The sequence below is a fragment of the Streptomyces sp. SDT5-1 genome (assembly GCF_052245995.1).
Lineage (GTDB): Bacteria > Actinomycetota > Actinomycetes > Streptomycetales > Streptomycetaceae > Streptomyces.
Map to the genome: position 1 here is coordinate 6,073,765 of NZ_CM125963.1, position 57,671 is coordinate 6,131,435.

The following is a 57,671-nucleotide window of genomic DNA, read 5'->3' on the forward strand; positions in this document are numbered from 1 at the left end:
GGGCATCGTCCTCACGCACGGCCACGAGGACCACATCGGTGCCGTCCCGTATCTCCTGCGCGAGAAGCCGGACATCCCGCTGATCGGCTCCAAGCTGACCCTCGCGCTGATCGAGGCGAAGCTCCAGGAGCACCGCATCCGCCCGTACACCCTCGAGGTGTCCGAGGGCGAGCGCGAGCGGCTCGGCCCGTTCGACTGCGAGTTCATCGCGGTCAACCACTCGATCCCCGACGCGCTGGCCGTCGCCATCCGCACCCCCGCGGGCATGGCGGTGCACACCGGCGACTTCAAGATGGACCAGCTCCCGCTGGACCGTCGCCTGACCGACCTGCCGACGTTCGCGCGGCTCGGCGAGGAGGGCATCGACCTGCTCCTCACCGACTCGACGAACGCCGAGGTCCCGGGCTTCGTCCCGCCCGAGCGCGACATCTCGAACGTGATCCGCGGCGTCTTCGCCGGCGCCCAGAAGCGCATCATCGTCGCGTCCTTCGCCAGCCACGTGCACCGCATCCAGCAGATCCTGGACGCCGCGCACGAGTACGGCCGCCGGGTCGCCTTCGTCGGCCGCTCGATGGTCCGCAACATGGGCATCGCCCGCGACCTCGGCTACCTGAAGGTCCCCGCGGGCCTGGTCGTGGACGTCAAGACGCTCGACGACCTCCCCGACGACGAGGTCGTCCTCGTCTGCACGGGCTCCCAGGGCGAGCCGATGGCGGCGCTGTCCCGCATGGCCAACCGCGACCACCAGATCCGGATCGTCTCCGGCGACACGGTGATCCTGGCGTCGTCGCTGATCCCCGGAAACGAGAACGCGGTCTACCGCGTGATCAACGGCCTGACCCGCTGGGGCGCGAACGTCGTCCACAAGGGCAACGCCAAGGTGCACGTCTCGGGCCACGCGTCCGCGGGCGAGCTCCTGTACTTCTACAACATCTGCAAGCCGAAGAACCTGATGCCGGTCCACGGCGAATGGCGCCACCTGCGCGCCAACGCGGAGCTCGGCGCCCTCACCGGCGTCCCGCACGACCGGATCGTCATCGCCGAGGACGGCGTCGTCGTCGACCTCGTCGACGGCAAGGCCAAGATCTCCGGCAAGGTCCAGGCCGGTTACGTCTACGTGGACGGCCTCTCGGTCGGCGACGTCGGCGAGCCCGCGCTCAAGGACCGCAAGATCCTCGGCGACGAGGGCATCATCTCGGTCTTCGTGGTGGTGGACTCCAGCACCGGCAAGATCACCAGCGGCCCGAACATCCAGGCCCGCGGCTCCGGCATCGAGGACTCGGCGTTCCACGCCGTCATCCCGAAGATCCAGGACGTCCTGGAGAAGTCGGCCCAGGACGGCGTCGTCGAGCCCCACCAGCTGCAGCAGCTCATCCGCCGCACGCTGGGCAAGTGGGTCTCCGACACCTACCGCCGGCGCCCGATGATCCTCCCGGTCGTCGTGGAGGTCTGAGGCACGTAAGGAGCGGGGCGCCTCGATTTGCATCGAGGCGCCCCGCTCCAGTACGTTTACGGCTCCGCTTCAGGGGAACCCGGCGCAATCTGCCCTGGGATCACACCCCAGAGGGGGCGGAAATTCCGACTCAGAATCTCTGATAAAGTCGGTGCCGCCGGAAAGCCGAAAGGCCGGAAAGCGGAGCGGGACCGAGGAAATCGGCCGGTAAAACGGTCTGATAGAGTCGGAAACGCAAAATAGCAAGACCGAAGGGAAGCGCCCGGAGGAAAGCCCGAGAGGGTGAGTACAAAGGAAGCGTCCGTTCCTTGAGAACTCAACAGCGTGCCAAAAATCAACGCCAGATATGTTGATACCCCGTCTCCAGCATCCGCTGGGACGAGGTTCCTTTGAAAAGTCCTTCTTCGGAAGGCGCACAGCGAGGACGCTGTGAACGGTCGGATTATTCCTCCGACTGTTCCGCTCTCGTGGTGTCACCCCGATTACGGGGAAACATTCACGGAGAGTTTGATCCTGGCTCAGGACGAACGCTGGCGGCGTGCTTAACACATGCAAGTCGAACGATGAAGCCCTTCGGGGTGGATTAGTGGCGAACGGGTGAGTAACACGTGGGCAATCTGCCCTGCACTCTGGGACAAGCCCTGGAAACGGGGTCTAATACCGGATGACACTCTTCTCCGCATGGTGAAGGGTTGAAAGCTCCGGCGGTGCAGGATGAGCCCGCGGCCTATCAGCTTGTTGGTGAGGTAGTGGCTCACCAAGGCGACGACGGGTAGCCGGCCTGAGAGGGCGACCGGCCACACTGGGACTGAGACACGGCCCAGACTCCTACGGGAGGCAGCAGTGGGGAATATTGCACAATGGGCGCAAGCCTGATGCAGCGACGCCGCGTGAGGGATGACGGCCTTCGGGTTGTAAACCTCTTTCAGCAGGGAAGAAGCGAAAGTGACGGTACCTGCAGAAGAAGCGCCGGCTAACTACGTGCCAGCAGCCGCGGTAATACGTAGGGCGCAAGCGTTGTCCGGAATTATTGGGCGTAAAGAGCTCGTAGGCGGCCTGTCGCGTCGGTTGTGAAAGCCCGGGGCTTAACCCCGGGTCTGCAGTCGATACGGGCAGGCTAGAGTTCGGTAGGGGAGATCGGAATTCCTGGTGTAGCGGTGAAATGCGCAGATATCAGGAGGAACACCGGTGGCGAAGGCGGATCTCTGGGCCGATACTGACGCTGAGGAGCGAAAGCGTGGGGAGCGAACAGGATTAGATACCCTGGTAGTCCACGCCGTAAACGGTGGGCACTAGGTGTGGGCAACATTCCACGTTGTCCGTGCCGCAGCTAACGCATTAAGTGCCCCGCCTGGGGAGTACGGCCGCAAGGCTAAAACTCAAAGGAATTGACGGGGGCCCGCACAAGCAGCGGAGCATGTGGCTTAATTCGACGCAACGCGAAGAACCTTACCAAGGCTTGACATACACCGGAAAACCCTGGAGACAGGGTCCCCCTTGTGGTCGGTGTACAGGTGGTGCATGGCTGTCGTCAGCTCGTGTCGTGAGATGTTGGGTTAAGTCCCGCAACGAGCGCAACCCTTGTTCTGTGTTGCCAGCATGCCCTTCGGGGTGATGGGGACTCACAGGAGACCGCCGGGGTCAACTCGGAGGAAGGTGGGGACGACGTCAAGTCATCATGCCCCTTATGTCTTGGGCTGCACACGTGCTACAATGGCCGATACAATGAGCTGCGATACCGCAAGGTGGAGCGAATCTCAAAAAGTCGGTCTCAGTTCGGATTGGGGTCTGCAACTCGACCCCATGAAGTTGGAGTTGCTAGTAATCGCAGATCAGCATTGCTGCGGTGAATACGTTCCCGGGCCTTGTACACACCGCCCGTCACGTCACGAAAGTCGGTAACACCCGAAGCCGGTGGCCCAACCCCTTGTGGGAGGGAGCTGTCGAAGGTGGGACTGGCGATTGGGACGAAGTCGTAACAAGGTAGCCGTACCGGAAGGTGCGGCTGGATCACCTCCTTTCTAAGGAGCACTTCTTGGCTGCTTCGGCAGTCCAGAGGCCAGAACATCAGCGAATGTCTGATGCTGGTTGCTCATGGGTGGAACGTTGATTATTCGGCACACTCGGTCAACTCGACTTCCTAGTACTGCTTCGGCGTGGAACGGAACGGAGAGTGGCGAGGGTGTCGGGCACGTTGTTGGGTGTCTGAGGGTACGGACTTGTTCCCGACCTCAATGCCGGCCCCAGTGAACTGCTGCTTCGGTGGTGGGTGATGGGTGGTTGGTCGTTGTTTGAGAACTGCACAGTGGACGCGAGCATCTGTGGCCAAGTTTTTAAGGGCGCACGGTGGATGCCTTGGCACCAGGAACCGATGAAGGACGTGGGAGGCCACGATAGTCCCCGGGGAGTCGTCAACCAGGCTTTGATCCGGGGGTTTCCGAATGGGGAAACCCGGCAGTCGTCATGGGCTGTCACCCGCTGCTGAATATATAGGCAGTGTGGAGGGAACGCGGGGAAGTGAAACATCTCAGTACCCGCAGGAAGAGAAAACAACCGTGATTCCGGGAGTAGTGGCGAGCGAAACTGGATGAGGCCAAACCGTATACGTGTGAGACCCGGCAGGGGTTGCGTGTGCGGGGTTGTGGGATCTCTCTTGATCAATCTGCCGGTTGGTCGACGAGTGAGAAACCGTTGATGTAGGCGAAGGACATGCGAAAGGTCCGGCGTAGAGGGTAAGACCCCCGTAGCTGAAACGTTAGCGGCTCGTTTGAGAGACACCCAAGTAGCACGGGGCCCGAGAAATCCTGTGTGAATCTGGCGGGACCACCCGTTAAGCCTAAATATTCCCTGGTGACCGATAGCGGATAGTACCGTGAGGGAATGGTGAAAAGTACCGCGGGAGCGGAGTGAAATAGTACCTGAAACCGTGTGCCTACAAGCCGTGGGAGCGTCGGAACCAAGCTTGCTTGGTTCTCGTGACTGCGTGCCTTTTGAAGAATGAGCCTGCGAGTTTGCGGTGTGTTGCGAGGTTAACCCGTGTGGGGAAGCCGTAGCGAAAGCGAGTCCGAATAGGGCGATGTAGTAGCGCGCTCAAGACCCGAAGCGGAGTGATCTAGCCATGGGCAGGTTGAAGCGGAGGTAAGACTTCGTGGAGGACCGAACCCACCAGGGTTGAAAACCTGGGGGATGACCTGTGGTTAGGGGTGAAAGGCCAATCAAACTCCGTGATAGCTGGTTCTCCCCGAAATGCATTTAGGTGCAGCGTCGTGTGTTTCTTGCCGGAGGTAGAGCACTGGATAGGCGATGGGCCCTACCGGGTTACTGACCTTAGCCAAACTCCGAATGCCGGTAAGTGAGAGCGCGGCAGTGAGACTGTGGGGGATAAGCTCCATGGTCGAGAGGGAAACAGCCCAGAGCATCGACTAAGGCCCCTAAGCGTACGCTAAGTGGGAAAGGATGTGGAGTCGCAGAGACAACCAGGAGGTTGGCTTAGAAGCAGCCACCCTTGAAAGAGTGCGTAATAGCTCACTGGTCAAGTGATTCCGCGCCGACAATGTAGCGGGGCTCAAGCGTACCGCCGAAGTCGTGTCATTGCAGCTATACGCCCAACGGCGGCTGTGATGGGTAGGGGAGCGTCGTGTGCCGGGTGAAGCAGCGCCGGAAGGTAGTTGTGGACGGTTCACGAGTGAGAATGCAGGCATGAGTAGCGATTCACACGTGAGAAACGTGTGCGCCGATTGACTAAGGGTTCCTGGGTCAAGCTGATCTGCCCAGGGTAAGTCGGGACCTAAGGCGAGGCCGACAGGCGTAGTCGATGGATAACCGGTTGATATTCCGGTACCCGCTGTGACGCGAAAGACATCGAATCCAGTGATGCTAAGGCCGTGAAACCGCCCGCGCCGGCTTTGCCGGTGGTGGGAGTGGTGGAGCCGCTGACCCAAGTTGGTAGTAGGTGAGTGATGGGGTGACGCAGGAAGGTAGTCCAGCCCGGGCGGTGGTTGTCCCGGGGTAAGGGTGTAGGACGTGATCCAGGTAAATCCGGTTCACATGAGTCTGAGACCTGATGCCGAGCCGATTGTGGTGAAGTGGATGATCCTATGCTGTCGAGAAAAGCCTCTAGCGAGTTTCATGGCGGCCCGTACCCTAAACCGACTCAGGTGGTCAGGTAGAGAATACCGAGGCGTTCGGGTGAACTATGGTTAAGGAACTCGGCAAAATGCCCCCGTAACTTCGGGAGAAGGGGGGCCACTTCTGGTGATGACACTTGCTGTCTGAGCTGGGGGTGGCCGCAGAGACCAGCGAGAAGCGACTGTTTACTAAAAACACAGGTCCGTGCGAAGCCGTAAGGCGATGTATACGGACTGACGCCTGCCCGGTGCTGGAACGTTAAGGGGACCGGTTAGTCACATTTCGGTGTGGCGAAGCTGAGAACTTAAGCGCCAGTAAACGGCGGTGGTAACTATAACCATCCTAAGGTAGCGAAATTCCTTGTCGGGTAAGTTCCGACCTGCACGAATGGCGTAACGACTTCTCGACTGTCTCAACCATAGGCCCGGTGAAATTGCACTACGAGTAAAGATGCTCGTTTCGCGCAGAAGGACGGAAAGACCCCGGGACCTTTACTACAGTTTGATATTGGTGTTCGGTTCGGCTTGTGTAGGATAGGTGGGAGACTTTGAACCCGGTACGCCAGTATCGGGGGAGTCGTCGTTGAAATACCACTCTGGTCGTGCTGGATGTCTAACCTGGGTCCGTGATCCGGATCAGGGACAGTGTCTGATGGGTAGTTTAACTGGGGCGGTTGCCTCCCAAAGGGTAACGGAGGCGCCCAAAGGTTCCCTCAGCCTGGTTGGTAATCAGGTGTTGAGTGTAAGTGCACAAGGGAGCTTGACTGTGAGACCGACGGGTCGAGCAGGGACGAAAGTCGGGACTAGTGATCCGGCGGTGGCTTGTGGAAGCGCCGTCGCTCAACGGATAAAAGGTACCCCGGGGATAACAGGCTGATCTTCCCCAAGAGTCCATATCGACGGGATGGTTTGGCACCTCGATGTCGGCTCGTCGCATCCTGGGGCTGGAGTCGGTCCCAAGGGTTGGGCTGTTCGCCCATTAAAGCGGTACGCGAGCTGGGTTTAGAACGTCGTGAGACAGTTCGGTCCCTATCCTCTGTGCGCGTAGGAATATTGAGAAGGGCTGTCCCTAGTACGAGAGGACCGGGACGGACGAACCTCTGGTGTGCCAGTTGTTCTGCCAAGGGCATGGCTGGTTGGCTACGTTCGGGAGGGATAACCGCTGAAAGCATCTAAGCGGGAAGCCTGCTTCGAGATGAGTATTCCCACCCCCTTTGAGGGGTTAAGGCTCCCAGTAGACGACTGGGTTGATAGGCCGGATCTGGAAGCACCGTGAGGTGTGGAGGTGACCGGTACTAATAGGCCGAGGGCTTGTCCTCAGTTGCTCGCGTCCACTGTGTTGGTTCTGAAACCACGAACAACCGTCGAAGCCATGGTTTCGGCTCCGGTTGTGTGTTTCATAGTGTTTCGGTGGTCATAGCGTGAGGGAAACGCCCGGTTACATTCCGAACCCGGAAGCTAAGCCTCACAGCGCCGATGGTACTGCAGGGGGGACCCTGTGGGAGAGTAGGACGCCGCCGAACTAATATTGATAAAAGAGCTGGTCCCCGAACCCTTCGGTTCGGGGACCAGCTCTTTTTTGTTGCCCGTCACCCGTCGTTCACGTGGCCTGGGCACGATCCGTGGCATGGGCACAGTTGAAATGCTGCGAGCCGCAGGCGTCGGTGCCGGCGACGAGGTCATCGTCCCGGCGTTCGGGAACGTCGAGGTCACCGAGGACGTCGTGCTGGCGGGGGCCGTGCCGGTCTTCGCCGACATCAACCCGGACACGTACTGCATCGATCCCTCCCACGTCGCCGCAGTCCTGAGTGAACGGACGGCCGCGGTCGTCGCCGTCCACCGCTTCGGGTTCAGGGCCGACGTCGCCCAGCTGCGGGAGCTGGGGCGCAAGCACGGGCTGCTCGTCCTGGAGGAGCCGGGCGAGTCCGAGAAGTCGTACGACGAGGTGGCCCGACGCAGGGCCCACGCCACGTACCTGAGCGCGCGGCTGAGCGGCGTACGGACGCCCGTGGCGCAGGACGGCCACACGTATCAGCAGTACGTGGTGCGGGTGCCGGGCAATGGGCGGCCGGACCGGGACGCATTCGCGCGGGTGTTGCGCGGCAAGGGCGTCGAATGCCGGGTGCCGGTGAAGACGCCGGTGCACCGGCTGCCGGGATTCCGGTGCGACGTCGCGCTTCCGGAGACCGAGCGGGCCGTCGACGAAACGCTTGCTCTGCCGATCGAAGGGACCATGACGCGGCGGCAGTTGCAGCGCGTCGTGCATTCCTGCAATGCGCTCGGGGGATTGCTCCAGCCGGCCTTCTAGGACGGGCGGCGGGGTGGTTCGGAGGGGCCTCAACATCAGGTATGCTTTTACTCGTTGCCGAGCGGGAAACCGCGAAAGCGACAGGCCCCTATAGCTCAGTCGGTAGAGCGTCTCCATGGTAAGGAGAAGGTCAGCGGTTCGATTCCGCTTGGGGGCTCCACTATTTGAAGGCCTTCGTCCGTCGGGCGGGGGCCTTTGTCATTTGCCCCCGCCCTCCCGGGCCCCTCAGTCGTGGTGCAGGCCCGGGACGCGCATCGCGAGGATCGCCATGTCGTCCGACGGGGCGTCAGCGGCGAAGCGCTCCACCGCGCGCATGATGCGGGCGGCCACCGCACCGGCCGTCAGGCCCGTACAGGTGGACAGGACGTCGGCCAAGCCGTCGTCGCCGAGCATGCGGCTGCCCTCGCGGCGCTCCGTGATGCCGTCCGTGACGCACAGCAGGACGTCGCCCGGGTCGAGCGTCAGCGTCTGCTCGTACAGCTCCAGGTCGTCCATGACGCCCAGCAGCGGCTGCGGCTCCGCGTACGGCTCCACGGAGCCGTCCTGGCGCAGGCGCAGCGGGAGGGGGTGTCCCGCGCAGACCATCTTCAGGACCGCCGAGCCGTCCTCCTGCGGCCACAACTCCCCGTAGAGCAGGGTCAGGAAGCGGCTGCGGGCGCCCTCGTCGAGGATCGCCGCGTTGAGGCGTTCAAGGACGGCGGGGCCGCCGAAGCCCTCGCGGGCGAGCAGGCGCAGCGCGTGGCGGGCCAGGCCCGTGACGGCGGCGGCCTCGGGGCCGGTGCCGCAGACGTCGCCGATGGCGAAGCCGTACGCGCCGTCGCGGATGGGGAACAGGTCGTAGAAGTCGCCGCCCACCTCGTTGCCCTCGCCGGCCGCGCGGTAGATGACCTCCACCTCGACGCCGGGGACGTCGGGGAGCTCAGGGGGCAGGAGGCTGCGCTGGAGGGACTGGCTGATCGCCATGCGCTCCGAGTACAGGCGCGCGTTGTCGAGGGCCAGGGCGGCCCTGCGGCTCAAGTCCTCGGCCAGCTCCAGGATTTCCTGGCGGAAGTGCTCGTCGGTGGGCTTGCCGAGCGTCAACATGCCGATGACGCGGTTACGGGCGACCAGAGGGAGGACGACGGTCTCGCCGCCGACAGCTGAGGCCGTCTGCAGGGTCGTGCCGATGCCGGAGCTGACGCTCGCCGGTTCACCGAGACCGAGGCTCCTCATGGACGTACGCAGAGCCGCCTGGTGGGCGGCTTCCGCCGGGGCCGCCCAGACGCGGGCGCCCGGGGTCGGGACGGGGTCCGGGGGCGCGATCTTCGAAAGGAGCGCCTTGAGGCCGTCGATGCGCTCCTCGTCCTCGTGCAACACATAGGAGAGGTACGGTTCCGAGGCCTGGTCGGCGATCGTGTAGACAGCGCACCAGGTGGCGAGGGTCGGGACCGTCATCTGGGCCATGAGGGCCAGCGTCTGGTCGCGGTCGAGCGTGCCCGCCAGGAGGTCGGACGCCTCGACAAGGAAGCTGAGCGAACCGCGGCGGAGCTTTTCGAGCTCCCCCAGGCGGGCCGATTCCACGGCCAGCGCGATGCGGTCGGCGGCGAACTGGAGGCGGAGCGCCTCTTCGTTCGAGTAGCGCTCGGGGGCCTCCGCGGCGACGCCGAGGGAGCCGGTGAGGCGGCCCTCGACCTTCAGGGGGACTGTGACGACCGAGCGCATGCCCGTGCCGTTCAAGAGCGGGACCGCGCCCGGTACTTGGGTGAGGTCCTCGTGGACGGCGGGCATCCGGGCCGAGCCGTAGCGCCCGGGGCCGACTTCGACGGGTACGCGCGCGAAGCGCTGCCGTGCGGAGGGCAGGCCGGTCGAGGCGCGGACCTCGAGCTCCGTCTCGTCGTCCGTGGCGAGCAGCAGGAACGCGGAGTCGCCGTCGAGCATGTCGCGGGCGCGCTCGACCGTGCGCTGGAGCAGTCCGTCGAGGTCGTCGGGGGCCGGCGAGCCGATGAAGACCTCGAACGGGTCGGATCCCTGGCTCTCCGAGTGCGACGCGGGGTCGGGGGAGGGCAGGCGCAGCGGCGTCTGGAGGACGGCCCGCTCGTGGTCGCGTACGAGCAGGCAGACGGTCGACGGATCGCCGTCGGTGTCGCGGACGCGCAGGTGCGAGGCGTAGACGGGCGTCACGCGGCCGTTGGCGCTGCGGATGCCGTAGCTGCCCTCCCAGCGCGAGAGTTGGAGCGCGTCGGCGATGCCGGTGCTGGTGCCGGGCGTGTGCGGCCAGGCCGCGAAGTCGGTGAGGGGCTTGCCGGTGACCTGCTCGGCGGCGTACCCGAAGAGCTCCTCCGCGTCCTCGTTCCACCCGGTGATCGCGCCGACCCGGTCGATCTGGACGACGGCCACGCGGACGCGCTCGTCGGCGAGCGGCAGGAGGTCGGTGGGGAGGTTGGGGCCCGCGGCGCGGGTTCCCACGGAGCGCTCGGGCAGGTCGAGTTGGAACCAGACCTGCTTGTGGGTGGCCGAATAGTCCACCCCCCAGCGGGCGGCGAGTGCCGCGCAGAGTTGGAGGCCGCGGCCTCCCTCGCGGTCCGGGCTGCCCATGTTCATGGCGGAGGACTGCAGTGGAATCTCGCGCTCCGGGTACCGGTCGGAGACCTCGATCCGGACGTGATCTTCACTTCGCAGGCACAGAACCTCCGCGGACGTGCCCGCGTGAACCACGGCATTTGTCACGAGTTCGCTGGTCAGGACGACGGCATCGTCGATGATGTCCGCGTGCCCCCACCCTTGGAGGGTGTCGCGTACGAAGGAGCGGGCGGTCGCGACGGAGCGTCCGACCGGCTCGAAAGTGGCAGCCGCGCGCGCGGTGATCACAGAACTCCCTGTACGAGTAGTACTCGTTGTCCGAGTGTCGAGGCCCAGGTCTCCCGTACCCATGTCTCGGCCGCCCCTCCGATGCCCGCTCGTTTTCCGCCACCGCCCAGGCCGGGCAGACCGGGGTGGGTGGACAGCCGCATGCAAGGTTACTTACCTTCGCCGTCCATGCGGATGCCGGTCGTCTGTGTTTCCGCCCGGAGGGTGTGCGGACGGTGTGCGAAGCTGCCGAACTGTTATGGCCTGGTTCTGCCATGGTGAAACACTGGGCAAGCTTCCATACGACTACGCATTGAAGTGCCGATGCGGCGGTAGAAGCGAATCCGAGAAACCCGAGCTACCCGAGCAGTACAGGTCGATCCCTGCGGGAGGGACACAGTGGAGTCTGGCGCAGCGACGCGAAGCAAGAAGGCGCGCGCAGAAGGCGGACAGTCCCTGACAAAACAGCGCAAGGGGCGTGGTGGAAGCGGCACGACGACCGTCGACACCGCGGCGCTGAACAGGCTTCTCGCAGGTCTTGTCGCGATGAGAGACGGCAATTTCCGCAAGCGTCTGACGGTCAGCGGCGACGGCGTGATGTCGGAGATCGCGGCCGTCTTCAACGAGGTGGCGGACCGCAATCTCCACCTGACGGGTGAGATGTCGCGCGTGCGGCGCATGGTCGGCCGGGAGGGCAAGCTCACCGAGCGGCTCGAGACGGGCGCCTGCGAGGGCTCCTGGGCCGCCGCCATCAATGCCTCCAACGCGCTCGTGGACGACCTCGTACGGCCCGTCTCAGAGGTCGGCAGGGTGCTCTCCGCGGTCGCCGAGGGTGATCTGTCGCCCCGCATGGAGCTGCGGGCCCAGGTGCCGGAAGGGAAGCCGGAGGGGAACGGGCATCCGCTGCGCGGCGAGTTCCTCAAGGTCGGCAGGACCGTCAACAACCTGGTCGACCAGCTCTCGACGTTCACCGACGAGGTCACCCGGGTGGCCAGTGAGGTGGGCACCGAGGGCAAACTCGGCGGCCAGGCGCGCGTGCGCGGTATGTCCGGTTCGTGGAAGGATCTCACGGATTCGGTCAACACCATGGCGTACCGGCTCACTGCTCAGGTACGTGACATTGCTCTCGTCACCACCGCGGTGGCCAAGGGTGACCTGTCCCGAAAGGTCACGGTTCACGTCGCGGGCGAGATGCTCGAGCTGAAGAACACCGTGAACACGATGGTGGACCAGCTGTCGTCGTTCTCCTCCGAGGTCACCCGAGTGGCCCGGGAAGTGGGTACGGAGGGTGAGCTCGGCGGCCAGGCGCAGGTGCCCGGTGTGGCCGGCGTGTGGAAGGACCTCACCGATTCGGTGAACCTCATGGCGGGCAATCTGACCGCCCAGGTGCGTGGAATCGCGCAGGTCACGACCGCGGTCGCCAATGGTGACCTGTCCCAGAAGGTGACGGTGTCGGCGCGCGGCGAGGTCGCCCAGCTGGCCGAGACCATCAACCAGATGACGGAGACCCTGCGGACCTTTGCCGACGAGGTCACGCGCGTGGCCAACGAGGTCGGTGCCGAGGGCCAGCTCGGCGGCCAGGCGAATGTGCCGGGTGCCGCCGGGACGTGGAAGGACCTCACCGATTCGGTGAACACCGTTTTCCGGAACCTCACAACTCAGGTCCGGGACATCGCCACCGTCACGACGGCGGTGGCGAACGGTGATCTGTCGCAGAAGGTCACCGTCGACGTCGCGGGCGAGATGCTCGAGTTGAAGAACACCGTCAACACGATGGTGGACCAGCTCTCCGCCTTCGGTTCCGAAGTGACGCGCGTGGCACGGGAGATCGGTGTCGAGGGTGAGCTGGGCGGTCAGGCGCTCGTGCCCGGCGCCGCCGGGACGTGGAAGGACCTGACCGACTCCGTCAACACCGCGTTCCGCAACCTCACCGGACAGGTGCGGAACATCGCCCAGGTGACGACGGCGGTGGCGAACGGTGATCTGTCGCAGAAGGTCACCGTCGACGTCTCCGGCGAGATGCTCCAGCTGAAGAACACCGTGAACACGATGGTGGACCAGCTGTCGAGCTTCGCCGACCAGGTGACGCGGATGGCCCGTGACGTGGGCACGGAGGGCCGCCTCGGCGGTCAGGCCCGCGTGGACGGCGTGAGCGGCACGTGGAAGGAGTTGACCGACTCCGTCAACTTCATGGCCGGCAACCTGACGTCCCAGGTGCGGCAGATCGCCCAGGTGACGACGGCGGTGGCGCGGGGCGACCTGTCGCAGAAGATCGACGTGGACGCGCGCGGCGAGATCCTGGAGCTGAAGAACACCATCAACACGATGGTCGACCAGCTCTCCGCCTTCGCCGATCAGGTGACCCGGGTGGCCCGCGAGGTGGGCACCGAGGGGCGCCTGGGCGGTCAGGCGCAGGTGCCCGGCGTGGCCGGCGTGTGGCGCGACCTGACGGACTCGGTGAACGGCATGGCCGGGAACCTCACGGCCCAGGTGCGCAACATCGCGCAGGTCGCGACGGCGGTGGCGCGGGGTGACCTGTCGCAGAAGATCGACGTGGACGCGCGCGGCGAGATCCTGGAGCTGAAGAACACCCTCAACACGATGGTGGACCAGCTGTCGGCCTTCGCCGAGCAGGTGACGCGGGTGGCCCGCGAGGTGGGTACGGACGGCATCCTGGGCGGTCAGGCCGAGGTGCAGGGCGTGTCGGGTACGTGGAAGGACCTGACGCAGTCCGTGAACGGCATGGCCAACAACCTGACGCTTCAGGTGCGGAACATCGCCGAGGTCACGACCGCGGTGGCGCGCGGCGACCTGTCCAAGAAGATCACCGTCGACGCCAAGGGCGAGATCCTCGAGCTCGTCACGACGGTGAACACGATGGTGGACCAGCTGTCGTCGTTCGCCGAGCAGGTGACCCGGGTGGCCCGTGAGGTGGGCACCGAGGGTCAGCTGGGCGGCCAGGCGCGCGTTCCGGGTGTCACGGGCATCTGGAAGGACCTCAGCGACAACGTGAACCTCATGGCCAACAACCTGACCATGCAGGTGCGCAACATCTCCCAGGTCGCCAACGCGGTGGCCAACGGCGACCTGACCCGCCAGGTCACCATCGAGGCGCGCGGCGAGGTCGCGCAGCTCGCCGACACGTTCAACACGATGGTGCGGACCCTGAGCTCCTTCGCCGACCAGGTCACCAAGGTGGCCCGCGAGGTGGGCACGGACGGCATCCTCGGCGGTCAGGCCCGCGTACCCGGCGTGTCCGGCACGTGGAAGGACCTGACCGAGTCCGTGAACGGCATGGCCTCGAACCTGACCGGTCAGGTGCGCAACATCGCGATGGTCACGACCGCCATCGCCAAGGGCGACCTGACCAAGAAGATCGACATCGACGCCCGCGGCGAGATCCTCGAGCTGAAGACGACGATCAACACGATGGTGGACCAGCTGTCGTCGTTCGCCGAGCAGGTGACCCGGGTGGCCCGTGAGGTGGGCACCGAGGGTCAGCTGGGCGGTCAGGCGCGGGTGCGCGACGTGGACGGCACGTGGCGCGACCTGACCGAGTCCGTGAACGAGATGGCCGGGAACCTGACCCGTCAGGTGCGCGCCATCGCGGCCGTCGCCACCGCGGTGACCCGCGGCGACCTCAACCTCAAGATCGACGTCGACGCGGCGGGCGAGATCCAGGTCCTCCAGGACAACATCAACAAGATGATCTCCAACCTGCGCGACACCACGATCGCCAACGAGGAGCAGGACTGGCTCAAGGGCAACCTGGCCCGCATCTCGGGTCTGATGCAGGGCCGCCGCGACCTCGACGACGTGGCGGGGCTCATCATGAGCGAGCTGACGCCGGTCGTGTCGGCGCAGCACGGCGCGTTCTTCCTGGCGCTGCCCACGGACGACGGCGCCGACGCGGCGAACGGTGACGAGGACGCGTACGAGCTGCGCATGTGCGGGAGCTACGGCTACTCCATGGGCTCCATGCCGACCGCGTTCCGGCCCGGCGAGACGCTCATCGGGACGGCCGCCAAGGAGAAGCGCACGATCCTCGTGGACAACGCGCCGAGCGGCTACCTGAAGATCGCCTCCGGGCTCGGCGAGGCGCCCCCGGCGCAGGTCATCGTCATCCCGGTGCTCTTCGAAGGCACGGTGCTCGGGGTCATCGAACTGGCGTCGTTCACGCCGTTCACGCAGATCCAGAAGGACTTCCTGAACCAGATCGCCGAGATGATCGCGACGAGCGTCAACACCATCTCCGTCAACACCAAGACGGAGGTGCTGCTGAAGCAGTCGCAGGAGTTGACGGAGCAACTCCGTGAGCGCTCCGCCGAGTTGGAGAACCGGCAGAAGGCCCTCCAGGCGTCCAACGCCGAACTGGAGGAGAAGGCCGAGCTGCTGGCCCAGCAGAACCGCGACATCGAAGTGAAGAACACCGAGATCGAAGAGGCGCGGCAGGTCCTGGAGGAGCGCGCCGAGCAGCTTGCCGTCTCGATGCGCTACAAGAGCGAGTTCCTCGCCAACATGTCGCACGAGCTGCGCACGCCGCTCAACTCGCTGCTCATCCTTGCCAAGTTGCTCGCCGACAACGCGGACGCGAACCTCACCCCGAAGCAGGTCGAGTTCGCGGAGACCATCCACGGCGCGGGGTCCGACCTGCTCCAGCTGATCAACGACATCCTGGACCTGTCGAAGGTCGAGGCGGGCAAGATGGACGTCTCGCCGACGCGCATCGCCCTGGTGCAGCTCGTCGACTACGTGGAGGCGACGTTCCGGCCGCTGACCGCGGAGAAGCAACTCGACTTCTCCGTACGGGTGTCGCCGGAACTGCCGACCACGCTGCACACCGACGAACAGCGCCTCCTTCAGGTGCTGCGCAACCTGCTGTCGAACGCGGTGAAGTTCACCGACTCCGGCGCCGTCGAACTGGTCATCAGGCCGGCGGGCGCGGACGTACCGAACGCGATCCGCGAACAGCTCCTGGAAGCGGGCTCGTTGACCGAGGCCGACGGCGACGTGATCGCCTTCTCGGTGACCGACACCGGCATCGGTATCGCGGCCAGCAAGATGCGCGTCATCTTCGAGGCGTTCAAGCAGGCCGACGGCACGACGAGCCGCAAGTACGGTGGTACGGGCCTCGGCCTGTCCATCAGCCGCGAGATCGCCCGCCTCCTGGGCGGCGAGATCCACGCGCAGAGCGAGCCGGGCCGCGGCTCCACCTTCACGTTGTACCTGCCGATGCACCCGAGCGAGCTGCCGCCCCAGGGCTACGCGCAGCTCGCGCCGACCATCGAGCCGGGGGAGCGGCTCGCCCTCGACGCGGCGCCCGAGCCCGCCGAGGTGGAGACGCCGGCCGAGGTGAAGTCGTACCAGGACACGCAGAACGGTCCGGCGGCACTGTTCCGGCGCCGCCGCAGGTCGACGCCGACGCCGCTGCCGGAGCGGACGGAGCTGCCCGACCAGCCGACGCCCCCGGCCCCCGTGACTCCCGCGCAGGAGCGCGCGGAGGAGCAGTGGGACGGCTCGGCGGGCGCCACGGACGCGGCCGAGCGGAGCGAGCCGTCGTCACGGCACGGGCTGCTGTTCGGCGGCGAGAAGGTGCTCATCGTCGACGACGACATCCGCAACGTGTTCGCGCTGACCAGCGTCCTGGAGCAGCAGGGCCTGTCGGTCCTGTACGCGGAGAACGGGCGCGAGGGCATCGAGGTCCTCGAACAGCACGACGACGTGACGGTCGTCCTGATGGACATCATGATGCCGGAGATGGACGGCTACGCGACGACGACGGCGATCCGCAGGATGCCGCAGTTCGCCGGGCTGCCGATCATCGCGCTCACCGCGAAGGCGATGAAGGGCGACCGGGAGAAGGCCATCGAGTCGGGCGCTTCCGACTATGTGACGAAGCCGGTCGATCCGGACCACCTGCTGTCCGTGATGGAGCGGTGGATGCATGGTGAGTGACCGGAAACCGGAATGTTCAGGATGAGTTGCTGACTGAGTGTGGTCGAATTCGTGTAGAAGCGCGGGATTCGGGGAACCTTCTGGTCTCCCACCGCGTTTCTGCTACGTGCACGGTGACATCGCGGTGACAGGGTGTGGCGACAGGCGGGGTGCGGCTACCATGACCGGCACAAGGACGGACGACGCAAGGGAGTCGTCCCCTGGGGTGGCGACAGGAGCCTCCCCGAGTCCTGCGGACAGGGGCGGCCCCATGCCGGGGCGAGGAGGGCGGGCCATGGTTCAGAAGGCCAAGATCCTCCTGGTCGATGACCGGCCGGAGAATCTGCTGGCGCTGGAGGCCATCCTCTCCGCGCTCGATCAGACACTGGTACGGGCATCGTCCGGGGAGGAAGCGCTGAAGGCGCTGCTCACGGACGATTTCGCGGTCATTCTGCTGGACGTTCAGATGCCGGGAATGGACGGTTTCGAAACCGCGGCGCACATCAAGCGTCGCGAGCGGACCCGGGACATCCCGATCATCTTCCTCACCGCGATCAACCACGGACCGCACCACACGTTCCGTGGCTATGCGGCGGGGGCGGTCGACTACATCTCCAAGCCGTTCGACCCCTGGGTGCTGCGCGCCAAGGTCTCGGTGTTCGTCGAGCTCTACATGAAGAACTGCCAGCTCCGGGAGCAGGCGGCGCTGCTGCGGCTCCAGCTCGAGGGCGGCGGCAAGGCCATCGGCGACTCCAAGGAGCCGGCGGGGCTGCTCGCCGAGCTGTCGGCGCGGCTCGCCGCGGTCGAGGAGCAGGCCGAGGCGCTGTCGAAGCAGCTGGACGACGAGTCGGCGGACGCCGCCGCGGTCGCCACGGCGGCCCACCTGGAGCGCAAACTCACGGGCCTGCGCAGGGCACTTGACGCCCTGGAACCGGGCACCGGGAGCGGCGCCCCCTCGCTGCCCTCCCAGAACTGAGGCGGGCGCCCCGGACACTGTCGGGGCGCCGCGTGGGCTTTGAGCCCACGTCAGTTTCCGCCCCGTCAGTTCGCGACACGATCGGGTGAAGCGGTGGGCGCACGTGTCCAAGGTCGTCTCCCCCGGTAACCTCGCACCTATGGCCTCACGTCCCGCAGCCAAGAAGACGCCCGCGAAGAAGACGGCGGCGCCGACCAAGGCTCCGGCGAAGAAGGCCGCTGCCAAAAAAGCCCCCGCCAAGAAGACCGCGGCCAAGAAGGCGCCCGCCAAGAAGGCCGCGGCGAAGAAGCCTGCACCCAAGCCGGCACCCAGTCCGACCGGCGGGCTCTACCGGCTCGTACGCGCCGTGTGGCTCGGTGTCGCGCACAGCGTGGGGGCGATGTTCCGCGGCATAGGGCGTGGCGCCAAGGGGCTCGACCCGGCGCACCGCAAGGACGGCCTCGCGCTGCTGCTGCTCGGCATCGCGCTGATCTGCGCGGCCGGCACCTGGTCGAACCTCCAGGGGCCCGTCGGCGACCTCGTCGACATGCTCGTGACCGGCGCGTTCGGCCGCCTCGACCTGCTGGTGCCGATCCTGCTCGGGCTGATCGCCGTACGGCTCATCCGGCACCCCGAGAAGCCCGAGGCGAACGGGCGGATCGTGATCGGCCTCTCCGCGCTCGTCATCGGTGTCCTCGGCCAGGTCCACATCGCGTGCGGCTCACCCGCGCGCGGGGACGGCATGCGCGCCATAAGGGACGCCGGCGGGCTCATCGGCTGGGCCACCGCGACGCCGCTCAGCTTCACCGTCACCCAGGTGCTCGCGGTCCCGCTGCTCGTCCTGCTGACCGTCTTCGGGCTGCTCGTCGTGACCGCGACGCCCGTCAACGCCATCCCGCAGCGCCTCCACCAGCTCGGCGTGAAGCTCGGCATCGTGCACGACGACACGGCCTTCGCCGACGCGGCCCAGGAGGAGTACGACGAGGAGTGGCGCGAGGCCGCGCCCGCCCGCTCCCGCAGGCGCTCCCCGGCCCCGGCCCCGGACTCGTACGACCCGGACCGTGCCGAGGAGGAGGCGTTCGCCAAGCGGCGCAAGTCGCGGAAGTCGGTGCAGCCCGCCATGGAGCGGCCGATGGACGCGGTCGACGTGGCGGCCGCCGCGGCCGCGGCGCTCGACGGTGCCGTCCTGCACGGCATGCCGCCGTCGCCGCTCGTCGCGGACCTCACGCAGGGCGTCTCCGGCGAGGGAAGCGGCGAGAAGAGCGGTGAGGCGGCCACAGGCGAGCGTTCGGCGGCCGTCCCGACGGCCAGGGGCAAGAAGGCCCCCGCGGCCGCTCAGAAGGAGCCTGAGCCCACTCCCACGTCCCTCGGCGTCCCCGACCTGACCAAGTCCGCGCCCGAGGCGCGCGGGGACCTGCCGCCGCGCGCCGAGCAGCTCCAGCTCGCCGGCGACATCACGTACGCGCTGCCCTCGCTCGACCTGCTCACCCGCGGCGGGCCCGGCAAGTCGCGCAGCGCCGCCAACGACGCGGTCGTCGAGTCGCTCCAGACCGTCTTCACCGAGTTCAAGGTCGACGCGGCCGTCACCGGCTTCACGCGCGGCCCCACGGTCACGCGCTACGAGATCGAGCTCGGCCCCGCCGTGAAGGTCGAGAAGATCACGGCGCTCGCCAAGAACATCGCGTACGCCGTCGCGTCCCCCGACGTCCGGATCATCTCGCCGATCCCCGGCAAGTCCGCGGTCGGCATCGAGATCCCGAACACCGACCGCGAGATGGTCAACGTCGGCGACGTGCTGCGCCTGGCGGACGCGGCCGAGGACGCGCACCCGATGCTCGTCGCGCTCGGCAAGGACGTCGAGGGCGGCTACGTGATGGCGAACATCGCGAAGATGCCGCACGTCCTGGTCGCAGGCGCCACCGGCTCCGGAAAGTCGTCCTGCATCAACTGCCTGATCACCTCGATCATGATGCGCGCGACCCCCGAGGACGTCCGGATGGTCCTCGTCGACCCCAAGCGCGTGGAGCTGACCGCCTACGAAGGCATCCCGCACCTCATCACGCCGATCATCACCAACCCCAAGAAGGCCGCCGAGGCCCTCCAGTGGGTCGTACGGGAGATGGATCTGCGCTACGACGACCTCGCGGCCTTCGGCTACCGGCACATCGACGACTTCAACCAGGCCATCAAGGACGGCAAGCTCACCACGCCCGAGGGCAGCGAGCGGGAGCTGAAGCCGTACCCGTACCTGCTGGTGATCGTCGACGAGCTCGCCGACCTCATGATGGTCGCCCCCAGGGACGTCGAGGACGCGATCGTCCGGATCACCCAGCTCGCGCGCGCGGCCGGCATCCACCTGGTACTCGCCACGCAGCGCCCCTCCGTCGACGTCGTCACCGGCCTCATCAAGGCGAACGTCCCGTCGCGGCTCGCGTTCGCGACCTCCTCGCTCGCCGACAGCCGCGTCATCCTCGACCAGCCGGGAGCCGAGAAGCTCATCGGCAAGGGCGACGGCCTCTTCCTCCCCATGGGGGCGAACAAGCCCACCCGTATGCAGGGCGCCTTCGTCACCGAGGACGAGATCCACCAGGTCGTGCAGCACTGCAAGGACCAGATGGCGCCCGTCTTCAGGGACGACGTCACGGTGGGCACCAAGCAGAAGAAGGAGATCGACGAGGAGATCGGCGACGACCTCGACCTGCTCTGCGCCGCCGCCGAACTGGTCGTCTCCACGCAGTTCGGCTCCACCTCCATGCTCCAGCGCAAGCTGCGCGTCGGGTTCGCCAAGGCGGGCCGCCTGATGGACCTCATGGAGTCGCGGAACATCGTCGGACCCAGTGAGGGTTCGAAGGCTCGTGACGTTCTTGTGAAAGCCGATGAGCTGGAGGGAGTGCTCGCGGTGATCCGCGGGGAGGCTCAACCTTAAAGAGATCCCTCGAACCGACGTCACTCGTACGGGTATCGGAGCAACCGTTTCCCCATCGCCTACGTCAAGTTGAGGGAGGAGACAGCCGAGTACGTCGCCGGTGGGATGGTGGGCCATTCCTATGGCGTACAAAGTCCGACCGCCCGGTTGCCTCAGCCATTCACACCCCCCCTAAACTGAACCTCCAGCAGGTGGCTACACGCTCGAAAGGCGCCCCCGTGTCCATCGGCAACTCCCCTGAAGACGACCGCCCTTCGGAAGACCACATCCCGCACGCGGACGACGACCGGCCGTCGATCGGTCGTGCCCTCCAGCAGGCACGCGTCGACGCGGGTCTGACCGTCGACGAGGTCAGTCAGTCGACCCGGGTGCGCATCCCGATCGTGCAAGCCATCGAGCAGGACGACTTCTCGCGCTGCGGTGGTGACGTGTACGCGCGGGGTCACATCCGCACGCTCGCGCGTGCCGTGGGCCTCGACCCCGAACCGCTGCTCGAACAGTTCGGTGACGAGCACGGCGGACGCCCCGCGCCGACGCCCGCGACGCCACTGTTCGAGGCCGAGCGGATCCGCTCCGAGCCCCGCAGGCCGAACTGGACGGCGGCCATGGTCGCGGCGATCGTCGCCGTCGTCGCCTTCGTCGGCTACACCGCCTTCAGCGGCGGCGACGGCGAAGGCGGCCAGCAGCAGGCCGCCGAGGGCTCCACCCCCGCGACCAGCAAGGCGACCACCCCGAAGCCGAGCCCCAGCACCAAGAAGCCCAACGATCCGAAGCCCGAGCCGAGCGACAGCGCGATCGCCGCGGCCCCCGCCGACAAGGTGACCGTCAAGGTCAGCGCGGCCGACGGGCGCAGCTGGATCTCCGCCAAGGACCACAACGGGCGGACGATGTTCGACGGGCTGCTCCAGGACGGCCAGACCAAGACGTTCCAGGACGACCGGAAGGTCGACCTCGTCCTCGGCGACGCCGGCGCCATCAAACTGTTCGTGAACGGCAAGCAGATCGAGGACGAGTTCAAGGCCGGCCAGGTCGAGCGGCTGTCGTACACGAAGGGTGACCCTGAGGTCGGCTGAGCCCGGCGATCTTGCGGTAACCCCTCGTGGCTTGGGCTGTCAGTGGGACGAAGTAGTCTTGATTCCATGCCCGAACGCCGCACCGTCGCACTCGTCACCCTTGGCTGCGCCCGTAACGAGGTGGACTCGGAGGAGCTCGCAGGCCGCTTGGAGGCGGACGGCTGGGAGCTCGTCGAGGACGCCGACGCCGCAGATGTCGCCGTCGTGAACACCTGTGGCTTCGTGGAGGCCGCGAAGAAGGACTCCGTCGACGCCCTCCTGGAAGCCAATGACCTCAAGGGCCACGGCAGAACGCAGGCGGTGGTAGCGGTCGGCTGCATGGCCGAGCGCTACGGCAAGGAGCTGGCCGAAGCGCTGCCCGAGGCCGACGGCGTGCTCGGGTTCGACGACTACGAGGACATCTCCGGCCGCCTCCAGACGATCCTGTCCGGGGGCAGCGTGGAGGCGCACGCCCCGCGCGACCGCCGCAAGCTGCTGCCGATCAGCCCCGCCGAGCGCCAGGAGGCGGGCTCCGGCATCGCGCTGCCCGGGCACGCCCCCGTGGACCTGCCCGAGGGCGTCGCGCCCGCGTCCGGACCGCGCGCCCCGCTGCGCCGCCGGCTCGACGGCAACCCCGTGGCCTCCGTGAAGCTGGCCTCCGGCTGCGACCGGCGCTGCTCCTTCTGCGCCATCCCGTCGTTCCGCGGCTCCTTCATCTCGCGCCGCCCCAGCGACGTGCTGAACGAGACGCGCTGGCTCGCCGAGCAGGGCGTCAAGGAGATCATGCTGGTCTCCGAGAACAACACGTCGTACGGCAAGGACCTGGGCGACATCCGCCTCCTGGAGTCGCTGCTGCCCGAGCTGGCCGAGGTCGACGGGATCGAGCGCGTCCGGGTCAGCTACCTGCAGCCCGCCGAGATGCGCCCCGGCCTGATCGACGTGCTGACGGGCACCGACAAGGTCGCCCCGTACTTCGACCTCTCCTTCCAGCACTCGGCGCCCGGCGTGCTGCGCGCGATGCGGCGCTTCGGCGACACCGACCGCTTCCTGGAGCTGCTCGACACCATTCGGACGAAGGCGCCGCAGGCGGGTGTCCGGTCGAACTTCATCGTGGGCTTCCCCGGCGAGACCGAGGCGGACTACGCGGAGCTGGAGCGCTTCCTGAACGGGGCGCGGCTCGACGCCATCGGTGTGTTCGGCTACTCCGACGAGGAGGGCACGGAAGCGGCGACGTACGAGGACAAGCTGGACGAGGACGTGGTCGCACAGCGCCTCGCGCGGCTCTCCCGGCTCGCCGAGCAGTTGGTGTCGCAGCGCGCAGAGGAGCGCGTGGGCGAGACCGTGCGCGTGCTCGTCGAGTCCGTCGACGAGGAGGACGGCGTCGTCGGCCGCGGTGCGCACCAGGCGCCCGAGACCGACGGGCAGGTGCGTCTCACGAGCGGCGCCGGTCTGACAGTCGGTCGTATGGTCGAGGCAAAGGTGGTCGGCACCGAGGGTGTCGACCTGGTGGCCGAGCCGCTGGAGATCGCTGAGGAGGCGGACAGATGACCGGAGTCCCGGCGTCCGCTGCGGGCGGCACCGGCAGGCCGTCGCCCGGAGGCAAGCTGGGTGCTGCGGCCGTCAACCAGGCGAGCCTGTGGAACATCGCGAACATCCTGACCATGATCCGGCTCCTCCTGGTGCCGGGCTTCGTGGTGCTCATGCTGGCCGGCGGCGGGTACGACCCGGCGTGGCGGGCATGGGCCTGGGCGGCGTTCGCGGTTGCCATGATCACGGATGTCTTCGACGGACATCTGGCGCGTTCGTACAACCTGGTCACCGACTTCGGAAAGATCGCCGACCCGATCGCCGACAAAGCGATCATGGGCGCCGCGCTGATCTGTCTGTCCTCGCTCGGTGATCTTCCGTGGTGGGTGACCGGAGTCATTCTCGGGCGCGAGCTCGGGATCACGCTGCTGAGATTCGTCGTCATTCGCTACGGGGTCATTCCCGCGAGCCGCGGCGGCAAGATAAAGACCCTGACGCAGGGCACCGCCGTCGGCATGTACATCCTGGCGCTGACCGGGCCGCTCGCGACGCTGCGATGGTGGGTGATGGCCGTCGCCGTCGCGCTCACCGTGCTGACCGGGCTCGACTACGTGCGGCAGGCCATCGTGCTGCGCCGTGCCGGGCTCGCCGAGTCGAAGGCTGCCGCGCAGGCGTCCGCGGAGGCTGCCGAGAAGTGACGTACGAGGCGGTCGAGGCGCTGCGCCTGCTGACGGAGCGAGGGGAGACCCTCGCCGTCGCGGAGTCGCTCACCGGCGGTCTGGTGGCCGCCGAGCTCGTGGCGGTACCGGGGGCCTCCAAGGCCTTCCGCGGCTCCGTCACGGCGTACGCGACGGAGCTCAAGCACCGGCTGCTCGGCGTCGACGCGGATCTGCTCGCCGCGCACGGGCCCGTGCACCCCGAGGTCGCGCTGGGCATGGCGGTGGGCGTCCGGGACGCGCTGGGGGCCGACTGGGGCATCGCGACGACCGGTGTCGCCGGGCCCGAGCCGCAGGACGGACAGCCGGTCGGGACGGTGTACGTGGCCGTCGCGGGACCGGGAACTGATCATTCCGAGGGTGCCGCCGATTTCGCTGCTAGCCGGAAAGTGAGCGCCCTGCGGTTGAACGGGCGTCGGACGGAAATCCGTATGGAGAGTGTACGGAGCGTGCTCGGACTCCTCGTCGAAGAGCTGGTCGGAGGGCATTCCGGCGAACGCAGTGGGAAAGCGCGGGCACAGGATACGGAACAGAACGGGGGGTTTTGATGTTTGCAGCCCTGAGTGAACACGACATCGCTCCCCGCACGGCCGCGGCACGAGGCGGTACGGTGGGGCGTGAAGGATGCGGCTACGCGGTCCGAGGAGGGAGCCACCGATGATTCTGCTCCGTCGCCTGCTGGGTGACGTGCTGCGTCGGCAGCGCCAGCGCCAGGGCCGTACTCTGCGCGAAGTCTCCTCGTCCGCCCGAGTCTCGCTCGGCTATCTCTCCGAGGTGGAGCGGGGGCAGAAGGAGGCTTCCTCCGAGCTGCTCTCCGCGATCTGCGACGCGCTTGACGTACGGATGTCCGAGCTGATGCGCGAGGTGAGCGACGAGCTCGCTCTCGCGGAGCTGGCCGAGTCGGCAGCAGCCGTCCCGTCGGAGCCGGTGCCCGCACCGGTTCGTCCGATGCTGGGTTCTGTCTCCGTGACCGGCGTCCCGCCGGAACGTGTGACGATCAAGGCGCCTGCGGAGGCCGTCGACGTCGTCGCGGCGTAGCGCCTGAACTCAGTTTGAACGTGGGGAAGCCCCGGCCGAGAGCATCGGCCGGGGCTTTCTGCTGCCCGCTGTCGCCTCCGTGCGGAGTCCGTCCAGATGTGTCCGTAATAGCCCGTATGTGCCATTGTTGGGGGTGGTTTCGATACGGAGGTGACGTATGTACGTCGTGAAGAGTCCGCTGCCCGACGCCGACCTGAAGACCGTGGGCGAGGCGCTCCAGGGCGCCCTGGTGGACCTGGTGGACCTGTCGCTCGTGGCGAAGCAGGTGCACTGGAACGTGGTGGGTCCCAGGTTCCGCTCGGTGCACCTTCAGCTCGACGAGGTCGTGGACACCGCGCGGCAGCACTCCGACACGGTGGCCGAGCGGGCCTCGACGCTGGGCGTCCCGCCCGACGGCCGCGCGAAGACCGTGGCGGACACCAGTGGCGTGGGCGTGGCCCCGGAGGGCTGGGTGAAGGACACGGACGCGGTGGGGGCGCTCGTGGAAGCGCTGGGCGCGGTCATCGCGCGGATGCGCGAACGGGTGGACGCGACGGGCGAGGCGGACCCCGTGAGCCAGGACATCTTCATCGGCATCACGGCGGACCTCGAGAAGCATCACTGGATGTTCCAGGCCGAGAACCGCGGCTGAGGGGCAGGGCCCGGCGGCCGAGGTGGTCCTGCTTCCTCGGCGTCCTCGGCGTGGCGTCGGTGGGGCCGGGCAGGTTGGTTGTGGTCGTGGTCCCGGAGGTCGGTGGGCGGAGGTGAGCGGTCGGTGGCGTGGGCTGGATGGCGAATACTCCGGTGGGCGCCGGCCGTCGTGTGCGGCGCTCTCTGGTGGTGGGGCGCCCTGCGGCTCGTCTTCGCGCCCGGCGCGGGCGCGATCGAAGGGGCGGTGGTCGCCGGGGGCTGGGGGCTCAGCCTGCTGCCGGTGCACGCCCTGCCGAAGTCCCGGGCGGCCGGAGTCGCCGGTGCGCCGGGCAGGCACGGCGCGCGGCGCGTACGTGTACGGGCGGTGCGCGCCGGGCGTGAACTCGCCGGTGGGGTGCGCAGGCGCGTCACCACGGCATGGCGACGCCGCCGTTCGGGCGGAGGATCTGGCCCGTCGTGAACGACGCGGCGTCCGAGGCCAGATGCAGCACCGCGTGCGCGATGTCCTCCGCCTCGCCGACCCGGCCGAGCGGTGACATGCGCACCATCAGGGCCTCGGTGTGCGCCTGCGCGCTCTCGTCGTGGCGGGTCGTCATCGGCGTACGGATCCAACCGGGTGCCACCGCGTTGACCCGAATGCCGTGCGGGCCGACCTCCGTGGCAAGTGTTTTGGTGAGCTGGACGACGGCGGCCTTCGCCGCGCCGTAGCAGAGCAGCCCCGGGCCGCCGGTGTCGACCGCCCCGGAGGCCATCGTGACGATGCTGCCGCGGGTGCCGGCCGCGATCATGGTGCGGGCCGCCTCCTGGCAGGCGTAGAGCACACCCTTGAAGTTGATCGCGAGGACCCGGTCCAGGTCCTCGTCGCGGGTCTCCAGGACCGGGCTGTTGTGCATGACGCCGGCGATCGCGGCCATGATGTCGAGGCCGCCTGACGTGGTGTTCGCGGTCGCGACGGCGTCCGCGACCTGTGCGCGGTCCGACACGTCCAGGGTGTGGGTGTGGGCGGTGCCGCCGCTCTCCTTGATGAGGGCCGCCGTCTCGTCCAGGCCCTGTGCGTCGCGGTCGGCGCAGTGGACGGTGGCGCCCGCCTGTGCGAGGAGTGTCGCCGAGGCGCGGCCGATGCCGCTCGCCGCGCCGGTGACGAATGCGGTGCGTCCGGTGAGGTCGTACGCAGTGAGGGGCATGGTGGGACCGTACGAGCTGATCTGACGGGGCGTCAATTGCCGTGCGGTGGTTGGGAGTGCGGTTGCAGGTACGAGCTCGGTGGTGTGTGTCCGGCTGTTTGGTGGGGCGAGGGCGGCGGGGCTACGGCGTCGGGGCCGGGCCCTGCTGGCAGTGCGGGCACCAGTAGGTGGGGCGCTCGCGGGAGCCGTCGCCCTGGTCGGCCGTGCGGATGGGGGTGCGGCAGCGCAGGCAGGGACGGTGCGAGCGGCCGTACACGTACAGGCGCTCGTCGGGGCGCGGGCGGCCGGTGGTGACACGGGCGGGGCGGTCGCGGTTGGCCTCGAGGAGCTTCTTCGCGAGGAGCGGGAGGCGGTCGGCCGTCTCGGTAGGCAGCTCGCCGACCGGGAGCCAGGGGGTGGCGCGGAGCAGGAAGCAGAGCTCGGACTTGTAGATGTTGCCGATGCCCGCGAGGTTGCGCTGGTCGAGCAGGGCCTCGCCGAGCGGGCGCGCGGGATCCTTGCGGAGGTTGCTCAGGGCGGTGTCCGGGTCCCAGTCCGGTCCGAGGAGGTCGGGGCCCAGGTGGCCGACGGCCTTGGCCTCCTCGGTGGTGCGCAGCAGTTCGAGGACGGGGAGCCGGTAGCCGACCGCCGTGCGGGTCTCGTTGCCGAGGATCGCGCGGATCTGGTGGGTCGGGCCGCCGCGCCAGCGCTCACCGGGGGCGTAGATCTTCCAGGAGCCGTCCATGCGCAGATGCGAATGGAGCGTGAGGCCGCCCTCGATCCTGGTCAGCAGGTGCTTGCCGCGCGGGGTGACGTCGAGCACCGTCCGGCCGGTGAGGTCCGCGGTGGCGTACCGGGGGACACGCAGGTCGGAACGGGTCAGCACCTGCCCCGCGAGGGCGTCGTGCAGCCGCTTCGCCGCCTGCGCGACCGTGTCTCCTTCGGGCATGGCGTCCAGGGTAGGTCGGTGGGGCGGTTGTGGGCGTGTGCCGCCGCCTCGGCCGGTGGGTCGCCCGCTGGGCCGCTCGTTGGTGGGTCGGTCCGTCGTGGCGTGTGCGGTGCGCCGTCGGCCTCACGCGCGCAGGCGCAGGCCGCGCGGTGTCGCGTGGAATCCGGCTCCTTCCAGCAGCGGGGCGTACGGGGAGGTGAGCGCGGACTCCGCGTTGACCCGCTCGACCGTGATCGTGCCGAGTGCGCCGGAGCGGGCGGCCTCGGCGAGTGCCTGGGCCGCGGCGGGCAGACGGGGGTCCTCGGCGACCTGGGCGGGCGTGAGGGCGGGGGCGTGGGCACCGGTTCTGCCGGCGTCCGTGGCCGATGCCGCCGCTTCGGAGGCCGGGGCCGGGGTGGTGGGCGCCGGGTCCGTCGCGGGCCATGCCAGGAGCGATTTGCCGCCGCGCTCCATGTAGAGCGTCAGCTCGCCGTCGACCAGCACCACAAGGGAGCCCGCCTTGCGGCCCGGCTTGTGACCGGGCTTCTGGCCGGCGCCGCTGCCGGCGGGCGGGTCGGGCCAGGGCAGGGCGGCCCCGTACGCGTTGGCCGGATCGGCCGCCGCCAGGACGATCGCGTGGGGCGCGGTGGCTCTGCCCCTGGGCGCGGGGGAGTCCGGCGCGGCGTACGGGTCAGGGGGCGCCGCACCCCGCTCCTGCGCGTTGGCCGCCGCGCGCAGCCGGTCCACGGCGCCGTCCATCGCGAACTGGGCCGCACCGAGACCCTCCACCACGTAGCCGCGCCGCGCCTGGCCGCTCTCCTCGAACACGGACAGCACGCGGTAGACCGCCGAGAAGCCGCCCTCGACCCCTTCGGCGCCGACCGCTCCCCGGGTGACCACTCCGTGGCGGTCGAGGAGCGTGCGGGCGAGGGTGTGGGCGCGCACCGTCGGGTCGGCCTCTGGTCCCGGCAGCAGGGACCAGCGGCCCGCGACCGTGGGCGGGCCCGTGCGGGACGTGGGCCGGGCGCCCGCCGTGAGGCCTCCGTAGCGGCCGCGCGGGACGGCTCTGCGGGCCCGGTGCGCGGTCGACCCGGCGGTGCGGCCGGAGCCGAGAAGGGCGCGCATCGGGGCCAGCGTGTCGTTCGTGAGCCGGCCGGACCAGGCCAGCTCCCAGATCGCGTCGGCCAGTTGAGGATCGGTGGCTTCGGGGTGCGAGGTGGCGCGGACCCGGTCGGCGATCTGGCGGAAGAACAGGCCGTACCCACCCGAGAGGGCGTCCAGGACGGACTGGTGGAGCGGCGTCAGCTCCAAGGGGTGGGGCGGCGGCAGGAGCAGGGGAGCCGTGTCCGCCAGGTAGAGGCTGACCCAGCCGTCCTTGCCGGGCAGCGAACCGGCGCCGGCCCACAACACCTCGCCGGACGCCATGAGTTCGTCGAGGAGGGCAGGCACGTACCCGGAGACGCGTGACGGCAGGACGAGCTTCTCCAGCGCGGAGGCCGGGACCGAGGCGCCCTGAAGCTGCTCGATCGCGCGTACGAGGCCGTCGATGCCGCGCAGGCCCTGCCCGCCCACGTGCTGCCACTGGGGCAGGAACTGGGCGAGCGCCGCGGGCGGCACCGGCTCCAGCTCATGGCGCAGCGCGGCCAGCGAGCGGCGGCGCAGCCTGCGCAGGACCGTGGCGTCGCACCACTCCTGGCCGATGCCCGCCGGATGGAACTCGCCCTGCACCACCCTGCCGTTCGCCGCCAGACGATGGAGGGCGCCGTCCGTGACGGCGGCGCCGAGGCCGAAGCGGGCCGCCGCCTGGGTGGAGGTGAACGGGCCGTGCGTGCGCGCGTAGCGGGCCAGCAGGTCGCCGAGCGGGTCCTTGACCGGCTCCATGAACGCTTCGGGGACGCCGACCGGAAGCGCGGTGCCCAGGGCGTCGCGCAGGCGGCCCGCGTCCTCGATCGCCGCCCAGTGCTCGGCGCCCGCGATCCGCACCCGGATGGCGCGGCGGGCGCCCGCGAGGCTCTCGGCCCAGCCGGGCTCGGCGCCCCGCTCGGCCAGCTCCGCGTCCGTGAGCGGGCCGAGGATGCGCAGCAGGTCCGCGACGCCCTCGGCGTCCTTGATCCGTCGGTCCTCCGTACGCCACTGGAGCTCCTGCTCCAGATCGGCGAGGACCTCCGCGTCGAGCAGTTCGCGCAGCTCGGCCTGGCCGAGGAGCTCGGCGAGCAGGCGCGAGTCCAAGGACAGCGCGGCGGCGCGCCGCTCGGCGAGCGGGGAGTCGCCCTCGTAGAGGAACTGCGCCACGTACCCGAACAGCAGTGAGCGGGCGAAGGGGGATGCTTCCGGGGTGGTGACCTCGACGAGGCGGACCTTGCGGGACTCGATGTCGCCCATCAGCTCGGCGAGGCCCGGTACGTCGAAGACGTCCTGAAGACACTCCCGCACCGCCTCCAGGACGATCGGGAACGAGCCGAACTCGCTCGCCACCTCCAGCAGTTGGGAGGCGCGCTGGCGCTGCTGCCACAGCGGGGTGCGCTTGCCGGGGTTGCGGCGGGGCAGCAGCAGCGCGCGGGCGGCGCACTCGCGGAAGCGGGAGGCGAACAGGGCCGAGCCGCCCACCTGGTCGGTGACGATCTGGTCCACGTCGCCCTTGTCGAAGGCGACGTCGGCGGCTCCGATGGGTGCCTGCTCGTCGTCGTACTCCATGCCCGCCTTGGCGGGCTCCTGGTCGAGGAGGTCGAGGCCCATCAGGTCGGCGTCCGGCAGGCGCAGCACGATGCCGTCGTCGGCGTGCATCACCTGGGCGTCCATGCCGTACTTCTCGCTGAGCCGGGCGCCGAGCGCGAGCGCCCACGGGGCGTGCACCTGGGCCCCGAACGGCGAGTGGACGACGACCCGCCAGTCGCCCAGCTCGTCCCGGAACCGCTCCACCACGATCGTGCGGTCGTCCGGGATGTGGCCGCATGCCTCGCGCTGCTCGGCGAGGTACGACAGGACGTTGTTCGCAGCCCACTCGTCGAGCCCCGCCGCGGTGAGGCGCACGCGCGCGTCGTCGGGCTTCTGGGAACCGACCTCGCGCAGGAACGCCCCCAGCGCCCTGCCCAGTTCGAGCGGGCGGCCCAACTGGTCGCCCTTCCAGAAGGGGAGGCGGCCGGGGACTCCGGGGGCAGGGGAGACGAGGACGCGGTCGCGCGTGATGTCCTCGATGCGCCAGGAGCTGGTGCCGAGCGTGAACACGTCCCCGACGCGGGACTCGTAGACCATCTCCTCGTCGAGCTCGCCGACGCGGCCGCCGCCCTTCTTGGGGTCGGCACCCGCCAAGAAGACGCCGAAAAGGCCGCGGTCGGGGATCGTGCCCCCGGACGTGACGGCCAGGCGCTGCGCTCCGGGGCGGCCCGTGACCGTGCCGGCCACGCGGTCCCAGACGACGCGGGGGCGCAGCTCGGCGAAGGCGTCGGACGGGTAGCGGCCCGCGAGCATGTCGAGCACGCCCGTGAACGCGGACTCGGGCAGCGAGGAGAACGGCGCGGCGCGGCGGACGAGCGCCAGCAGATCGTCGACCTGCCAGGTGTCCAGGGCCGTCATCGCGACGAGCTGCTGGGCGAGCACGTCCAGCGGGTTCGCCGGGAGGCGCAGGGACTCGATGGCGCCGGTGCGCATGCGCTCGGTCACGACCGCCGACTGCACCAGGTCGCCGCGGTACTTCGGGAACACCACGCCCGTGGACACCGCGCCCACCTGGTGGCCCGCACGGCCCACGCGCTGGAGCCCGGAGGCCACCGACGGCGGCGACTCCACCTGGACGACGAGGTCGACCGCGCCCATGTCGATGCCCAGCTCCAGGCTCGACGTGGCGACGACGGCGGGCAGCCGCCCCGCCTTCAGGTCCTCCTCGACGAGTGCGCGCTGCTCCTTGGAGACCGATCCGTGGTGGGCGCGCGCGATGACCTGCGGGGCGCCCGATGCTGCCCCGGAGCCGCCCATCAGCTCGGCCGGCGAGTGGTCCTCGGGGACCGGCTCGCCGGTGGCACGCTCGTACGCGATCTCGTTCAGCCGGTTGCACAGTCGCTCGGCCAGGCGGCGCGAGTTGGCGAACACGATCGTCGACCGGTGGGCCTCGATCAGGTCCGTGATCCGCTCCTCCACGGAGGGCCAGATCGAGGGGCGCTCGGCCCCCTGGTCGGAGTCGGGCACCGGGGAGCCGCCGAGCTCTCCGAGGTCCTCCACGGGGACGACCACCGACAGGTCGAACTCCTTGCCGGACGGCGGCTGGACGACCTCCACCCGGCGCTGGGGCGAGAGATAGCGGGCCACCTCGTCGACCGGCCGGACCGTCGCGGACAGGCCGATGCGGCGGGCGGGACGGGGCAGCAGCTCGTCGAGCCGCTCCAGGGAGAGCGCCAGATGGGCGCCGCGCTTGGTGCCCGCCACCGCGTGCACCTCGTCCAGGATCACCGTCTCCACGCCCGCCAGCGCGTCGCGCGTGGCCGACGTGAGCATGAGGAACAGTGACTCGGGGGTCGTGATCAGGATGTCCGGCGGGCGGGTGGCCAGCGCGCGGCGCTCGGCGGCCGGGGTGTCGCCCGAGCGGATGCCGACCTTCACCTCGGGCTCGGGCAGGCCGAGCCGGACGGCCTCCTGGCGGATTCCGGTCAGCGGGCTGCGCAGATTGCGCTCCACGTCCACCGCGAGGGCCTTCAGCGGGGACACGTACAGCACGCGGCAGCGCTTCTTCGGGTCGGCGGGCGGCGGCGTCGACGCGAGCTGGTCGAGGGCTGCCAGGAACGCGGCGAGCGTCTTGCCCGAGCCGGTCGGCGCGACGACCAGCACGTCCGAGCCCTCACCGATCGCCTTCCACGCCCCCGCCTGCGCGGATGTGGGCGCGGAGAAGGCCCCCGTGAACCAACCGCGGGTCGCGGGGGAGAAGCCGCTGAGGGCCTGCGAGGCGCTGTGGGCCCCTTGCCTGGACCTGACCATGCCCCCATCCTGCACCCCACCACTGACAATGGCGGTGACCTGCGGAAACGGGTTTTCGTCGGGGCGTGCCTGCCGCAGAATGGGGCCATGGCACGGTCGGCGAGCACGAGCGAATGGGCGCGGCACTGGCGGTACGAGCGGCTGCCGGGGCTCGACCTGCTGAGGGCCCGCTACGTCCGGCACACCTTCCCGCGCCACAGCCACGACGGCTTCGTGATCGGCGCGGTCACCCGCGGCGTCGAGGCCATCGGACTGCCCGACGGAACGCTGAACGCGGGGCCCGGCACCGTGGTCATGCTCAATCCGGAAGTGGCGCACACGGCGAAGGCGGGCGGGCCGGAGGGCTGGGCGTACGCCACGCTCTACCCCTCGGCCGACGTCATCGCCGAGATCGCCGCGGAGACCGGCGCGGTGCGCGGCACCGCGGCCTTCGGGGAGCCGATCGTCACCGACCCGCAGGCCTCGCGGATGGTCAACGAGGTGCACCGGGCGGCGGAGCAGGGCAACGCGCTGGCCGCCGACAGCCTCCTGCGGCTCGTGCTCGCCCGGCTGCTGCGGGCCAACGGCACCTCCCTCACGGCGCGGCCCCGGCCGTCGGCGGGGGCCACCGCCGCGTCCCGCGCCCGCGAGCTCCTCGAGGAGCGGCTGGCGGACCCGCCGTCCCTGGAAGCCCTCGCCGCGGAGCTCGGCACCAGCCCCTTCGCGTTGCTGCGCGCGTTCCGCGACGCGTACGGGATGCCGCCGCACGCCTGGCTCACCAACGCGCGCGTGCGCGTGGCGCGACGGCTTCTGGAGGCGGGCACGGCGCCCGCCGACGCAGCCGTGGCCCTCGGCTTCACCGACCAGCCGCACCTGAACCGGCACTTCACTCGGATCGTCGGGGTCCCGCCGGGCGCGTACCAGCGAGAGCGCAAGAACGTACAAGAACCGGACGCGGACCTCCTCGTACCGTGCGAGGCGTGGCAGACAAGACAACATCCACAGACATACGCACACCAGAGGCCGCCCCACCCGGAGAGGGACGCACAGAAGGGGCGGGCAAGCCGGATGCGGCCGTCGTCCGGGACGCGCTCGGCGTCGGCGTCGCGGTGGGCCTCTCCGGATTCGCCTTCGGAGTGACCTCGGCGGGCAGCGGCCTGTCCGTCCTGCAGACCTGCGCGCTCAGCCTTCTTGTCTTCACAGGGGCCTCGCAGTTCGCGCTCGTCGGGGCGCTCGCGGCGGGCGGCAATCCCTTCACCGCCGCCGCGGGGGCGTTCTTCCTCGGGGTGCGCAACGCGTTCTACGGGCTGCGGCTCTCCCAACTGCTCGCCCTCCCGCGCGTGGTGCGGCCGTTCGCCGCGCACTGGGTCATCGACGAGACGTCGGCCGTCGCGCTCGCCCAGCCGACACGGCGCAGCGTGCGCCTCGGCTTCACCGTCACCGGGCTGACCCTGTACGTGCTGTGGAACCTCACCACGCTGCTCGGAGCCCTGGGCGCGGAGGCCATCGGCGACACCGACGCCTGGGGGCTCGACGCGGCCGGCCCCGCGGTGTTCCTGGCCCTGCTCGCGCCGATGCTCAGGACCACCACGGAGCGGGCCGTCGCCGGGCTCGCCGTCGTCCTGATGCTCGGACTGCTGCCCGTGCTGCCGGCCGGGGTGCCCGTCCTCGTGGCCGCCCTCGCGGCCCCCGCCGTGCTCTACGTGGAAGGGCGTCGCCGAGGCGCGACGCCGAACGCGCCACAAGCGTCGAACGCGCCACAAGGAGAAGACCGTTGAACGTCTGGATCGCGATCGCGGTCACCGCGGTCGGCTGCTACGCCGTGAAACTGATCGGACTGCTGGTGCCCGCGGGCGCCCTCGAACGACCCGTGGTGAAGCGTCTCGCTGCGCTGCTCCCCGTCGCGCTGCTGGCCGCTCTCACGGCCCAACAGACGTTCGCCGACGGGCGCGCCCTCGTCCTCGACGCCCGGGCGGCCGGGCTCGCCGCGGCCGCCGTCGCGCTCGTCCTGCGGGCGCCGTTCCTGGTGGTGGTCGCGGTCGCCGTGGTCGTCACCGCGGGCCTGCGGGCCCTCACGGGCTGACCTGAGGCGCCGGCAGGTCGGCGGGGACCTCCGGGACCCCGAGCCGCCCCGCCGTGCGCTCAGGGCGGCAGAAGACGGCTGCGAGGACGCCGCCCGCGACCAGGAGCGCCGCGGTCAGCAGCCAGCCGTGCTCGTAGCCCGCCGACACCGTGGCCGCGCCGTCGACGAGGCGGCCCAGAACGAACGGCGAGACGATGCCCCCGAGGGCGTACACACAGGTCAGTACGCCGAGAACCGTGCCCCGCTGGACCGGGGGCGCGATGCGTGCGCAGGCGGTCGCCGCGACGGTGAGCATCACCATGGCGAGCGCCATGGGGCCGAGCATCATGGGCACCTTCACGGCATGGGAGTCGGCGAGCCCGAACAGCGCCGTCGCGCAGCCCGACGCCGTGACCAGGAGGCCCGCCCCCGCGCCCACGGGGATGCGGGGCGCCGTGCCCTTCAGGGCCGAGCGCCGCGCCAGCAGACCGTGCGCCAGAAGGACGGCACCGTGGGCCAGCGCCCCTACGCCGACCATGGTGCTCGCCTGATGCAGGCTCCACCCCATGACGTTCTCCATGTAGTCCGGTGCCCAGGTCAGCGTCGCGCTCATCGCCCAGTAGGCGGCGAACGAACCGAAGGCCGCGGTCAGGAACGTCGGCGACAGCAGGATGCGGCGCAGCGGCACCGTGCTGACGTCCGCGGGCGCCAGACCGGCCTCCTTGCCGACGGCAGGGGCCAGTGGACCCTCCTTCCCCCACAGGAGCCACACGGCGGCCCAGGCCAGGCCGACCAGGCCCACGGCGCCGAACGACCAGCGCCAGCCCCAGTGCGTGATCACCCAGCTCAGCGCGGGCGCGGCCACCGCGACCCCGGCCGCGGCGCCGACCAGCAGCAGCGCGGTGGGCAGGGCCCGCTCACGCTGCGGGAACCAGCCGTGCACGTGGTGCATCGCGACCGGGGACGCGGGCCCCTCGGCGGCGCCCAGCAGGACGCGGGTGGCAACCAGCGTGCCGAACCCCGCCGCGCCCCACAGCATCGGCAGCTGGGCCGCCGACCACAGGAGGGCGAGCCCCAGCAGCAGCGGCGTCGTGCGGACCCTCTTCGTGAGTGCCGCGACGCCGAGTGCCGCGACCGAGAACAGGGCGAAGAACGCCGACTGGGCGGTCCCGAACTCCTGCCGGCTGATGCCGAAGTCCGCCCGGATCTCGGGACCCGCGAGGCCCAGCACCGCCTTGTCGGCGAAATTCACGACCATGAAGGCGAGGAGCAGCCAGGTGGTGCGCCAGGCCCCGCGCATCAGCAGCAGCCGTCCTCGTCGTCGACCACGCCGACGCTGATCCGGCCCCCGGCCCGCTTGCGGCCCTCCGGGGAGCGCGTCAGCTCCGTGGCCACGTCCGTGCCCTCGGCCACGGCGGCGGACTCGGCCGCGGCCCAGGAGAAGACACCGCGCGCCATGGTGGAGGTCTCCTCGCCCGCCCGCCGCGCGTACACCTCGGCACGCGCGCGTGCCACGTCCGGATCCGTGGGCGCCGCCAGGGCCGCCGTCTCCGCCAGGTGCGAGGCCAGCCGGGTGTCGCCCGCCGCGAGGAGCTCGCGTGCCCGCTCGGCCAGCGCCCCGGCGCCGCCCGCCGCGCGCGCGTACTCGGCCGCCACGGCCGCCTCAGGGGCGGGCTTGAGGTGCGCCGGGTTCTGGTCGTACCAGCCGCCCCACAGCCGCCACAGGTTCCGGACGACGAACTCGGGCTCGTCGTAGGCAGGGTGGAGGTAGGGGCGGGACAGCAGCTCCTCGGGGACCTTCACCTCATGGATGACCGTGTCCAGCCGGTGGCCCGCGTTCATCAGCTCGCGCGTCTGCTCGCACAGCGACTCCAGGAAGCGCGCCGTGTCGTCCAGGGCACGGTTCACCCGCTCGGCACCGATGATGGGCACACCGTGCCCCGGCAGCAGCACCTCAGCGCCCAGCTCCTGCATGTCACGCAGGGCCCGCGCCCAGTCCTCGGGGTAGCGCTGCACCTTCTGGGGGTTGCCCGCGTTCGGCGTGTTCCAGATGAACAGGTCGCCCGTGCACAGCGTCTTGAGCTCCGGCACCCACACATAGGTGTGGTCGTCCGTCTCCCCGCGCGCGTGGATGAGCTCGAAGGTCAGCTCGCCGCGGCGGAACGTCAGCCGGTCGCGGTAGACGGTGTCCGGATAGCGGTAGGTGGTGGGCCACTCCAAGGTGGGCACACCGAACTGCCGCCGGTTGATCCACGAGTTGTAGCCGGCCGTCCTGATGTAGCGGTCGAAGCGGGCGGTCACAGCCTCGTGCGCCACCACCTCAGGTCGCGCGGTGCCGGTCTTCGCCGCCTCCTTGTCGAAGGGGAACACTCCGAAGACGTGGTCCACGTGCCCGTGCGTGTAGACCACGGAGCGCACCGGGCCCGCCCCGAAGCCCTTGACCGCCGCGTGCAGGTTTGCCGCCGTACGGAAGTCGCCCGAGTCGACGAGCACCGCGCCGTCACCGGTGTCGAACACGGAGACGTTGGCGAAGGCCGGGAAGAAGCCCACGCGCGGGCCCAGCCGCACCAGCTCGTCGCTCGTGTAGGCGCCCGAGAGATGCGGAAGCAGGGACTCGGTCCCCTCCCAGACCCGGCCCGCGTAGTCGGCGTAGTCGACCGGCTTGCGCGCGGCGGTGTCGGGTGCGGTGTTGTGCTCGGTCATGGGCGCGGCTCCTTCGTGCGGCGGCGGTCCTTCGGCTCTCCACGAGTCAATGCGGTGCGGGCGGCCCGGAACACCGCTTGATGTCACACCCCTGGTGGTGAAGTGTTGTGACGCGTCACAACAGGCGCCCCGTAGCCGATGCCATGGAGGACCCGTGCCGCTGTCCCCGGAGGCGCGCTCGCTCGCCGCGCGCTGCGAGCCGCGCGTCAACGAACTGGCGCGCCGCATGGCCAGAGAGGCCTTCGAGGAACTGCCCGGCTACGCGGAGCTGCCGGACGACGTGAAGGACCTGGAGGTCGCGGCGACCGCGCGCCACGGCGTACGGCTGTTCCTGCGGCACGTCGGCGACCCGGACGCGGAACAGCCCGGCAGCCAGCGGCTGTTCCGCGAGAGGGCCGCTCAGCGCGCCGAGGAGGGCATGCCGCTGCACCTCCTGCTGCGCACCCACGCGCTCGGCTCGTACGTTCTGTGGCGGGCCCTGCGCGAGGCGGCGGGGCCGGGCGACGAGCCGGCCCTGGTCGAACTCGTCGACCTCCTGCTGCGCGCCCAGCCCGGAGTGGTGGGATCCGTCGCCGAGACGTACATGGACGAGCGGTCCGCCCTGGAGGCCGAACAGCACGCGCAGCAGCGCTCCTTGGTGCGCGGTCTGCTCGACGGGATGGTTCCTCCGGGACACGTGCTCCTCGACCAGCTCCGGCTCGACGGGCCCGCCCACGTGCTGGCGCTCGGCACGGACGCGGCGCCTTCGGAGGGGCCGGTCGCGGTACGCCGCCGACTGCGCCGCATGCAGAGCGTCCTGGACCGCACCTTCGGGGACGCCGTGCTCACCCTCCTGGACGGCGACGGCGGGCGGGCCGTCGTCGCGAAGGACTGCCCGCCGCCCGAGGACCTGGCACAGCACCTGAGCCGGGCGAGCGGCCTGCCCGTACGGGTCGCCACGGTGCGCGCGGACGGCCCCGAGCAGATCCCCGACGCCGCCCGCACCGCCGGCGAAGTCCTGCGCATCGCGCGCGCGTGCGGGCTGCCCCCGGGGCTGCACCGCATCGAGGACGTGCTTCTCGAGTACCACCTCTCCAGGCGCAACGAGAGCAGCCACCTCATCGCCGCGCTCCTCGATCCGGTCGCCGACCGGCCCGAGCTCCTGGAGACGCTGCGCACCCACCTGGCCCACCAGCAGGACCGCAGGGCCACCGCCGAGGCGCTCGGCCTTCACCCGAACACGGTCGACAACCGGCTCGCGAAGATCGCCGAGCGGACCGCCGTCGAACTGTCCTCGCCGCGCGGCACGGCCCTGGCCATCGCGGCGCTCCTGCTGCGCGACGCGGAGGACTGACCGGACGAGTCGCTACACGAGGCGTCCGTAGGCGCGCAGCGTGCGCAGGGCCTCGATGGTCACCATGGGGCGCGCCTCCATGGCCGTCGCCGGCGCCCACTGACGCCAGTTGATGGGCCAGCCGCCGTCCTCCTGCTGCTCGCTCTCCAGATGGTCGAGCGAACGGGCCATCTCCTCGTCGGTGAACCATGAGCGCGCCAGGGACTCGGGCACCTTGGCGAAGTCGTACGGAAAGTGATGCTCGTCAGGGCCGTAGCCGGGCGCCACCGGGTACTCCTCCTTGCGGTCCGGGTCGAGCACCGCGAGCCGCTGCTCGCGCACCAGGCGGCCGAGTCGGTCGGCGAGCACGCGAGCACGCGCGCGGTCGGGCGCGCTGTCCAGGAAGGCGACCGCGGCCTGCACCTCGTACGGATGGGACGTCTTCAGGGACTCGACGGCGGACCAGCAGAAGTCGGTGGCGCGGAACAGCCACGCGTGCCACACCTCATTGCGGTGCAGCAGGCCGACGACGGGCCCGGTGGCCAGCAGTTCGCTCGGCGGGTCGTCGACCACGGGGACGAACGGGGCGCAGGGATAACCGCGTTGGCTGGGATGCACCGCCGGAAGCGCGCCCTCCGGGGTGGAGACGGCGGTCAGGTAACGGCACACACGCTCCACGCGCTGCCCCGAGCACCGTCCGATGGTGTCCAGGACGCGCAGCGCGTGCCCGGTGTGCAGGGGCTGGCTGACCGGGCCGCGCAGGTCCGGTTCGAGCGCGTGCCCGTAGCCGTCGTCCACGTTGCGGTACGCGGTCAGCGCCGTCTCGACGGCGTCGGCCGCCGCGGGTGAGCCGTCCAGGAAGTGATAGGTGAAGCGGCGCTGCTCGAGGACGCGAGCGGTCAGCCAGATGAAGGTCTCGGCACGGGAGAGCGGGGAGCGTGCCGGGGGCGACGGGGGGAGTGGGGAAGCTCCGGTTTCGGCCATGCACCGACCGTAGGACGGAAAGCGGTCTCGACAAGCCTCCCGAGCACGGCCCCACTCTCAGGGGCGGGATACTGGACGCATGCGGTTGACGGTCTTCTGGCAACGAATGGCGGATCACTTCGGATCCGGGTACGCCGACACGTTCGCGCGTGATCACGTGATGGCGGGACTCGGCGGGCGAACGGTCCACCAGGCGCTCGACGCGGGCTGGGAGGCCAAGGACGTCTGGCGCGTCGTGTGCACCACCATGGACGTACCGGACGAGAAGCGCTGACGGGGTGAGGGAACGGGGGCGGCCGCCGATTGTCGGTGGCGTGGGCGAGACTGGCAGCGTGGCACCGACAGACGAGACCTTCCAGGTGGCGGACGACGCCGCGCCGCCCGGCACGACGCCGCCCGAGCGGCCGCCGGGTTCGGCGCCGACTCCGCGCGCGGGGATGCCGCGCTGGCTGCCGCGCGCCATGGTGCTCGCTCTGGCCCTCTTCGCCTGCTTCCGGCTGGGGTACTGGGCGTTCCACCAGCTGATCGGGCTGCTGATCAACGTGTTGATCGCGTTCTTCCTGGCGCTCGCCGTGGAGCCCGCGGTGAGCCGGATGTCGGCGCGCGGTCTGCGCCGGGGCTTCGCGACGTTCCTGGTGTTCCTCGCCGTGATGGTGGTGAGCGCGGGCTTCGTCGTGCTCCTCGGATCGATGCTCGCGGGCCAGATCGTCGACATGTTCGACGACTTCCCGAAGTACCTCGACCAGCTCATCAGCTGGGTCAACGCGACGTTCCACACCGACCTCAATCGGGTCGAGGTGCAGGACAGCCTGCTGCACTCGGACTGGCTCCAGAAGTACGTCCAGAACAGCGCCACGGGCGTCCTGGACGTCTCCACGCAGGTGCTCGGCGGGCTGTTCCAGCTCCTGACGATCCTGCTGTTCTCGTTCTACTTCGCCGCCGACGGCCCGCGGCTGCGGCGCGCACTGTGCTCCGTCCTGCCGCCGGCCAAGCAGGCCGAGGTGCTGCGCGCCTGGGAGATCGCCGTCGACAAGACCGGCGGGTACCTCTACTCGCGCGGCCTCATGGCGCTGATCTCCGGCATCGCGCACTACATCCTTCTGGAGGCGCTCGACGTCCCCTACGCGCCCGTGCTCGGCGTGTGGGTGGGACTCGTCTCGCAGTTCATCCCGACCATCGGCACGTATCTGGCGGGCGCCCTGCCGATGCTGATCGCCTTCACCGTGGACCCCTGGTACGCGCTGTGGGTGCTCGTCTTCGTGGTCGTGTACCAGCAGTTCGAGAACTATGTGCTGCAACCGAAGCTGACCGCGAAGACCGTGGACATCCACCCGGCGGTCGCCTTCGGTTCGGTCATCGCGGGCACCGCACTCCTGGGCGCCGTCGGCGCGCTGATCTCGATCCCCGCCGTCGCGACACTGCAAGCCTTCCTCGGGGCGTACGTGAAGCGCTACGACGTGACCGACGACCCGCGCGTGCACGGGCACCGCAGACGCGGAGAGCCCCTCTGGACGCGGCTGCGGCGCCTGGCCAAGGAACCGGGACCCAGAGACCAGTAGGCGGCCTCAGACGACCACCCAGAGCGCGGAGGCGAGGACGGCGGCCGCGTAGCAGCCGCAGGCCACGTACATGATGTGCGTCCTGCGGCGTTCGCTCCAGGTCGTACGGGACATCAGCCAGGCCAGGGCGGGAAGCACCAGCACGGCGTGCAGGCTGACCCCGTGCAGCGGCTTGAGGGCGGCCGTCGAGTGGTACGCCGCCTCCTGGTGCCCCGTCCGCGTCAGGAAGACACCCCGCGCGATCATCGCCGCCCCGGACGCGAGGGCCACCAGAAGGACGGCGAACCCGGCGCGTACGGCGAGCGGCATCCCCGCGGGACCGCTCGGCGGGTTCCTGAAGGAGACGACGGCGAACGACGTCAGGAGCGCCACCAGGATGCCGCCACCGACCGCGAGAGACATGGAGACGGCGCTGTCGAAGGCGGTCTCCATGTCGAGGTGCGAGGGCACCTTGCGCCACGCCTGGAGGGTGATCCCGGCGACCTCCAGGACGCAGTCGACGGCGAACACCGCGAGCAGAACGGCACGCAGACGGGCCCCGATCCTCAGGTACGAGGTCACCCAGGTGATCGCCATGAGCGTCAGGCCGAAGGACAGCCCGAAGGTGATGGGCTTGCGCCAGGACACCGGCCCGCTCAAGGGGCCGCCGTCGACCGCGAAGACGACGAGGTGCGCCAGTCCGGACGCGACCAGGGCGGCGCCGACCGTGTAGCACAACCGGTCGACGGGGCGACGGACCGCGACGGGGTTCACGTGGGTGGTGGCCATGGGGACAAGGCTCGCCACATGGGCCCCTGAGGTCGTCGTCCGGCCGAAGACACCCGCCGTACGACGTGGGGAGTACGGAGTGCGGACCGTCCGGCTTGGACGTGCGCGCGCGTCGACGGCCGCGCGCGTCAGAGGGCGGCGGTGCGCACGAGGCGGCGCAGCGCGGCATGTCCGGGCGGCCCCCAGGTGGGCTTGCCGCCGGGGCGTCCGTGGTCGCCGGCGTGACCGATGAGCATGCAGACGAGGGCCTTCAGCAGCGCCCAGCCCCGGGCACGGCGCAGCGTGGCGGAGTCGAGGGCAGGACGGTAGGCGTCATGGAAGCGCTCGACGGCGTCGTCCGGCAGCAGCAGCCACGCGGCGGCGAGATCGCAGGCCGGATCGCCGGCGCAGAGGTCGCCGAAGTCGATGACGCCGCAGAACGAGCCGTCCGAAGTCAGCACGTTGGCCGGGTGCAGGTCGGCGTGGAGCCACAGGGAAGGGCCCGCCCAGTCGGGCGCGGAGACGGCGTCCTCCCAGACGGCGCTGGCGGCGTCCGGGTCGGGAACCAGCCCGGCCCCGGTGGCCTCGGCGAGCTGCTCGGCGACCCCCTCCGCGTACTCGGACAGCGGGCCCGCGCGGTGGCGGCCGACCGGAGCGCCCGCGGGAGCAGGCTGGTGCAGGGCGGTCAGGAAAGCGGCCAGCGAGTCGGCCGACTCGGCGGTGGTGGCGGGCGCCCGGTCGGCCGGCGTGCCCGGCACCCAGGTGGTGACGATCCAGGGACGCGGGAACCGCTCGGAGGGCTCGCCCAGCCGCTGGGGCACCGGGACGGGCAGCGGAAGGCCCGGGGCCAGCGCGGGGAGCCACGCGTGCTCCTTGCGCAGCAGCGCGTCTGCGGAATCGGTGGCCCAGGGCAGCCGGACGGCGAGGTCGTCGCCGAGCCGCCACAGCTGGTTGTCCCACCCACGGGCCCCGAGACTCACGGGACGGTCGGCCAGGTCGGGATGCTGTTCGCGGAGCAGTTCCCGGACCAGCTCTGCGGTGATCTCGAGCGCGGTGTGGGTCATGCGGAGTCACGGTAGCGGAGGCGCGCCGACCCGCGTGGCGCGCTTGACACCAAAATCGAACATCCATTCTTATGGAAAGTCCAGTGCCACTTTTCCCAGTGTTTCCAAGGGATTCGGGAAGGGTGGCCGGGCGAAGGGCCTCGAGTTATCCACAGGCGAGACAGGCGTCGAGGCCGATTGTCAGTGGCAGGCGTTAGCGTCTTTGGCGTGAAGCGATCGACTCAAGCAAACCGGGTGGAACCCATGGCAGGAACCGACCGCGAGAAGGCGCTCGACGCCGCGCTCGCGCAGATTGAACGGCAATTCGGCAAGGGCGCGGTCATGCGCATGGGCGACCGGACCCAGGAGCCCATCGAGGTCATCTCGACGGGCTCGACGGCGCTCGACGTGGCGCTCGGCGTCGGCGGCATCCCGCGCGGCCGTGTGGTGGAGGTCTACGGCCCGGAGTCCTCCGGTAAGACGACCCTGACCCTGCACGCCGTGGCCAACGCGCAGAAGGCCGGCGGCCAGGTGGCCTTCGTGGACGCCGAGCACGCCCTCGACCCCGAGTACGCGAAGAAGCTCGGTGTCGACGTCGACAACCTGATCCTGTCCCAGCCGGACAACGGCGAGCAGGCGCTCGAGATCGTCGACATGCTGGTCCGCTCCGGCGCCCTCGACCTGATCGTCATCGACTCCGTCGCCGCGCTCGTGCCGCGCGCGGAGATCGAGGGCGAGATGGGTGACTCGCACGTGGGTCTTCAGGCCCGCCTGATGAGCCAGGCGCTCCGGAAGATCACCAGCGCGCTCAACCAGTCCAAGACCACCGCGATCTTCATCAACCAGCTGCGCGAGAAGATCGGCGTCATGTTCGGCTCGCCGGAGACCACGACCGGTGGTCGCGCGCTGAAGTTCTACGCCTCGGTGCGCATCGACATCCGCCGCATCGAGACCCTGAAGGACGGCACGGACGCGGTGGGCAACCGCACCCGTTGCAAGGTCGTCAAGAACAAGGTCGCGCCGCCCTTCAAGCAGGCCGAGTTCGACATCCTCTACGGGCAGGGCATCTCCCGCGAGGGCGGCCTGATCGACATGGGCGTGGAGCACGGCTTCGTCCGCAAGGCCGGTGCCTGGTACACGTACGAGGGCGACCAGCTCGGCCAGGGCAAGGAGAACGCGCGCAACTTCCTGAAGGACAACCCCGACCTGGCCAACGAGATCGAGAAGAAGATCAAGGAGAAGCTGGGCGTCGGCGTGCACCCGGAGGAGCCGGGCAGCGAGCCGGGCGCGGACGCGGCGGAGTCCGCTCCCGCGGAGGAGGCGGCCAAGACGGTGCCCGCGCCCAAGGCGGCCAAGTCCAAGGCCGCGGCGGCCAAGAGCTAGTCCGCCGTGACACGACGAACCGACTGGGCCGATGACGACGTGCACTTCGCCGTTCCCGATGGCCGGGGGAGCGGGCGCGGCGGGGTGTACGACGACATGGCGTACGGCGAGGCCGGGGAAGACGTCGAGGCGGGAAGCGGCGCGGCGGACGGGCCGCGCCGTGGTGGGCGTTCGCGCGGCGGGGCCGGGCCGCGCGGGCGTGGACGCGGGCGCCGGAGAGGATTCGGGGATCCGTCCGGCGCCGCACAGGACGACGGCCCCCCTGACTCGTCGAGGGCCGAGCGGGGGGAGCCGTCAGGAGACCCGGCTGAGCGGGCGCGGAACATCTGTCTGCGTCTGCTCACCGGGACTCCGCGCACGCGCAAGCAGCTGGCCGACGCGCTGCGCAAGCGCGAGATTCCCGACGACGTGGCGGAGGAGGTGCTGACCCGCTTCGAAGAGGTGGGCCTCATCAACGACAGCGCCTTCGCCGACGCGTGGGTGGAGTCGCGGCACCACGGCCGGGGGCTCGCCCGGCGGGCGCTCGCCCGGGAGCTGCGCACCAAGGGCGTGGACTCGACGGTGATCGACGAGGCGGTCGGGCAGCTCGACTCGGAGCGCGAGGAGGAGACCGCGCGCGACCTCGTGGCGCGCAAGCTCCGCTCCACGCGGGGCCTGGAGCGCGACAAGAGGCTGCGCCGCCTCGCGGGGATGCTCGCGCGCAAGGGCTACCCGGAGGGAATGGCGCTGCGGGTGGTGCGGCAGGCGCTGGAGGAAGAGGGGGAGGAGACGGAGGACCTGGGCTTCGCCGACTAGCGGCTTCGCCGGTACCGGGAGCCCGGCCGGCCTTCAGCGGGCTGTACCGCTGAAGGCCCCGAGCGGGCGACGCGCCCCTACATCCCGGCCCCTACACGCCCACCACCGGCAGCCCCTCCCGTTTCCACGCCTGGAAGCCGCCCACCAGGTCCGTTGCCCGGTGGAGGCCCAAGGTGTGGAGGGAGGCGGCGGCGAGGGTGGAGGCGTAGCCCTCGTTGCAGATGATCACGACTTGCAGGTCGTGGCCGGTGGCCTCGGGGACGCGATGGCTGCCGAAGGGGTCGAGGCGCCACTCCAGTTCGTTGCGCTCGACCACGAGGGCGCCGGGGATCACGCCGTCGCGCTCGCGCAGCGCCGCGTACCGGATGTCGACCAGGAGCGCCTCGCCACGGGACGCCGCGTCGAACGCGTCTCGCGGTGCGACCCGGTCGAGGCCGGACCGCACCCGTTCCAGGTACTCGTCGATGCCCACCGGGCGCGGGGCGTCGGAAGCCTCAGCAGTGTCGGGCGCGCTCACTGCCAGTCCTCCGGGCTCTCCACCGACTCGAGGCGCAGCACCGGACCGGTGCGGCTGTAGCGGCGGATCCGGGGGAGCGGCGGGTAGTAGGCGTGCACCGAGACGGCGTGCTCGGTGCGGGACTCGTTCAGCACCTCGTGCACATGGTGGCGGCCGAAGGCGCGGCCCTGACCCGCCGTCAACCGCCGCTCCCTGTCGACGTCTTCGGACAGCTCCAGGGTCTTCCACCCGTCGGTGGGAAGGCGCGCCGCGAGCGAGTTCTCCTGGAGCGCTCCGCGTGCGGTCAGGAAGGCGCCGACGGACTCGGCGTGGTTGTGCCAGCCGGTGCCGGTGCCCGGCGGCCAGCCGATGAGCCAGGCCTCGCTGCCGTCGGGCCCTTCGAGCCGCAGCCAGGTGCGGCCCTCGGGATCGAGCGGAAGCGAGCCGATCAGTTCGTGGTCCTCGGCGACACGGCGGACGAACGCGAGGAGGTCGGCCTGCGTGGGCGCGGCCGACGGCGTGCGGGAAGAAGCAGCGGGATGTGCGGAAGGGGACACCAGTACCGTCCTGGGAGTTCGCGAAAGGCACGCGTCATCGCCGCGCAGTGCGCGGCGGGCGCGTGAAAGGAAGGATGCGAATTCAGCAGGAGGGGTGACACACGCAGCCCGCGTAGCGGAGGAGATCCATATGGACCCTCCGCCACAGGCGCACATCGGTGTCGACCGTCACGCTCCGGAGTACACCATGGGGTCGCGGGACGGTCAACTCACCCGAAGGATCACCGAGCGGCTCAGCGACCGGCACCGCTCTTCACCGGACCGTGCTCCTCCGCCGGCCTCCCGACGGCCGTGCGCGCCGCCTCGTACAGCTCCGCGGGACGCACTCCGCTGAGCGCCGTGACCAGGTGGCCGTCGGGCCGGATCAGCAGCACCGTGTGCGCCGCCGCACCCGGGTACCGCTCGGCGACGAGCAGCTCGGCCTCGTGCGGCAGCGCGGTCACGGCCGCCGCGAGCCGCGGCATGAGCCCCGCCGACATCCAGTGCTTGCGCTCCCACACCCCGGTCCCCGGCGCGACGAGCACGACGAGCAGCGGCCCACGGCCGAGCCGGTCCCGCAGTCGTACGAACGAGCCGTCGGGCGCGGTCACTTCGACGTCGGTGATCGGCGCGCCGGGCGCCGTGCCCACCTCCACCTGCGATTCGGAGCGCGGGGGCGCGAGCGGTGAATCGGGGTACGCCCCCGGCGCGCCGAGCGGCCCGTGCCCCAGGTGCCCGTCCGTGAGCAGCGCGTCGTGCCCGCGCGCCGCCCCGGGGACGTACGCGCGCAGCCCGCCGCCACCGCGCAGTATCGGCAGTGCCTGGTCGGCGGCGCGCAGCCGTCCGGCGACCACGGCGCGGCGCTCGGTCTGGTAGCTGTCGAGCAGCGCGTCGGACCCGGAGCGCGCGCCGTCGTGCCAGGCGGTGGCCAGCTTCCAGGCGAGGTTGTCGGCGTCGCGCAACCCCTCGTCCAGGCCCTGCGTGCCGAGCGCGCCCAGCAGATGCGCGGCGTCCCCTGCCAGGAAGACGCGGCCCACGCGCCAGCGGCGGGCGAGCCGGTGGTGCACCGTGTGGACTCCGGTGTCGAGCAGTTCGTACGGCGGGGTGGAGCCTCCGCACCAGCCCGCGAGGGTCTCCCGGATCCGGCTCACCAGGGCATCCGGGGTCACCAGGTCGCTGCGGGGCGGCAGCAGCCAGTCCAGGCGCCAGACGCCGTCGGCGAGGGGGCGGCCGACGACCTCCGAGCCCGATCGACCCGAGGTCCGCCACGGAGGGCTCCTATGGAGCAACGCCTCGCCGGGCCACGGAAGTTCCGCCCGCAGCGCGGCGACCGCGTGTCGTTCGACGGCGGTGCGGCCGGGGAAGCGGATGTCGAGGAGCTTGCGGACGGTGGAGCGGGGACCGTCGCAGCCGACGAGATAACTGCCGCGCCACCAGGTGCCCTTGGGGCCGCGGGTGTGCGCGGTGAGGCCGGACTTCTCCTCCTCGAGCGAGTCCAGGCGGCTGTCGACGGCGACCTTGATCAGCCGTTCGGCGGCGACGGCGCGGCGCAGCGCGTCGGTCAGCTCGTGCTGGGCGAGGTGCAAGGGGGCGGGCAGCGACCCGCCGCGCGCCCCCCGCTCACCGAACGTGAGCACGCCCATCACCTGCTTGCGGCGCATGGAGCGCCAGCCGGTCCAGCGCGCGCCGTCCGCTTCGAACGACGTACCCGCGAGCCGCTCCACCAGGGCGGCGGTGTCCTCGCGCAGCACCACCGTGCGCGCGGGCCGGGGCTCGTCCTTGCCGGGGCCCTCGTCGAGGATCACGGACGGTACGCCGTGGCGCGCCAGGGCGAGGGACAGCGTGAGCCCGACAGGACCCGCGCCGACGACGATCACCGGGTCCACGCCGCGTCCCCTCCCGCCCTGGAAGGCAGCACGGGCGGCGTACTGGACGTACAAGGACGGGCAGTTGGAGCGGGGTGCGCGTTCACAGAGCGTATGCAACCCATTGCCGGTGCTTGCGTCAAGTGACGGCGGCAGTGGCGATCACGCTACTGCCGCCGTCCGGCTCAGGCCCCGCACCGGGGTCGGGTCAACTCCTCGGCGAACCGGGTCCTTCGGACCGGTCATCGGACTCCGCCTGTTCGGCGGTGCCCTCGGCGGCGGTCGCGCCGTGTCCAGCGCCGCCCGGCAGGTCCGCGGCGTCCATCAGGCCACCCTCCGCGACGGGCTCGGCGGCCGCGGCCACCTTGATGCCGGTCTTGGCGCGGCGCCCGCGGCGCTCGATCCAGTTGGCGAGCCCGGAAAGGGCCAGACACATCAGGACGTAGATCGTGCCGGTCACGATGAGCACGGGCACGTACGGGTACTCGCCGCCGACCAGCGTGTTGTTGGCCAGCTTGCGGGCCGCGTACAGGAGCTCCGCGTACGTGATGATGTAGCCGAGCGAGGTGTCCTTGAGGGTGACCACAAGTTGGCTGATGATCGTCGGCAGCATCGAGCGGATGGCCTGCGGCAGCAGCAGCATCGTCATGACCTGGTGCTTGCGCAGACCCAGCGCGTACGCCGCCTCGACCTGTCCGCGCGGCACCGCCTGGAAGCCGGCGCGCAACACCTCGGCCTGCACCGAGCTGTTGTAGACGGTGAGGCCGATGACCAGCGCCCAGAAGGCGTTGTTCTCGCCGATGACGCCCAGGTCGCTCTTGTAGGTGAGGAAGAGAACCCACAGGGCGTAGATGGTGATCAGCAGCGGGATCGCGCGGAACAGCTCGATGAAGCCCGTGGCGAGCCAGCGGATCGGCCGGTGCTCCGACGAGCGGGCCACCGCCAGAACCACGCCGAACACCAGGGAGAGCGCACCGGCGGCCGCGAAGACCTTCAGCGTGGTCAGGATGCCGTCGCGGATCGCCGTACGGACGTTCGCGTAGTTGAAGATGTTCCACTTCTCGGGCGCGAACTGGTCCTTGGACGCGAGCTGCGCGATCACGAACACGATCAGGCCGACGACCGCGAGCGTACCGACGACGGTGTAGATCCGGTTGCGCGTGCGGGCCTTGGGGCCCGGGGCGTCGTAGAGAACGCTGGCACTCATCGGGCGACCTCCAGGGTCCTCTCGAGCACCCGGAACAAGATGCTGATGGCGAAGGTGATGACCAGGTAGCCGAGCGCCACCCACAGGAAGATCCAGGCGATCGGGTAACCCTGGTCGCTCAACAGCTTCTGCCAGCCGAACAGTTCGGTCACGCTGAAGGCGCCGGCGATGGCCGAGTTCTTGGTCAGCGCGATGAAGATGGAGCTCAGCGGCGGCAGCACGGTGCGCACCGCCTGCGGAAGGATGATCAGGCCGAGCGTCTGGAAGAACGTCATGCCGATCGAGCGAGCCGCCTCGGCCTGCCCGAGCGGCACCGTGTTGATGCCGGAGCGCACCGCTTCGCAGACGAACGACGACGTGTAGAAGCTCAGTACGATCAGGGCCTTGACCCACGGACTGAAGCCGAAGTCGAGGACCTGGGGCACCGCGAACCAGATGACGAGGAACAGCAGCGTCAGCGGGGTGTTGCGGAAGAGCGTGACCCAGGCGGTGCCGAAGAACCGTAGGGGCGGGATGGGCGAGACCCGGAACCCGGCGAGGATCGTGCCGAGCAGCATCGCCAGCAGGCCACTCGCGAGGGTCAGGCCTATGGTGCCGAGGAATCCCTCGCGGAATTCCGAAAGGTGGTCGAGCAGTACATTCACGGGGAGTTCCTCGTGGGGCGGCAGCGGTCGGGCAGGGGGAGCCGCGCCCTGTACGCCACGGAGACGTACAGGGCAGCGGTCAACTCACTGCCTGCGAGAACAGGCGGCTGATCGCTCGGGCGTGCGAGCGATCAGTAGCGCTCCAGGGCCGGCGGCGCGGTGTACTTGGCACCGGAGAGGCCGAGAGTCGCGTCGTAGGCCTTCTTGTAGTCGCCGTTCTTCTCGTGCGCCTCGAGGGCGTCGGAGACCGCGTCGCGCAGGGCCTTGTCGTCCTTGCCCATGCCGACTCCGTACGGCTCCTCGGTGAAGGGCTTGCCGACGACCTTGAGCTTCTTCGGGTTCTGCGCGGCGTAGCCCTTGAGGATCGCGTCGTCGGTGGTGACGGCGTCGACCTCGTTGTTGAGGAGCTGCTGCACGCACTCCGAGTACTTCGCCAGCTCGACGGTCTCGGCGCCGTACTTGGGCTTCTTGATCTCCTGCAGCGGGGTCGAACCCTTGATGGAGCAGACCTTCTTGCCCTTCAGGGACGTCGGGCCCGTGATGCCCTTCTCGTCGCTGCGGACCAGGAGGTCGGCGCCGGCCATCATGTACGGGCCCGCGAAGCCGACCTGCTTCTTGCGCTCGTCGTTGATGGTGTACGTGCCCACATAGAGGTCGACGTCGCCCTTGGAGATGGTCGTCTCGCGGACACCGGAGTCGATCGTCTTGAAGGTGATCTGGTCGGGCTTGAAGCCGAGGTCGGCCGCGACCATCTTGGCGATCTCGATGTCGAAGCCGGAGCGCTTGCCGCTGGAGTCCTGGAAGCCGAGGAACGGCTGGTCGTCCTTGGAACCGATGACGATCTTGCCGGCCTTCTGGGCCTTCTTCAGGGTCGCGGAGTCGATCTTCACATCGCTCTTCACCGCGTAGGTGGGCAGCTTCGGCTGGTTCTTGCCACCCGAGGCCCCGGCGGGCTTGTCACCGGCGTTGCCGGACTCGCCGCCACAGGCGGTGGCGGTCAGCGCCAGGGCGGCGACGGCGGCCGCTGCGGCGGCGGACTTGCGGAGCTTCATGGTGAACATCCTTCGTGTCGGCAGATTCGGCAGTGGGAAATAGGCACCACGCGCGCGGGATGCGTTTTTCGAACCCGCGCGTGGTGCGCTTCTAGTGGTGCAGGATCTTCGACAGGAAGTCCTTGGCCCGATCGCTGCGCGGATTGCTGAAGAACTGGTCGGGAACGGCCTCTTCGACGATCCGGCCGTCCGCCATGAAGACGACGCGGTTGGCCGCGGAGCGGGCGAAGCCCATCTCGTGCGTGACCACCACCATCGTCATGCCGTCCCGGGCGAGCTGCTGCATCACTTCCAGGACCTCGTTGATCATCTCCGGGTCGAGCGCCGACGTCGGCTCGTCGAAGAGCATCACCTTCGGGTCCATCGCCAACGCCCTTGCGATGGCGACACGTTGCTGCTGGCCGCCGGAGAGCTGCGCCGGGTACTTGTCCGCCTGCGCGGCGACGCCCACCCGGTCGAGAAGCGCACGGGCCTTCTCCTCGGCCGCCTTCTTGTCCGCCTTGCGGACCTTGACCTGGCCCAGCGTCACGTTCTCGAGCACCGTCTTGTGCGCGAAGAGGTTGAAGGACTGGAAGACCATTCCCACGTCCGCGCGCAGCCGCGCCAGCTCCTTGCCCTCCTGGGGCAGCGGCTTGCCGTCGATCGTGATGTCGCCGGAATCGACCGTCTCCAGGCGGTTGATCGTGCGGCACAACGTCGACTTGCCGGAACCCGACGGGCCGATGACGACGACGACCTCGCCTCGCGCGATGGTCAGGTCGATGTCCTGGAGCACGTGCAGTGCGCCGAAGTGCTTGTTGACTCGACTCAGCGCGACCAGTGCGTCGCCCGCAGGGGGAGTGGCGTCCTTGGTCACCGAAACTTCGGTCATCGGGGTCTTGCTCCGTCCTCCTCGGTTGGGAGGACAGTAGTAACCCCGTACGACCAGCGTCATTACATCTGAGGGGAAATTGAGCATAACGATCCGGCCGCAACCGGACACTCCGCGTGAAGGGGGCGCGCGGCGCTCATACCGGCTGCATAACGGAACACGGACGTAACCGGAAGGCTCTTGACGTCGTCCTTACTTTTCGGGGTGGATGCCTTGGTGCATCGCACGGGGGAGTGAACGGGAGTGATCGGGAGGGTGAGGGGGCCGGAATGAGACTGCTTCTCGTCGAGGACGACGACCATGTGGCCGGGGCCCTTTCGGCGGTTCTGTCCCGGCACGGCTTCGAGGTGCGGCACGCGCGCAGCGGTGAGGAGGCCCTCCAGGCACTGGTCCCCGAGGCGGACGCCTTCGGTGTCGTCCTGCTCGACCTGGGCCTTCCCGATCTGGACGGCTACGAGGTGTGCGGCAGGATCCGCAAGCGCACCACGACACCCGTGATCATGGTGACCGCGCGCGCGGACGTGCGGTCGCGCATCCATGGGCTCAACCTCGGGGCGGACGACTATGTGGTGAAGCCCTACGACATCGGGGAGTTGCTCGCCCGGATCCACGCGGTGAGCCGCCGTACGGCGCAGGAGGAGCACACCGCCGTCGTCGACCACGGGGTGCAGTTCGGTGACGTGAGCATCGACCTGCCCACCCGCCAGGTCGCGGTCGCGGGCGAGGCGGTGCAGCTGACCCGCAAGGAGTTCGACCTGCTCGCCCTGCTCGCGCAGCGGCCGGGCGTCGTCTTCCGCAGGGAGCAGATCATCAGCGAGGTGTGGCGCACCAGTTGGGAGGGCACGGGGCGCACGCTGGAGGTGCACGTCGCCTCGCTGCGCTCCAAGCTGCGCATGCCCACGCTCATCGAGACCGTGCGGGGAGTCGGTTACCGGCTCGTCGCCCCGGCCGCGTAACAGAAGCCGTAGAGTCCTGGCGTGCGCGCCCGCCTGCTTCCCCTGCTCATCGTCCTCATGGCGGGAGTGCTGCTCGCGCTCGGCTTCCCGCTGGCCGTGAGCGTGGCCTCCGCACAGCAGCAGAAGGTGGTCGTCGACCGCATCGACGACACCGCGCGGTTCGCCTCCCTCGCCCAGTTCGTCACCACGCGCCCGGACAAGGCCGGCAAGGGCGAGAAGCTGGTCAGCGACGAGCGGCAGCAGACGCTGCGCACCGAACTCGCCCGCTACCACGACGTGTACGGCATCAAGGCGGGCGTCTTCTACCGGGACCGCGAACCCATGGGGCGCGCGCCGTCCGACTTCCAGGTGCCGACGGCGGCGAGCGGTGGCGCCGTGCGGGCCGCGTTCGACGAGGCGCTGTACTCGCGCGGCAGCCACGACCCGCCGCAGGTGTGGCCCTGGCAGCGGGGGAGGCTCGTGGTCGCCTCGCCCGTCATCAGGGACGGCGACGTCGTCGCCGTCGTGGTCACCGAGTCGCCGACCGGGGCGATGCGCAGCAAGACGCTGCGCGGCTGGCTCGTCATCGGGGCGGGCGAGGTCGCGGCGATGCTGCTCGCCGTGGGCGCCGCGCTGCGGCTCACCGGCTGGGTGCTGCGGCCCGTACGGGTCCTGGACGCGACGACCCACGACATCGCCACGGGACGTCTCAAGTCACGCGTCGCGGCCGCCGGTGGCCCGCCGGAACTCCGGCGCCTGGCCCGGTCGTTCAACGAGATGGCCGACAACGTCGAGGACGTGCTGGAGCAGCAGCGCGCCTTCGTCGCCGACGCCTCGCACCAACTGCGCAACCCGCTGGCCGCCCTGCTGCTGCGCATCGACGTACTGGCACTCGAACTGCCGGAGGGGAACGAGGAGATCGCGTCCGTGAAGGCCGAGGGCAAGCGCCTCGGCCGGGTCCTCGACGACCTGCTCGACCTTGCCCTGGCCGAGCACGCCGCCGCGGACCTCCAGCTGACGGACATCGGCGAGCTGGCCGCCGAGCGGGTGGAGGCCTGGCGCCCGCTGGCGGAGGAGAAGGGCGTACGACTGGTCGCCGACTGCCCCGCCGTGACGGGGTGGGCCGACGCGGTCGCGCTGTCGAGCGCCCTGGACGCGGTGGTCGACAACGCCCTGAAGTTCACGCCCGAGGGCGAGCGGGTCACCGTCACCGCCAGGGCCACGGGCGACGCGACGCTGATCGAGGTCGCCGACGGCGGGCCAGGACTGCGCGAGGAGGAGCTGGCCCGCATCGGCGACCGCTTCTGGCGCAGCGGGCAGCACCAGAACATCAAGGGCTCGGGCCTCGGCCTGTCCATCTCGCGGGCCCTGCTGGCCGCGGGCGGCGGCTCCCTCACGTACGCGCGCCGCGAGCCGCACGGGCTCCAGGTGACGCTGCGCGTGCCCCGGGTGGCGCCGGTGCCCACGCAGGACGGCGGAGGGCCTGGACGGGCCGCACAGGCCGCTTCCGCGGGCCCTCAGGGCCTCACCGACCGGTAGCCGCTCAGGGTTTCACCGAGCGGTAGTAGCGGCGCGCGCCCTCATGAAGGGTGAGCGGGTCCGTGTAGACGGCCGTACGCAGGTCCACCAGCTGCGCCGCGTGCACCTGCGCCCCTATGTGGTCGCGGCTGTCGATCACGGTACGGGTGACGGCCTCGGCCAGCTCCGGGTCCACCCGGTCGGTCGTCACCAGTAGGTTCGCCACGGCCAACGTGCTGACGGGCTCGCCCTGTTGAGCCGCCGGGTAGGCGTCGGCCGGCATCACGGCGGCCCGGTAGTAGCGCGAGTAGCCGCCCATCGCGTGCAGCCTGTCGACCAGCGACCCGAGCTCCACCAGCCGGATCGGCGCGGCCTCGGACAGGTCCCGTACGTGATTGGTGGGCAGGCCGCCGGACCAGAAGAACGCGTCGATCTCGCCGGACTCCAGGGCGCGCGGCATCGCGTCTATGCCGATGCCCACCTCCGTGACGTCTTTTTGCACGTCGAGCCCCGCCGCCTTCAGGATGCGCTCGGCGATCAGCCGCACCCCTGAGCTCTGGCCGCCGACCGCGACCTTCTTGCCGCGCAGATCGGCGACCTTGCGCACGGGGGAGTCGCGCTTCACGACGAGCTGCATGTAGTCGTCGTAGAGGCGGGCGCAGCCGCGCAGCCGGTCCGCTCCGGGGCGGCCCTCGGCCTGGTACTTGGCGACCGCGTCCGCCGCCGCGATGGTGAAGTCGGACGTGCCGGTGGCCACCCGCTCCACGTTCTCCCAGGAGCCCTCGCTGCCGGTGAGGGTGACCCCGAGGTCGGGCAGATCGCGGTCCATCGCCCGCTTCAGGAGCTTGCCGTACCGCTCGTAGACGCCGGTGCGCGCGCCCGTGCTGAAGGACACCTGGCCGCGCGGCGACTGCTCGCCGAGCGGCAGCAGCCACCACAGCAGCAGCCCGAACACCACGAGTCCGGCCGCGGAGCCCAGCAGGGCGCGGCGGCGGGTGACGCGGAGGAGCGGCTGCGGCATGGCGCGATCCTGCCAGGTGGGCATGCACGGTGGCCAGATTCGGAACGTCCCCTTGCGGTCACCCTCGGTGATGTGCATGGCAGGGCGTCCGGAGGGTGGGGGCTGGGGCCGCAGAACCACTCCCGGAACCCCATACCCTTGTTGCATGAGCAGCAGCGACCCGCGTCCGGCCGTGGACGACCGTTCACCCAAGACCTATGAAGTACGCACCTACGGGTGCCAGATGAACGTCCACGACTCCGAGCGCTTGTCGGGTCTCCTGGAGGGCGCCGGTTATGTGCGCGCCCCCGAAGGCTCCGACGGCGACGCCGATGTCGTGGTCTTCAACACGTGCGCGGTGCGGGAGAACGCTGACAACAAGCTCTACGGCAACCTCGGTCACCTCGCCCCCAAGAAGGCGAAGCGTCCGGGCATGCAGATCGCCGTGGGCGGCTGCCTCGCCCAGAAGGACCGCGACACCATCGTGAAGAAGGCGCCCTGGGTGGACGTCGTCTTCGGCACGCACAACATCGGCAAGCTCCCGGTCCTCCTGGAGCGCGCCCGCGTGCAGGAGGACGCCCAGGTCGAGATCGCCGAGTCCCTGGAGGCCTTCCCCTCCACGCTGCCCACCCGCCGCGAGAGCGCGTACGCGGCCTGGGTGTCGATCTCGGTCGGCTGCAACAACACCTGCACCTTCTGCATCGTCCCCGCGCTGCGCGGCAAGGAGAAGGACCGCAGGACCGGCGACATCCTCGCCGAGATCGAGGCCCTGGTCGGCGAGGGCGTCTCCGAGATCACGCTGCTCGGCCAGAACGTCAACGCGTACGGCAGCGACATCGGCGACCGTGAGGCCTTCAGCAAGCTGCTGCGCGCCTGCGGCGGCATCGAAGGACTCGAGCGCGTCCGCTTCACGTCCCCGCACCCGCGCGACTTCACGGACGACGTGATCGCCGCGATGGCCGAGACCCCGAACGTGATGCCGCAGCTGCACATGCCGCTCCAGTCCGGTTCGGACACGGTCCTCAAGGCGATGCGCCGCTCGTACCGCCAGGAGCGGTTCCTCAACATCATCAAGAAGGTCCGCGAGGCCATGCCCCACGCGGCCATCACGACCGACATCATCGTGGGCTTCCCCGGCGAGACCGAGGAGGACTTCGAGCAGACGATGCACGTCGTGCGCGAGGCACGCTTCGCGCAGGCCTTCACCTTCCAGTACTCCAAGCGCCCCGGAACGCCGGCGGCCACCATGGAGAACCAGGTCCCCAAGGAGGTCGTGCAGGCCCGTTACGAGCGCCTGGTCGCCCTCCAGGAGGAGATCTCCTGGGAGGAGAACAAGAAGCAGGTCGGCCGCACCCTCGACCTGATGGTCGCCGAGGGCGAGGGCCGCAAGGACGGCACCACCCACCGCCTGTCCGGCCGCGCCCCCGACAACCGGCTCGTGCACTTCACCAAGCCCGAGGCCGAGGTGCGCCCCGGCGACGTCGTGACCGTCGAGATCACCTACGCCGCCCCGCACCACCTGCTCGCCGAGGGCGACGTCCTGAACGTGCGCCGCACGCGCGCGGGTGACGCGTGGGAAAAGCGCAACCAAGAAGAGCAGGAAAAGAAGCAGGGCGTCATGCTCGGCCTGCCCCAGGTGGGCGTCCCCGAGCCGCTGCCGGTGGTCACCGGGGGCTGCGCCGTCGACTGACGGCCGACGCTGTTGCCGGTGCCGATACCAATGGCGACGCCGGTGCCGGGGCTGCCGCCTTTCCCGTGCGCGCTTTCCCGCGCGCGGGAGGCGAGCAGTAGGCTGCTGATCATGCTTGTCGCCGCTGCCGCCTGCCCGTGTCCGCCCCTGCTCGTGCCCGAGGTCGCCGCGGGTGCGGCCCCGGAGCTGGACGCCGCGCGCGCGGCCTGCGACGAGGCGATCGCGACCGTGCTCGCGGCGGAGCCCGACCTGGTGTGGATCATCGGCGAGGGCCCGAGCACGGGCGTCCACAAGCCGGGCGCCCGCGGCTCCTTCCGCCCCTTCGGCGTCGACCTCGACGTGCACCTCGGTGCCGCCCCGTCCGACGCCGTGGACGCGACGCTGCCGCCGTCCCTGTCCGTGGGGGCGTGGCTGCTCACGCGCGCGGGGTGGACCGGCGAGGTGCGCGGCTACGAGGTGGCGGGCGACGGCTCGGCGTTCTCCCACGCCGACGGCGCGTGGCGCCTCGGGGAGGGCAGGACCGGCGAGGAGCGCGTGGCGTTCCTCGTCATGGGCGACGGCACCGCCTGCCGCACCCTGAAGGCGCCCGGTTACCTGGACGAGCGGGCCGAGGGCGTCGACGCCGCCATCGCGTCGGCGCTGCGCGACTGCGACGCCGACGGCACGCTGGCGAGCCTCGATGCCGACCTCGCCCGTGAGCTGAAGATCTCCGGCCGTGCCCCCTGGCAGCTCCTCAGTGCCG

41 protein-coding genes, 1 tRNA gene, 3 rRNA genes and 1 pseudogene (2 of these 46 only partly in view) are annotated in these 57,671 nt (G+C 69.8%); 28 read left to right on the forward strand and 18 right to left on the reverse strand.

The features are described 5' to 3' along the window. The 6 genes from ACTWJ8_RS28065 to ACTWJ8_RS28090 all read left to right on the forward strand — a co-directional run. Positions 1 to 1,453: the 3' portion of a ribonuclease J gene (locus ACTWJ8_RS28065; RefSeq protein WP_443260577.1), read on the forward strand. It extends 233 nt beyond the left edge of the window; the window shows 1,453 of its 1,686 coding nt (coding positions 234-1,686); the start codon falls outside the window, past its left edge; its stop codon occupies positions 1,451 to 1,453. Positions 1,454 to 1,948: 495 nt separating this feature from the next. Next, positions 1,949 to 3,474: ribosomal RNA gene (locus ACTWJ8_RS28070) — 16S ribosomal RNA — on the forward strand. 302 nt (positions 3,475 to 3,776) lie between these two features. Further along, positions 3,777 to 6,899: ribosomal RNA gene (locus ACTWJ8_RS28075) — 23S ribosomal RNA — on the forward strand. Between the two features lie 87 nt (positions 6,900 to 6,986). After that, a 5S ribosomal RNA gene (rrf, locus tag ACTWJ8_RS28080) occupies positions 6,987 to 7,103 on the forward strand. The 16S, 23S and 5S rRNA genes sit together here, the layout of an rRNA operon. 119 nt (positions 7,104 to 7,222) lie before the next feature. Beyond that, positions 7,223 to 7,888: a DegT/DnrJ/EryC1/StrS family aminotransferase gene (locus ACTWJ8_RS28085; RefSeq protein WP_443265013.1), complete on the forward strand. Its 666-nt coding sequence runs from the start codon at positions 7,223 to 7,225 to the stop codon at positions 7,886 to 7,888. An 84-nt stretch (positions 7,889 to 7,972) separates the two neighbouring features. Continuing rightward, a tRNA-Thr gene (locus ACTWJ8_RS28090) sits at positions 7,973 to 8,048 on the forward strand. Between the two features lie 65 nt (positions 8,049 to 8,113). On the opposite strand, the gene ACTWJ8_RS28095 is transcribed toward ACTWJ8_RS28090, so the two are convergent. Next, on the reverse strand, positions 8,114 to 10,735 hold the full coding sequence (locus tag ACTWJ8_RS28095) for a SpoIIE family protein phosphatase (RefSeq protein WP_356378003.1): 2,622 nt from the start codon (positions 10,733 to 10,735) through the stop codon (positions 8,114 to 8,116). Between the two features lie 378 nt (positions 10,736 to 11,113). On the opposite strand from ACTWJ8_RS28095, the gene ACTWJ8_RS28100 reads away from it, so the two are divergent. The 10 genes from ACTWJ8_RS28100 (at position 11,114) to ACTWJ8_RS28145 (ending at position 25,952) form a co-directional block, all read left to right on the forward strand. Further along, on the forward strand, positions 11,114 to 16,669 hold the full coding sequence (locus tag ACTWJ8_RS28100; protein ID WP_356378006.1) for a HAMP domain-containing protein: 5,556 nt from the start codon (positions 11,114 to 11,116) through the stop codon (positions 16,667 to 16,669). A gap of 274 nt (positions 16,670 to 16,943) precedes the next feature. Next, positions 16,944 to 17,624 carry a response regulator gene (locus ACTWJ8_RS28105; RefSeq protein WP_356378009.1) on the forward strand — a complete coding sequence of 227 codons (681 nt, stop codon included), beginning with the start codon at positions 16,944 to 16,946 and terminating at the stop codon, positions 17,622 to 17,624. Positions 17,625 to 17,763: 139 nt separating this feature from the next. Continuing rightward, on the forward strand, positions 17,764 to 20,529 hold the full coding sequence (locus ACTWJ8_RS28110) for a DNA translocase FtsK (protein ID WP_356378011.1): 2,766 nt from the start codon (positions 17,764 to 17,766) through the stop codon (positions 20,527 to 20,529). A gap of 218 nt (positions 20,530 to 20,747) precedes the next feature. Next, complete coding sequence (locus ACTWJ8_RS28115; protein ID WP_443260578.1) at positions 20,748 to 21,602, forward strand: helix-turn-helix domain-containing protein; 855 nt, start codon at positions 20,748 to 20,750, stop codon at positions 21,600 to 21,602. Positions 21,603 to 21,668: 66 nt separating this feature from the next. Continuing rightward, positions 21,669 to 23,129 carry a 30S ribosomal protein S12 methylthiotransferase RimO gene (gene rimO, locus ACTWJ8_RS28120; protein WP_443260579.1) on the forward strand — a complete coding sequence of 487 codons (1,461 nt, stop codon included), beginning with the start codon at positions 21,669 to 21,671 and terminating at the stop codon, positions 23,127 to 23,129. Next, positions 23,126 to 23,806 (forward strand): CDP-diacylglycerol--glycerol-3-phosphate 3-phosphatidyltransferase, encoded by a 681-nt coding sequence (pgsA, locus tag ACTWJ8_RS28125; RefSeq protein WP_356378020.1) that lies wholly within the window; start codon positions 23,126 to 23,128, stop codon positions 23,804 to 23,806. The genes rimO and pgsA overlap by 4 nt, the downstream gene beginning before the upstream one ends. Beyond that, positions 23,803 to 24,372, forward strand: coding sequence for a CinA family protein (locus ACTWJ8_RS28130; protein ID WP_443260580.1), 570 nt, complete (start codon positions 23,803 to 23,805; stop codon positions 24,370 to 24,372). The genes pgsA and ACTWJ8_RS28130 overlap by 4 nt, the downstream gene beginning before the upstream one ends. 109 nt (positions 24,373 to 24,481) lie before the next feature. Continuing rightward, positions 24,482 to 24,862, forward strand: a complete 381-nt coding sequence (locus tag ACTWJ8_RS28135; protein WP_356378026.1) for a helix-turn-helix domain-containing protein — start codon at positions 24,482 to 24,484, stop codon at positions 24,860 to 24,862. Positions 24,863 to 25,019: 157 nt separating this feature from the next. Then, a complete protein-coding gene (locus tag ACTWJ8_RS28140) occupies positions 25,020 to 25,493 on the forward strand; it encodes a Dps family protein (RefSeq protein WP_356378029.1) in 474 nt (157 codons plus the stop codon). A gap of 168 nt (positions 25,494 to 25,661) precedes the next feature. Next, the gene (locus tag ACTWJ8_RS28145; RefSeq protein ID WP_443260581.1) at positions 25,662 to 25,952 is read left to right on the forward strand and encodes a hypothetical protein; all 291 of its coding nucleotides are present in this window, start codon (positions 25,662 to 25,664) and stop codon (positions 25,950 to 25,952) included. On the opposite strand, the gene ACTWJ8_RS28150 is transcribed toward ACTWJ8_RS28145, so the two are convergent. The 3 genes from ACTWJ8_RS28150 to ACTWJ8_RS28160 form a co-directional block, all read right to left on the reverse strand. After that, on the reverse strand, positions 25,900 to 26,676 hold the full coding sequence (locus ACTWJ8_RS28150; protein WP_356378034.1) for an SDR family NAD(P)-dependent oxidoreductase: 777 nt from the start codon (positions 26,674 to 26,676) through the stop codon (positions 25,900 to 25,902). The two genes, ACTWJ8_RS28145 and ACTWJ8_RS28150, sit on opposite strands and share 53 nt — an antisense overlap. 121 nt (positions 26,677 to 26,797) lie before the next feature. After that, on the reverse strand, positions 26,798 to 27,604 hold the full coding sequence (locus ACTWJ8_RS28155; RefSeq protein ID WP_443260582.1) for an Fpg/Nei family DNA glycosylase: 807 nt from the start codon (positions 27,602 to 27,604) through the stop codon (positions 26,798 to 26,800). A 123-nt stretch (positions 27,605 to 27,727) separates the two neighbouring features. Continuing rightward, positions 27,728 to 32,548 carry an ATP-dependent helicase gene (locus tag ACTWJ8_RS28160; RefSeq protein ID WP_443260583.1) on the reverse strand — a complete coding sequence of 1,607 codons (4,821 nt, stop codon included), beginning with the start codon at positions 32,546 to 32,548 and terminating at the stop codon, positions 27,728 to 27,730. Positions 32,549 to 32,635: 87 nt separating this feature from the next. On the opposite strand from ACTWJ8_RS28160, the pseudogene ACTWJ8_RS28165 reads away from it, so the two are divergent. From ACTWJ8_RS28165 to ACTWJ8_RS28175, 3 genes and pseudogenes are all read left to right on the forward strand, one after another. Continuing rightward, positions 32,636 to 33,394: pseudogene (locus ACTWJ8_RS28165) on the forward strand (AraC family ligand binding domain-containing protein); the annotation flags it as partial. 140 nt (positions 33,395 to 33,534) lie between these two features. Then, the gene (locus ACTWJ8_RS28170) at positions 33,535 to 34,305 is read left to right on the forward strand and encodes an AzlC family ABC transporter permease (RefSeq protein ID WP_356379641.1); all 771 of its coding nucleotides are present in this window, start codon (positions 33,535 to 33,537) and stop codon (positions 34,303 to 34,305) included. Further along, positions 34,302 to 34,610, forward strand: coding sequence for an AzlD domain-containing protein (locus ACTWJ8_RS28175; protein ID WP_356378042.1), 309 nt, complete (start codon positions 34,302 to 34,304; stop codon positions 34,608 to 34,610). The genes ACTWJ8_RS28170 and ACTWJ8_RS28175 overlap by 4 nt, the downstream gene beginning before the upstream one ends. Here the strand turns inward: ACTWJ8_RS28175 and ACTWJ8_RS28180 are convergent. Both ACTWJ8_RS28180 and ACTWJ8_RS28185 read right to left on the reverse strand, forming a co-directional pair. Continuing rightward, a complete protein-coding gene (locus ACTWJ8_RS28180; protein WP_443260584.1) occupies positions 34,600 to 35,889 on the reverse strand; it encodes an MFS transporter in 1,290 nt (429 codons plus the stop codon). The genes ACTWJ8_RS28175 and ACTWJ8_RS28180 overlap by 11 nt on opposite strands. Further along, positions 35,889 to 37,292, reverse strand: coding sequence for an alkyl sulfatase dimerization domain-containing protein (locus tag ACTWJ8_RS28185; protein ID WP_443260585.1), 1,404 nt, complete (start codon positions 37,290 to 37,292; stop codon positions 35,889 to 35,891). The genes ACTWJ8_RS28180 and ACTWJ8_RS28185 overlap by 1 nt, the downstream gene beginning before the upstream one ends. A 154-nt stretch (positions 37,293 to 37,446) precedes the next feature. Between ACTWJ8_RS28185 and ACTWJ8_RS28190 the strand changes: the two genes are divergently transcribed. Beyond that, positions 37,447 to 38,625 carry a PucR family transcriptional regulator gene (locus ACTWJ8_RS28190; protein ID WP_356378050.1) on the forward strand — a complete coding sequence of 393 codons (1,179 nt, stop codon included), beginning with the start codon at positions 37,447 to 37,449 and terminating at the stop codon, positions 38,623 to 38,625. 12 nt (positions 38,626 to 38,637) lie between these two features. On the opposite strand, the gene ACTWJ8_RS28195 is transcribed toward ACTWJ8_RS28190, so the two are convergent. Continuing rightward, entirely contained in the window at positions 38,638 to 39,588 is a 951-nt protein-coding gene (locus ACTWJ8_RS28195; RefSeq protein WP_443260586.1) for a hypothetical protein, read from the reverse strand. A gap of 79 nt (positions 39,589 to 39,667) precedes the next feature. Between ACTWJ8_RS28195 and ACTWJ8_RS28200 the strand changes: the two genes are divergently transcribed. Both ACTWJ8_RS28200 and ACTWJ8_RS28205 read left to right on the forward strand, forming a co-directional pair. After that, positions 39,668 to 39,862 (forward strand): DUF3046 domain-containing protein, encoded by a 195-nt coding sequence (locus ACTWJ8_RS28200; protein WP_356378055.1) that lies wholly within the window; start codon positions 39,668 to 39,670, stop codon positions 39,860 to 39,862. 58 nt (positions 39,863 to 39,920) lie between these two features. Then, complete coding sequence (locus tag ACTWJ8_RS28205; protein ID WP_443260587.1) at positions 39,921 to 41,147, forward strand: AI-2E family transporter; 1,227 nt, start codon at positions 39,921 to 39,923, stop codon at positions 41,145 to 41,147. 6 nt (positions 41,148 to 41,153) lie between these two features. Here the strand turns inward: ACTWJ8_RS28205 and ACTWJ8_RS28210 are convergent, their stop codons facing one another. Together ACTWJ8_RS28210 and ACTWJ8_RS28215 are read right to left on the reverse strand one after the other, a co-directional pair. After that, positions 41,154 to 41,915 (reverse strand): hypothetical protein, encoded by a 762-nt coding sequence (locus tag ACTWJ8_RS28210; protein ID WP_443260588.1) that lies wholly within the window; start codon positions 41,913 to 41,915, stop codon positions 41,154 to 41,156. A 128-nt stretch (positions 41,916 to 42,043) separates the two neighbouring features. After that, positions 42,044 to 42,958, reverse strand: a complete 915-nt coding sequence (locus tag ACTWJ8_RS28215) for an aminoglycoside phosphotransferase family protein (RefSeq protein ID WP_443260589.1) — start codon at positions 42,956 to 42,958, stop codon at positions 42,044 to 42,046. A 243-nt stretch (positions 42,959 to 43,201) separates the two neighbouring features. Here ACTWJ8_RS28215 and recA point away from each other — a divergent pair, with 243 nt between their 5' ends. Continuing rightward, positions 43,202 to 44,320 carry a recombinase RecA gene (recA, locus tag ACTWJ8_RS28220; RefSeq protein ID WP_443260590.1) on the forward strand — a complete coding sequence of 373 codons (1,119 nt, stop codon included), beginning with the start codon at positions 43,202 to 43,204 and terminating at the stop codon, positions 44,318 to 44,320. Positions 44,321 to 44,326: 6 nt separating this feature from the next. Continuing rightward, positions 44,327 to 45,115 carry a recombination regulator RecX gene (recX, locus tag ACTWJ8_RS28225; protein WP_356378069.1) on the forward strand — a complete coding sequence of 263 codons (789 nt, stop codon included), beginning with the start codon at positions 44,327 to 44,329 and terminating at the stop codon, positions 45,113 to 45,115. 91 nt (positions 45,116 to 45,206) lie between these two features. Here the strand turns inward: recX and ACTWJ8_RS28230 are convergent, their stop codons facing one another. From ACTWJ8_RS28230 to ACTWJ8_RS28265, 8 genes are all read right to left on the reverse strand, one after another. Beyond that, complete coding sequence (locus ACTWJ8_RS28230; RefSeq protein WP_443260591.1) at positions 45,207 to 45,632, reverse strand: rhodanese-like domain-containing protein; 426 nt, start codon at positions 45,630 to 45,632, stop codon at positions 45,207 to 45,209. Beyond that, positions 45,629 to 46,168, reverse strand: a complete 540-nt coding sequence (locus ACTWJ8_RS28235) for a cysteine dioxygenase (RefSeq protein ID WP_443260592.1) — start codon at positions 46,166 to 46,168, stop codon at positions 45,629 to 45,631. The genes ACTWJ8_RS28230 and ACTWJ8_RS28235 overlap by 4 nt, the downstream gene beginning before the upstream one ends. An 82-nt stretch (positions 46,169 to 46,250) precedes the next feature. After that, positions 46,251 to 46,415 (reverse strand): putative leader peptide, encoded by a 165-nt coding sequence (locus ACTWJ8_RS28240; protein WP_356378078.1) that lies wholly within the window; start codon positions 46,413 to 46,415, stop codon positions 46,251 to 46,253. Beyond that, complete coding sequence (locus ACTWJ8_RS28245; RefSeq protein ID WP_443260593.1) at positions 46,402 to 48,033, reverse strand: FAD-dependent monooxygenase; 1,632 nt, start codon at positions 48,031 to 48,033, stop codon at positions 46,402 to 46,404. The genes ACTWJ8_RS28240 and ACTWJ8_RS28245 overlap by 14 nt, the downstream gene beginning before the upstream one ends. A 187-nt stretch (positions 48,034 to 48,220) precedes the next feature. Then, complete coding sequence (locus ACTWJ8_RS28250; protein ID WP_443260594.1) at positions 48,221 to 49,219, reverse strand: amino acid ABC transporter permease; 999 nt, start codon at positions 49,217 to 49,219, stop codon at positions 48,221 to 48,223. Continuing rightward, positions 49,216 to 49,863 (reverse strand): amino acid ABC transporter permease, encoded by a 648-nt coding sequence (locus ACTWJ8_RS28255; protein WP_356378087.1) that lies wholly within the window; start codon positions 49,861 to 49,863, stop codon positions 49,216 to 49,218. Before ACTWJ8_RS28255 ends, ACTWJ8_RS28250 begins: the two co-directional genes overlap by 4 nt. A gap of 131 nt (positions 49,864 to 49,994) precedes the next feature. Then, positions 49,995 to 50,915, reverse strand: coding sequence for a glutamate ABC transporter substrate-binding protein (locus ACTWJ8_RS28260; protein ID WP_356378090.1), 921 nt, complete (start codon positions 50,913 to 50,915; stop codon positions 49,995 to 49,997). A 91-nt stretch (positions 50,916 to 51,006) separates the two neighbouring features. Beyond that, on the reverse strand, positions 51,007 to 51,786 hold the full coding sequence (locus ACTWJ8_RS28265; RefSeq protein ID WP_356378093.1) for an amino acid ABC transporter ATP-binding protein: 780 nt from the start codon (positions 51,784 to 51,786) through the stop codon (positions 51,007 to 51,009). Positions 51,787 to 52,055: 269 nt separating this feature from the next. Between ACTWJ8_RS28265 and ACTWJ8_RS28270 the strand changes: the two genes are divergently transcribed. Continuing rightward, on the forward strand, positions 52,056 to 52,742 hold the full coding sequence (locus ACTWJ8_RS28270; RefSeq protein ID WP_356378096.1) for a response regulator transcription factor: 687 nt from the start codon (positions 52,056 to 52,058) through the stop codon (positions 52,740 to 52,742). A gap of 21 nt (positions 52,743 to 52,763) precedes the next feature. Further along, the gene (locus tag ACTWJ8_RS28275; RefSeq protein ID WP_356378099.1) at positions 52,764 to 54,260 is read left to right on the forward strand and encodes a sensor histidine kinase; all 1,497 of its coding nucleotides are present in this window, start codon (positions 52,764 to 52,766) and stop codon (positions 54,258 to 54,260) included. Between the two features lie 4 nt (positions 54,261 to 54,264). Here ACTWJ8_RS28275 and ACTWJ8_RS28280 read toward each other — a convergent pair whose 3' ends face one another. Next, positions 54,265 to 55,260 (reverse strand): TAXI family TRAP transporter solute-binding subunit, encoded by a 996-nt coding sequence (locus ACTWJ8_RS28280; protein WP_356378102.1) that lies wholly within the window; start codon positions 55,258 to 55,260, stop codon positions 54,265 to 54,267. Positions 55,261 to 55,405: 145 nt separating this feature from the next. Between ACTWJ8_RS28280 and miaB the strand changes: the two genes are divergently transcribed. Both miaB and ACTWJ8_RS28290 read left to right on the forward strand, forming a co-directional pair. After that, a complete protein-coding gene (gene miaB, locus ACTWJ8_RS28285) occupies positions 55,406 to 56,929 on the forward strand; it encodes a tRNA (N6-isopentenyl adenosine(37)-C2)-methylthiotransferase MiaB (protein WP_356378105.1) in 1,524 nt (507 codons plus the stop codon). Positions 56,930 to 57,040: 111 nt separating this feature from the next. Further along, positions 57,041 to 57,671, forward strand: partial view of a class III extradiol dioxygenase subunit B-like domain-containing protein gene (locus ACTWJ8_RS28290; RefSeq protein WP_356378108.1) — the 5' portion only. It continues 86 nt past the right edge of the window; only the first 631 of its 717 coding nucleotides appear in the window; its start codon is at positions 57,041 to 57,043; its stop codon lies beyond the right edge, outside the window.

What these genes read in the sequence shown, in the direction of transcription:
- ACTWJ8_RS28085 (WP_443265013.1), top strand. Translation starts at nt 7,223, where the DNA reads ATGCTGCGAGCCGCAGGCGTCGGTGCCGGCGACGAGGTCATCGTCCCG.
- ACTWJ8_RS28105 (WP_356378009.1), top strand. Translation starts at nt 16,944, where the DNA reads ATGGTTCAGAAGGCCAAGATCCTCCTGGTCGATGACCGGCCGGAGAAT.
- ACTWJ8_RS28110 (WP_356378011.1), top strand. Translation starts at nt 17,764, where the DNA reads ATGGCCTCACGTCCCGCAGCCAAGAAGACGCCCGCGAAGAAGACGGCG.
- rimO (WP_443260579.1), top strand. Translation starts at nt 21,669, where the DNA reads ATGCCCGAACGCCGCACCGTCGCACTCGTCACCCTTGGCTGCGCCCGT.
- pgsA (WP_356378020.1), top strand. Translation starts at nt 23,126, where the DNA reads ATGACCGGAGTCCCGGCGTCCGCTGCGGGCGGCACCGGCAGGCCGTCG.
- ACTWJ8_RS28135 (WP_356378026.1), top strand. Translation starts at nt 24,482, where the DNA reads ATGATTCTGCTCCGTCGCCTGCTGGGTGACGTGCTGCGTCGGCAGCGC.
- ACTWJ8_RS28140 (WP_356378029.1), top strand. Translation starts at nt 25,020, where the DNA reads ATGTACGTCGTGAAGAGTCCGCTGCCCGACGCCGACCTGAAGACCGTG.
- ACTWJ8_RS28150 (WP_356378034.1), bottom strand. Translation starts at nt 26,676, where the DNA reads ATGCCCCTCACTGCGTACGACCTCACCGGACGCACCGCATTCGTCACC.
- ACTWJ8_RS28155 (WP_443260582.1), bottom strand. Translation starts at nt 27,604, where the DNA reads ATGCCCGAAGGAGACACGGTCGCGCAGGCGGCGAAGCGGCTGCACGAC.
- ACTWJ8_RS28160 (WP_443260583.1), bottom strand. Translation starts at nt 32,548, where the DNA reads ATGGTCAGGTCCAGGCAAGGGGCCCACAGCGCCTCGCAGGCCCTCAGC.
- ACTWJ8_RS28180 (WP_443260584.1), bottom strand. Translation starts at nt 35,889, where the DNA reads ATGCGCGGGGCCTGGCGCACCACCTGGCTGCTCCTCGCCTTCATGGTC.
- ACTWJ8_RS28185 (WP_443260585.1), bottom strand. Translation starts at nt 37,292, where the DNA reads ATGACCGAGCACAACACCGCACCCGACACCGCCGCGCGCAAGCCGGTC.
- ACTWJ8_RS28195 (WP_443260586.1), bottom strand. Translation starts at nt 39,588, where the DNA reads ATGGCCGAAACCGGAGCTTCCCCACTCCCCCCGTCGCCCCCGGCACGC.
- ACTWJ8_RS28200 (WP_356378055.1), top strand. Translation starts at nt 39,668, where the DNA reads ATGCGGTTGACGGTCTTCTGGCAACGAATGGCGGATCACTTCGGATCC.
- ACTWJ8_RS28210 (WP_443260588.1), bottom strand. Translation starts at nt 41,915, where the DNA reads ATGGCCACCACCCACGTGAACCCCGTCGCGGTCCGTCGCCCCGTCGAC.
- ACTWJ8_RS28215 (WP_443260589.1), bottom strand. Translation starts at nt 42,958, where the DNA reads ATGACCCACACCGCGCTCGAGATCACCGCAGAGCTGGTCCGGGAACTG.
- recA (WP_443260590.1), top strand. Translation starts at nt 43,202, where the DNA reads ATGGCAGGAACCGACCGCGAGAAGGCGCTCGACGCCGCGCTCGCGCAG.
- ACTWJ8_RS28250 (WP_443260594.1), bottom strand. Translation starts at nt 49,219, where the DNA reads ATGAGTGCCAGCGTTCTCTACGACGCCCCGGGCCCCAAGGCCCGCACG.
- ACTWJ8_RS28260 (WP_356378090.1), bottom strand. Translation starts at nt 50,915, where the DNA reads ATGAAGCTCCGCAAGTCCGCCGCCGCAGCGGCCGCCGTCGCCGCCCTG.
- ACTWJ8_RS28265 (WP_356378093.1), bottom strand. Translation starts at nt 51,786, where the DNA reads ATGACCGAAGTTTCGGTGACCAAGGACGCCACTCCCCCTGCGGGCGAC.
- ACTWJ8_RS28270 (WP_356378096.1), top strand. Translation starts at nt 52,056, where the DNA reads ATGAGACTGCTTCTCGTCGAGGACGACGACCATGTGGCCGGGGCCCTT.
- ACTWJ8_RS28280 (WP_356378102.1), bottom strand. Translation starts at nt 55,260, where the DNA reads ATGCCGCAGCCGCTCCTCCGCGTCACCCGCCGCCGCGCCCTGCTGGGC.
- miaB (WP_356378105.1), top strand. Translation starts at nt 55,406, where the DNA reads ATGAGCAGCAGCGACCCGCGTCCGGCCGTGGACGACCGTTCACCCAAG.